At 58.6% G+C, this 57,671-nt stretch carries 42 protein-coding genes and 1 pseudogene (1 of these 43 running past the window's edge); 24 read left to right on the forward strand and 19 right to left on the reverse strand.

Features of this window, described 5'->3' with window-relative positions:
- Positions 1–655 precede the first annotated feature (655 nt).
- Genes bcsO through IAE48_RS16380 form a run of 7 tightly spaced genes read left to right on the forward strand, consistent with a single transcriptional unit; the run spans position 656 to position 11,698 of the window.
- The gene (gene bcsO, locus IAE48_RS16350; protein WP_200134995.1) at positions 656–1,084 is read left to right on the forward strand and encodes a cellulose biosynthesis protein BcsO; all 429 of its coding nucleotides are present in this window, start codon (positions 656–658) and stop codon (positions 1,082–1,084) included.
- Positions 1,075–1,878, forward strand: coding sequence for a cellulose biosynthesis protein BcsQ (gene bcsQ / locus IAE48_RS16355; protein ID WP_094422541.1), 804 nt, complete (start codon positions 1,075–1,077; stop codon positions 1,876–1,878). The genes bcsO and bcsQ (IAE48_RS16355) overlap by 10 nt, the downstream gene beginning before the upstream one ends.
- A 14-nt stretch (positions 1,879–1,892) precedes the next feature.
- A complete protein-coding gene (gene bcsA / locus IAE48_RS16360) occupies positions 1,893–4,010 on the forward strand; it encodes a UDP-forming cellulose synthase catalytic subunit (RefSeq protein WP_200134996.1) in 2,118 nt (705 codons plus the stop codon).
- Positions 4,007–6,262, forward strand: a complete 2,256-nt coding sequence (gene bcsB, locus IAE48_RS16365) for a cellulose biosynthesis cyclic di-GMP-binding regulatory protein BcsB (protein ID WP_200134997.1) — start codon at positions 4,007–4,009, stop codon at positions 6,260–6,262. The genes bcsA (IAE48_RS16360) and bcsB (IAE48_RS16365) overlap by 4 nt, the downstream gene beginning before the upstream one ends.
- Complete coding sequence (locus IAE48_RS16370) at positions 6,259–10,221, forward strand: cellulose biosynthesis protein BcsC (protein ID WP_200134998.1); 3,963 nt, start codon at positions 6,259–6,261, stop codon at positions 10,219–10,221. Before bcsB (IAE48_RS16365) ends, IAE48_RS16370 begins: the two co-directional genes overlap by 4 nt.
- The gene (gene bcsD / locus IAE48_RS16375; protein ID WP_370569035.1) at positions 10,218–10,694 is read left to right on the forward strand and encodes a cellulose biosynthesis protein BcsD; all 477 of its coding nucleotides are present in this window, start codon (positions 10,218–10,220) and stop codon (positions 10,692–10,694) included. The genes IAE48_RS16370 and bcsD overlap by 4 nt, the downstream gene beginning before the upstream one ends.
- 8 nt (positions 10,695–10,702) lie before the next feature.
- Positions 10,703–11,698 carry a glycosyl hydrolase family 8 gene (locus IAE48_RS16380; protein ID WP_200135000.1) on the forward strand — a complete coding sequence of 332 codons (996 nt, stop codon included), beginning with the start codon at positions 10,703–10,705 and terminating at the stop codon, positions 11,696–11,698.
- A 140-nt stretch (positions 11,699–11,838) separates the two neighbouring features.
- Here the strand turns inward: IAE48_RS16380 and bcsG are convergent, their stop codons facing one another.
- Genes bcsG through bcsE form a run of 3 tightly spaced genes read right to left on the reverse strand, consistent with a single transcriptional unit; the run spans position 11,839 to position 15,264 of the window.
- A complete protein-coding gene (gene bcsG, locus IAE48_RS16385; protein ID WP_054802683.1) occupies positions 11,839–13,518 on the reverse strand; it encodes a cellulose biosynthesis protein BcsG in 1,680 nt (559 codons plus the stop codon).
- Positions 13,508–13,708: a cellulose biosynthesis protein BcsF gene (bcsF, locus tag IAE48_RS16390; RefSeq protein ID WP_023482035.1), complete on the reverse strand. Its 201-nt coding sequence runs from the start codon at positions 13,706–13,708 to the stop codon at positions 13,508–13,510. The genes bcsG and bcsF overlap by 11 nt, the downstream gene beginning before the upstream one ends.
- Complete coding sequence (gene bcsE, locus IAE48_RS16395) at positions 13,705–15,264, reverse strand: cellulose biosynthesis c-di-GMP-binding protein BcsE (RefSeq protein ID WP_200135001.1); 1,560 nt, start codon at positions 15,262–15,264, stop codon at positions 13,705–13,707. The genes bcsF and bcsE overlap by 4 nt, the downstream gene beginning before the upstream one ends.
- A 172-nt stretch (positions 15,265–15,436) precedes the next feature.
- Between bcsE and bcsR the strand changes: the two genes are divergently transcribed.
- The 9 genes and pseudogenes from bcsR to IAE48_RS16440 all read left to right on the forward strand — a co-directional run bounded on the left by bcsR (position 15,437) and on the right by IAE48_RS16440 (position 31,061).
- On the forward strand, positions 15,437–15,625 hold the full coding sequence (gene bcsR, locus IAE48_RS16400; RefSeq protein ID WP_023482010.1) for a cellulose biosynthesis protein BcsR: 189 nt from the start codon (positions 15,437–15,439) through the stop codon (positions 15,623–15,625).
- 11 nt (positions 15,626–15,636) lie between these two features.
- A complete protein-coding gene (gene bcsQ, locus IAE48_RS16405) occupies positions 15,637–16,383 on the forward strand; it encodes a cellulose biosynthesis protein BcsQ (RefSeq protein WP_200135002.1) in 747 nt (248 codons plus the stop codon).
- Positions 16,380–18,983 carry a UDP-forming cellulose synthase catalytic subunit gene (gene bcsA, locus IAE48_RS16410; protein ID WP_200135003.1) on the forward strand — a complete coding sequence of 868 codons (2,604 nt, stop codon included), beginning with the start codon at positions 16,380–16,382 and terminating at the stop codon, positions 18,981–18,983. Before bcsQ (IAE48_RS16405) ends, bcsA (IAE48_RS16410) begins: the two co-directional genes overlap by 4 nt.
- A gap of 25 nt (positions 18,984–19,008) precedes the next feature.
- Positions 19,009–21,405: a cellulose biosynthesis cyclic di-GMP-binding regulatory protein BcsB gene (gene bcsB, locus IAE48_RS16415; RefSeq protein WP_076769355.1), complete on the forward strand. Its 2,397-nt coding sequence runs from the start codon at positions 19,009–19,011 to the stop codon at positions 21,403–21,405.
- A 6-nt stretch (positions 21,406–21,411) separates the two neighbouring features.
- Positions 21,412–22,518, forward strand: coding sequence for a cellulose synthase complex periplasmic endoglucanase BcsZ (gene bcsZ, locus IAE48_RS16420; RefSeq protein WP_200135004.1), 1,107 nt, complete (start codon positions 21,412–21,414; stop codon positions 22,516–22,518).
- Positions 22,500–25,988 (forward strand): cellulose synthase complex outer membrane protein BcsC, encoded by a 3,489-nt coding sequence (bcsC, locus tag IAE48_RS16425; protein WP_200135005.1) that lies wholly within the window; start codon positions 22,500–22,502, stop codon positions 25,986–25,988. The genes bcsZ and bcsC overlap by 19 nt, the downstream gene beginning before the upstream one ends.
- Before the next feature lie 219 nt (positions 25,989–26,207).
- Positions 26,208–27,854: pseudogene (locus IAE48_RS16430) on the forward strand (EAL domain-containing protein); the annotation flags it as partial.
- Positions 27,855–28,067: 213 nt separating this feature from the next.
- Positions 28,068–29,354, forward strand: coding sequence for a dicarboxylate/amino acid:cation symporter (locus IAE48_RS16435; RefSeq protein ID WP_023482021.1), 1,287 nt, complete (start codon positions 28,068–28,070; stop codon positions 29,352–29,354).
- Between the two features lie 216 nt (positions 29,355–29,570).
- A complete protein-coding gene (locus tag IAE48_RS16440; protein ID WP_200135007.1) occupies positions 29,571–31,061 on the forward strand; it encodes a pitrilysin family protein in 1,491 nt (496 codons plus the stop codon).
- Between the two features lie 41 nt (positions 31,062–31,102).
- On the opposite strand, the gene IAE48_RS16445 is transcribed toward IAE48_RS16440, so the two are convergent.
- Positions 31,103–32,032, reverse strand: a complete 930-nt coding sequence (locus IAE48_RS16445) for a sugar kinase (protein WP_200135008.1) — start codon at positions 32,030–32,032, stop codon at positions 31,103–31,105.
- A 231-nt stretch (positions 32,033–32,263) separates the two neighbouring features.
- Here IAE48_RS16445 and pdeH point away from each other — a divergent pair, with 231 nt between their 5' ends.
- Together pdeH and IAE48_RS16455 are read left to right on the forward strand one after the other, a co-directional pair.
- Positions 32,264–33,034 carry a cyclic-guanylate-specific phosphodiesterase gene (gene pdeH, locus IAE48_RS16450; RefSeq protein ID WP_042713240.1) on the forward strand — a complete coding sequence of 257 codons (771 nt, stop codon included), beginning with the start codon at positions 32,264–32,266 and terminating at the stop codon, positions 33,032–33,034.
- Positions 33,035–33,101: 67 nt separating this feature from the next.
- Positions 33,102–35,156, forward strand: a complete 2,055-nt coding sequence (locus tag IAE48_RS16455) for an AsmA family protein (RefSeq protein WP_200135009.1) — start codon at positions 33,102–33,104, stop codon at positions 35,154–35,156.
- Between the two features lie 38 nt (positions 35,157–35,194).
- On the opposite strand, the gene IAE48_RS16460 is transcribed toward IAE48_RS16455, so the two are convergent.
- The 3 genes from IAE48_RS16460 to IAE48_RS16470 all read right to left on the reverse strand — a co-directional run bounded on the left by IAE48_RS16460 (position 35,195) and on the right by IAE48_RS16470 (position 38,777).
- Positions 35,195–36,511 (reverse strand): MFS transporter, encoded by a 1,317-nt coding sequence (locus IAE48_RS16460; protein WP_200135010.1) that lies wholly within the window; start codon positions 36,509–36,511, stop codon positions 35,195–35,197.
- 270 nt (positions 36,512–36,781) lie between these two features.
- Entirely contained in the window at positions 36,782–37,762 is a 981-nt protein-coding gene (gene yhjD / locus IAE48_RS16465) for an inner membrane protein YhjD (protein ID WP_370569036.1), read from the reverse strand.
- 112 nt (positions 37,763–37,874) lie between these two features.
- Positions 37,875–38,777, reverse strand: coding sequence for a LysR family transcriptional regulator (locus IAE48_RS16470; RefSeq protein ID WP_200135011.1), 903 nt, complete (start codon positions 38,775–38,777; stop codon positions 37,875–37,877).
- Positions 38,778–38,895: 118 nt separating this feature from the next.
- Between IAE48_RS16470 and IAE48_RS16475 the strand changes: the two genes are divergently transcribed.
- Complete coding sequence (locus IAE48_RS16475) at positions 38,896–39,654, forward strand: SDR family NAD(P)-dependent oxidoreductase (protein ID WP_200135012.1); 759 nt, start codon at positions 38,896–38,898, stop codon at positions 39,652–39,654.
- Positions 39,655–39,696: 42 nt separating this feature from the next.
- Here IAE48_RS16475 and IAE48_RS16480 read toward each other — a convergent pair whose 3' ends face one another.
- On the reverse strand, positions 39,697–40,095 hold the full coding sequence (locus IAE48_RS16480) for a YdeI family stress tolerance OB fold protein (RefSeq protein WP_076769361.1): 399 nt from the start codon (positions 40,093–40,095) through the stop codon (positions 39,697–39,699).
- Positions 40,096–40,373: 278 nt separating this feature from the next.
- Here IAE48_RS16480 and IAE48_RS16485 point away from each other — a divergent pair, with 278 nt between their 5' ends.
- A complete protein-coding gene (locus tag IAE48_RS16485) occupies positions 40,374–41,966 on the forward strand; it encodes an STY4199 family HEPN domain-containing protein (RefSeq protein ID WP_200135013.1) in 1,593 nt (530 codons plus the stop codon).
- Positions 41,967–42,243: 277 nt separating this feature from the next.
- Here the strand turns inward: IAE48_RS16485 and IAE48_RS16490 are convergent, their stop codons facing one another.
- From IAE48_RS16490 to aguB, 3 genes are all read right to left on the reverse strand, one after another.
- A complete protein-coding gene (locus IAE48_RS16490; RefSeq protein WP_200135014.1) occupies positions 42,244–43,926 on the reverse strand; it encodes an alpha,alpha-trehalase in 1,683 nt (560 codons plus the stop codon).
- A 408-nt stretch (positions 43,927–44,334) separates the two neighbouring features.
- Positions 44,335–45,417, reverse strand: a complete 1,083-nt coding sequence (aguA, locus tag IAE48_RS16495) for an agmatine deiminase (protein WP_200135015.1) — start codon at positions 45,415–45,417, stop codon at positions 44,335–44,337.
- A complete protein-coding gene (gene aguB, locus IAE48_RS16500) occupies positions 45,417–46,304 on the reverse strand; it encodes an N-carbamoylputrescine amidase (protein WP_023481996.1) in 888 nt (295 codons plus the stop codon). The genes aguA and aguB overlap by 1 nt, the downstream gene beginning before the upstream one ends.
- 131 nt (positions 46,305–46,435) lie before the next feature.
- Between aguB and IAE48_RS16505 the strand changes: the two genes are divergently transcribed.
- The 4 genes from IAE48_RS16505 (at position 46,436) to IAE48_RS16520 (ending at position 49,943) form a co-directional block, all read left to right on the forward strand.
- Entirely contained in the window at positions 46,436–47,329 is an 894-nt protein-coding gene (locus IAE48_RS16505; RefSeq protein WP_200135016.1) for a LysR family transcriptional regulator, read from the forward strand.
- A gap of 156 nt (positions 47,330–47,485) precedes the next feature.
- Entirely contained in the window at positions 47,486–48,865 is a 1,380-nt protein-coding gene (locus IAE48_RS16510) for an AAA family ATPase (RefSeq protein WP_200135017.1), read from the forward strand.
- Positions 48,865–49,476, forward strand: a complete 612-nt coding sequence (locus tag IAE48_RS16515; protein WP_200135018.1) for an HNH endonuclease — start codon at positions 48,865–48,867, stop codon at positions 49,474–49,476. Before IAE48_RS16510 ends, IAE48_RS16515 begins: the two co-directional genes overlap by 1 nt.
- 32 nt (positions 49,477–49,508) lie before the next feature.
- Positions 49,509–49,943 carry a putative T6SS immunity periplasmic lipoprotein gene (locus IAE48_RS16520; RefSeq protein WP_370569030.1) on the forward strand — a complete coding sequence of 145 codons (435 nt, stop codon included), beginning with the start codon at positions 49,509–49,511 and terminating at the stop codon, positions 49,941–49,943.
- 9 nt (positions 49,944–49,952) lie between these two features.
- On the opposite strand, the gene pqqF is transcribed toward IAE48_RS16520, so the two are convergent.
- The 8 genes in view from pqqF to gorA are tightly spaced (at most 56 nt apart) and all read right to left on the reverse strand, a layout consistent with a single transcriptional unit that may run on beyond the window.
- On the reverse strand, positions 49,953–52,136 hold the full coding sequence (gene pqqF, locus IAE48_RS16525) for a pyrroloquinoline quinone biosynthesis protein PqqF (protein WP_200135020.1): 2,184 nt from the start codon (positions 52,134–52,136) through the stop codon (positions 49,953–49,955).
- A gap of 2 nt (positions 52,137–52,138) precedes the next feature.
- Entirely contained in the window at positions 52,139–53,272 is a 1,134-nt protein-coding gene (gene pqqE / locus IAE48_RS16530) for a pyrroloquinoline quinone biosynthesis protein PqqE (RefSeq protein WP_200135021.1), read from the reverse strand.
- On the reverse strand, positions 53,265–53,537 hold the full coding sequence (pqqD, locus tag IAE48_RS16535; protein WP_200135062.1) for a pyrroloquinoline quinone biosynthesis peptide chaperone PqqD: 273 nt from the start codon (positions 53,535–53,537) through the stop codon (positions 53,265–53,267). Before pqqD ends, pqqE begins: the two co-directional genes overlap by 8 nt.
- A 5-nt stretch (positions 53,538–53,542) precedes the next feature.
- Complete coding sequence (gene pqqC, locus IAE48_RS16540; protein ID WP_200135022.1) at positions 53,543–54,298, reverse strand: pyrroloquinoline-quinone synthase PqqC; 756 nt, start codon at positions 54,296–54,298, stop codon at positions 53,543–53,545.
- A gap of 8 nt (positions 54,299–54,306) precedes the next feature.
- Positions 54,307–55,218 (reverse strand): pyrroloquinoline quinone biosynthesis protein PqqB, encoded by a 912-nt coding sequence (gene pqqB / locus IAE48_RS16545; RefSeq protein ID WP_200135023.1) that lies wholly within the window; start codon positions 55,216–55,218, stop codon positions 54,307–54,309.
- A gap of 56 nt (positions 55,219–55,274) precedes the next feature.
- Entirely contained in the window at positions 55,275–55,346 is a 72-nt protein-coding gene (gene pqqA / locus IAE48_RS16550) for a pyrroloquinoline quinone precursor peptide PqqA (RefSeq protein ID WP_071789594.1), read from the reverse strand.
- A 40-nt stretch (positions 55,347–55,386) separates the two neighbouring features.
- Positions 55,387–56,427 (reverse strand): dipeptidase, encoded by a 1,041-nt coding sequence (locus IAE48_RS16555; RefSeq protein ID WP_200135024.1) that lies wholly within the window; start codon positions 56,425–56,427, stop codon positions 55,387–55,389.
- A gap of 56 nt (positions 56,428–56,483) precedes the next feature.
- Positions 56,484–57,671, reverse strand: the 3' portion of a protein-coding gene (gorA, locus tag IAE48_RS16560) for a glutathione-disulfide reductase (protein ID WP_200135025.1). 165 nt of this gene lie beyond the right edge of the window; the window shows 1,188 of its 1,353 coding nt (coding positions 166–1,353); its start codon lies beyond the right edge, outside the window — the gene reads right to left on this strand; its stop codon occupies positions 56,484–56,486.

A 57,671-nucleotide genomic window follows, 5' to 3' on the forward strand; every position in this document is an offset into this window, starting at 1 on the left:
CCAGACCTTGTCATTCCCGCTTCGGTTCGCCGATTTCAGCGGGGACACAACCCCTCGCTGTAAGACCGAGATTAAATCAAATGAATGTGTCGCTTTAGGCTCGTTTTTGTAGGCCGGATAAGGCGTAGCCGCCATCCGGCAATCAATGCCGGGGGATGTGATACGGGTTGTCGCGGTTTTTGTAGGCCGGATAAGGCGTAGCCGCCATCCGGCAATGGTGCGGCGGAGAAAATGCCTGATGGCGCTTCGCTTATCAGGCCTACGCGGTTTCAGAGGCTCTTCGTGCTGCATTATTCTGTTTATGCTCTTTTCTCGCCAATAAGCGCTGCTTAAATAAACTAATTTACCTTTGGTGTTCGTATAAATATCGCCCGTCTATTTATTGTCAGCGATTAACGCTGTCGTCCCTCTTCGTGCCTAAAAAAAAAGATGCAAACAGCAGCATTGTTTATATATTTAGTGCCAGTTAAAGCGCGAATTAGCATCACTAAAATTACTAGCGCAACCGCAGGCCGCAGGTCATCGCCGTTTCATTCACCTGTACCCTCATAAAAAGCACCGCCAATAAAAACACATTCATCACCCTACGCGTGGCAGAAGAGCCTCTCCTGCTGGTGGGGAGTACTCGTTTATTGCGTAAATCACGGATTCAACCATGAAGCATTATGATGATTTGCAGAGATTCAGGGAGAAGAGCGGCAAACAGCATCACGCCTTCAAAGACCTCTCTACCCAATCCCTTGCCGCCGACCAGGGTAACTGGGCGATCCTCAACCAGCTCGCGCCCGCTGATGAAAATGCCGGGCTGGCGCTGGGTGGGCATGTTGCCTCTTCTGTTCCACAACCTGTTGATATCGAGCGCTTCGCTTCTGAAGCACAAATGACCCCCTCGCCAATCCGCGACACCGCGATCGCCAGCCAACCCGAAAGCGCGCCAGCACAGCGCCCGGCCGCGCCGCCGCAGCGTGAGGCCAGCATTCATTACGAGCAGCTGTTTGCCGCGAAGCCCGCGCAAACTAAACCGCGCAGCCAGAAAAACCAGCCTCTACAACCGTTGCTAGAAAGGATTGCCGCATGCCGCTGATTTGTGTCTGCTCGCCGAAAGGTGGGACAGGGAAAACGACCCTCGCGGCGAACCTCGCCTATGCGCTGGCCCGCAACGGTAGCAAAGTGCTGGCGCTCGATTTCGATGTGCAAAACAGCCTGCGCCTGCACTTCGGCGTGCCGCTCTCCGACACGCGCGGCTATGTCGCCCGCGCTGCGGATGCCTCCGACTGGAGCCAGTTTGTCCTCACCGCTGGCGGCAATATTTTTGTTCTGCCCTATGGCGACGCCACCGACGCACAGCGCCGCGACTTTGAGGAGCGCCTCACCCATGACGAACACTTCCTCACCCGCGGGCTGAACACGCTGCTTAACTACCCGGGGCTGATTATTGTCGCCGACTTCCCGACAGGCCCTTCGGCGGCATTAACCGCCCTGTCGCGGCAGGCCGATTTACATCTGATTCCGTTGCTGGCGGACAGCGCCTCGCTCTCACTGCTGCCGCAGATTGAAAACCACCGCCTCACCGGAGACGTGCTGAACCAGAAAGCGGGCCACTTTGTGGTGCTCAACCAGAGCGATAACCGCCGCCAAATCAGCCGTGATGTCACCGCGTTTATGGAGCAGCGCCTCGGCAACCAGTTACTCGGCGTGTTGCACCGCGACGAAAGCGTGGTGGAAGCCAATGCTTCACAGCAGTCGGTGTTCGACTTCAGCCCGGCTTCGGCTGCGGCATTTGATATTGAGCTTATCGCCAAACGCGCCGCTGGCATGCTGGGCGTCAACATCGGCGACGGCACGCTGCACAGCTCGCCGCGCATGTCGGGGCTCTAAGCGTCAGGACAACTATGAAAAAAATCCTCTCTCTCCTGCTGGCGCTGGTTATGCTGCCGCTCGCCCTGTTGGTGATCATCACGCCGATGGACAGCCAGAAGCAGTACATTTTTGGTCTCATCAGCATCGGCGCGCTGTTTATCGCCGGGACTCTCAGTAAAAAGCGCAGCGTTTCGCTGGTAATGGTGGCGATGTCGGTACTGCTCTCCACCCGCTACATGTACTTTCGTCTGGCCCAGACGCTGCACTTCAACTCAGAAATTGAAACGCTGCTCGGCATGGGGCTGTTTCTGGCCGAAGTCTATGTCTGGGTGATGCTGCTGCTCAGCTACCTGCAAACCGCCTGGCCGCTGAAGCGCGACATTGTGCCGCTGCCGGATGACACCAGCCTGTGGCCGACGGTCGATGTCTATATCCCCTCCTACAACGAGCCGCTGGAGGTGGTGCGCGACACGGTGCTGGCGGCGCAGTGCCTCGACTACCCGCGCGATAAACTGAAGATCTACCTGCTCGATGATGGCAAACGCAGCGAGTTCGCGGTATTTGCCGCCGATGTCGGCGTCGGCTACATCACGCGCAATGACAATGCCCATGCGAAAGCGGGCAACCTCAACCATGCGATGAAGCTGACCCACGGCGAGTTAATTTGTGTGTTTGACTGCGACCACGTGGCGACGCGCATCTTTTTACAGGCCACCGTCGGTGGTTTCCTGCAAGATCCGAAACTGGCGCTGGTGCAGACGCCGCACTACTTCTACTCGCCGGATCCGTTCGAGCGTAATCTTTCGGTCGGGCGCAATATTCCCAACGAAGGGGCACTCTTCTATGGCCCAATCCAGCAGGGGAATGACAACTGGAACGCCACCTTCTTCTGCGGCTCCTGCGCCGTGATTCGCCGCAGCGCCCTCGATCAGATTGGCGGCTTTGCGGTCGAAACCGTGACCGAAGATGCCCACACCGCGCTCAAGTTGCAGCGTCTTGGCTGGGGCTCGGCGTTTATTGATATCCCGCTGGCGGCGGGGCTGGCGACGGAGCGGCTGGTGCTGCATGTTATTCAGCGTACCCGCTGGGCGCGCGGCATGACGCAGATCTTCCGTCTCGACAACCCGTTGTTCGGGCGCGGGCTGACGCTGCAACAGCGGCTCTGCTACCTGAGTGCGATGCTCTATTACCAGTTTGCCCTGCCGCGCATCGCCTTCTTAACCGCGCCGCTGGCCTACTTGCTCTTTAACCTCAACATCATTCACTCCTCGGCGAGCCTGATTTTCGCCTACGCGCTGCCGCACCTCTTTCTCGCGGTGTATGTTAACTCGCGGCTGAATGGGCGCTTTCGCTACAGCTTCTGGGGCGAGATTTACGACCTCGTGCTCGCCTTCCACATTGTGCTGCCGACGGCGGTCACCATGCTGTTTCCGAAACGCGGCAAATTCAACGTCACCGACAAAGGCGGTCTGCTTAACGTCGGCTACTTCGACTTCAGCGTGGTGCGTCCGCACCTGATTATCGCTCTGCTGCTTGGCGCAGGGGTGATCGCCGGGATTGTCCGCGCCTGCGCCCACGACTACTTCGGCGTCGATCCGCGCGTCATTGCCCTTAACGTCGGCTGGGGGTTATACAGCCTTATCTTCCTGCTGGCGGCGATTGCGGTAGCGCGCGAAACGCGGCAAACCCGTAAAACTATCCGTATTGAGGTCGAAATCCCGGTGCTGATCCACTACGCCAGCGGCATTGTCTCCCGCAGCCAGACGGCGGATCTGTCGATGGGCGGTTGCCGCATCGTCGCCCCGGACGATCGTCACTTAAAGGATGAGATCGAGGAGATCGAACTGCTGCTGCACTCCGGGGCGATTGCTCTGCCGGTGCAGACCGTCGCCAGCGATGAGAATGCCATCCGCTTGAAGTTTAATGATATTCCGCTGGCGCGCCGCCGCGAGCTGGTGCGCGTGGTGCTGGCGCGTGCCGATGCGTGGATCCACCCGCCGAAGCCGCAGGACAACCCGTTCCGCTCGATGTTGACCATTGTGCGCTGCGTCTTTGACCTCTTCTGGCTCACCTGGCGTTCGCGGCGCGAAAACCGCCGCCTGCGCCGTGAAAAAGCGGCGAACGTGGCGCAGGAGGAGAGCCGGGTATGAAACGTCTCACCTTACTCACCCTGCTGGCGAGCGCGCTGGTCACCGCGCCGCTACACAGCGAGCCGACGCCCGTTGACGCGCTGCTGCCCGCGGTTTCCGCCTTTGCCCCCTCGCGCGTCGAAAGCGTGTCGCTGGCGCAGATGGGCCAGCCGCAGGGCCTGACGCTCAGCGGCGGCCAGTTCCAGGGCGGCGTCGATTTCACCCTGCCGGTCGATCAGGTAGTCACTAACGCGCGGCTGGCGCTGAACCTGAAAATCTCCCCGGCGCTGGCGGCGGCGAACGCCACGCTGCAACTGATGCTTAACGGGCAACCGCTCGGCACCGTGCCGCTGAGCGCCGTCGAAGGCGATACCGCCCGCTACCAGCTCGATGTGCCAGCGGCGCTGATGGTCTCCAGCAATAACCTCAGTTTTAAAATCAACGGCGGTGATGCCGCGCAGTGCCAGCGCGATGCCGACACCAAAAGGTATGTGACCATTCTGCCGGACTCGCGCTTTGAGCTGGAGGGGCAGCAGCTCGATATTGGGGCCGATCTCAGCCACTTCCCGCGCCCCTTTTTCGACAGCATGCAGATGACGCCCGCCGCCATCGCCATCGCTTTTTCCGCGAAACTGAGTCCTGATGCCCTTAGCGCCGGCGCGCTGATCGCCTCATGGTTAGGCATTCAGGCCGATTATCGCGGCGTCGCCTTTGCTGCGTACCACGACAGGCTGCCAGAGAAGAACGGCATTCTGATTGGTCACCCTGGCGAGCAGATCGGCGGCCTGACGCTGCCGCAGAGCCAACAGCCACTGCTGAAGATCATCGATAACCCGGCCAACCCGGTCTATAAGCTGCTGCTGGTGGTGGGCAAAGATGATGAGGCGCTGCGGGCGGCGGCCTGGCGCCTGACGCGCGGCGAGTTCAATGCGCAAACGGCTGCCACAGAAGTCGCCGCGCAGACGCTGCCATTGAGCCAACCCTATGATGCGCCGCGCTGGATCGCCACCGATCGTCCGGTAATGCTCTCAGAGCTGATCCGCAAGGATCAAAGCCTCACCGCCACCGGCATCTGGCACCCGTCGTTACAGGTTGCGTTTCGCGCCGCGCCGGATCTCTTTTTGTGGGACGGCGAGACCATTCCGCTGCATATCGGTTACCGCTTCCCGACCGAAAACTGGATCGATGAAGAGCGCTCGTGGCTGAGCATGACGCTCAACAACACCTTCCTGCACAACCTGCCGGTGAATAAGCAGGGCGCGCTGGAGGGGCTGTGGCATAAGCTCGGCGGTGATGCCCGCCAGGAACAGTTTGATATGCCGCTTGAGCCCTACATGATTTATGGCGATAACCAGCTCTCCCTCTACTTCAATATCGTGCCGAAGGCGGATGCGCCGTGCAGCACCTTGCTGAATAACAACATCAAGAGCCGCATCGACGAGCATTCGTGGATCGATCTCAGCCATACGCGCCACTTCGCGCTGCTGCCCAATCTCTCCTACTTCGTCGGTGCCTCATTCCCCTTCACCCGGCTGGCGGATTACGCCGAAACGGTGCTGATGCTGCCGCCCGCGCCGAGCGAAACGCAACTGGCGACGCTGCTGGATATGGCGGCGCGCGCCGGTAACGCCACCGGCACGGCATTAACCCACAATCGCGTGCTGCTCGGCATGCCGTCCGGCGACGAGGCACGCGAGCTGCTGGAGAAGCGCGATGTGCTGGCGATCAGCGGCATGGATCAGCATGAGTTTAACCGCGCGCTGCTCGCGGACTCACCCTTCACCGCCCATGACAGCACGCTCGGCGTGCGTAAACCCAGCGCATGGCAGAAGGCGCAGCGCTGGATGACCGGCGACTGGGCCGCCGACGGGCTGGAGGCGGATCGCTACTTCTCTTCCAACGAAGCGTGGCGCGGTTTTGTCAGCTTCCGTTCGCCGTGGAGCAGCAAACGGCTGGTGGTGCTGGCGCTCGGCAGCAGTGACGCCCAGCTGGCGCAACTGCATGACGATCTCTCTTCGGCGACCATCAACGCCGGGATTCGCGGCGATGCGGCAATCATCACCGATGAGAACGGCGTGCGCAGTTTCCGCGTCGGCGAGCAGTTCCCGAGCGGCGAAATGCCGCCGCAGATGATGATTATCTGGTATGCCAACCAGCACTCGGCGCTGCTGGCGCTGCTCGGCTTGCTGCTGGGCGCGCTGGTGGGCGGGCTGCTCTACCGCATCCTGAAACAGCGCGAGCGTAAACGACTCAACCCGGAGAAGCAGAAATGAAAAAGGTCACCGCGTTATTTTGCCTCTCCGGCGCGCTCAGCTTCGCGGCGCTCGGCCAGGCGCAGGCCGCGCCTAACCCGGCGGCGCTAAAAGCGCTGTTTGATCAGGCCAACTACTGGCATGAAAAATCCCACGACGATCTGGCGACGGCGTCGCTGCAAAAGGTGTTGATGGTCGATGCCAACAATACGCAGGCGCTCTACCTACTGGCGCTGTGGGCGCAGCAAAATGGCGATCTGAAAAGCGCTGCGCAGTGGCGCGCGCGGCTGGTGCAAACCGCTCCGGCCGATGGCAGCCTGCAAGCACTCGATAACGCCAACGCGCTGGCGCAGGTGCCGCAGGGGCAGTTAACTCTCGCTCGCCAGCAGGCACGCAGCGGCAATATTCCGGCGGCGCTGGAGACCTGGCACGGCCTGTTTAACGGCGATACGCCGCCGCAGAGCCTGGCACCGGAGTATTACCTCACCATGGCGAGCGACAAAAGCCTCTACCCGCAGGCGCTGGCACAGCTGCGTGCGCTGGTTGAGCAACATCCGCAGGATAACGCCGCGCGCATTGCGCTCGGCAAACTGCTCACCTGGCAGGAGGCGACGCGGCGCGAAGGGATGCTGGCGCTGGAGCCAATGGCGGGCGGCAGCAAAGAGGCCGATGAGGGGCTGCGTCAGGCGCTGCTGTGGCTCGCGCCGCAGGCAGGCGATGAGCGTTTCTACGACACCTGGTTGCAGCGTCATCCGGACGACAGCGAAATGCAGGCGTGGTATCGCAAAAGCATCGGCGGGCGGGCGAAGGGCGCAGGCTTTGAGGCGCTCAACAGCGGCGACAGCAGCGCGGCGAAGCGCCAGTTTGCCCAGGTGCTGCAAACCAACCCGCAGGATGCCGACGCGCTGGCGGGCATGGGCTATATCGCCCAGCGCAACGGTGATTACCAGGCGGCGGCGCAGTATCTGAGCCGGGCGGCAAGCCAGGGCGGCGAGGCCTCCGACGAGCGTCAGGTGCAGGCGGAAGATGCCGCCTTTTATGGCCAGCTGGCACAGGCGCAGCAGGCGCTGAAAGAGGGGAACCTCAGCCAGGCGCTGGCGATCTCCGCGCCGCTGGCGGAGCAGAACGGCGATCGCGGCACCGCGGCGAAGCTGTTTCGCGCCGATGTTCTGCGCCAGAACAAAGATTACCCGCAGGCGGAGCAGGCGCTGCGCGGCGTGCTCAATAGCGAGCCGCAAAACGCTCCGGCGCGGGAAAACCTCTACTACGTGCTGCGTGAGCAGAACAAAACCGCCGAGGCGCAAACTATTCTGCGCACCTTGCCCGCCGCGCTACAGGCGAAGCTGCAACCGCGCACGGTAAGCGGCACGCCGGGCGATCCGCTGCGCCGCGAAGCGCAACAGCTGGCGGCCAGCAGTAACCGTGCACAGGCGATTGCCGTGCTGCGCCAGGGCGTGGCGCGCTTACCGGATGATGGCTGGCTGCGTCTCGATCTGGCGCGTCTGCTGGTGCAGGCCGGGCAGGAGAATGAGGCGGCGAATGTGATGCTGCCCGCGCAGCGTCAGGGGGCGGGGGCCAGCGCGCTCTATGCCGCTGCGCTGTTCGCCAGTGAGCAGGGCGGCTGGCAGCAGGCCAGCGCCTTGCTGGGGCGCATTTCGCCAGCCAGCCAGACGACACAGATGCGCGAGCTGGCGCAGCGGGCCAATTACAACTTACAGATGGTCACCGCCGAGCGCTATCTGGCGCAGGGCAATATGACCGCTGCCGCCAACACACTCAAAGCGCTGGCGCAAACCTCGCCCGTAAGCCCGGTCGATGCCGGGAAACTGGCGCGTATGCTGGCGCGCAGCGGCGATCTCACCTCGGCGGTGGCGCTGGTGCGCGGCAATATGCGCCAGGGCGTGCAGGGCAACGCCGGGGATTATGCCGATCAGATTGCCGTGCTCAACCAGGCGGGACTCAACGCCGAAGCGCAGACGTTTATCGAAAGCCCCGAGATGCAGGCGCGCAGCACGCCAGCACAGCTTGCCGGGGTACGCAACGGCTATGTCATCAACGAGGCCGACAGGCTGCGCGAGCAGGGGAACTACGCTGCGGCGTACGACACGCTGATCCGCGCATTGCAAAACGACCCGCAGAACACCGATTTGATGTTCGCCATGGGGCGCCTGTATCAGTCCGGCAAGATGAACAAAGAGGCGGGCGTGCTCTATGACTACCTGATGACCCGCGACAGCGACGATCAGGCGGCGCGCGTCGGCGCGATTGATGTCGCGCTGGCAGAGAACAACGTCGGGAAAGCGCAAACTCTCGCCAGCGGCTTGCGCAGCGACAACTCGCCGGACCGCCTGCTGTTGCTGGCGCGGCTGGAGGAGGCGAAAGGCAACCACCAGCAGGCGATGACCTATTTACGCAGCGCGCGCGGCAAGCTGGTCGGGCTGGAGGAGAGCAACGGCACCGGCACGCCAACCCTTGGCGGCGTGCTGCTGGCGGATAACCCCTTCACCACCACCAGTAAAACTCCGTCGCCTTACGGGCAAGCTATGCCGTGGCAGGTGGCGCAGACAGCGCGCGAGCCGGGCAGCCAACTGCCGGGTACCGCACGCACCGATCTGCCGATCGAGACGACGCAAAGCCGCACCCTGCGTCAGGTGGACGAGATGATGCAGCAGATGAACGAGAAAACCGGCATGTGGTTGCAAGGCGGGGTGGCGATCCGCGGGCGCGATGGCGAGACGGGCACCAGCAAGCTGACGGAGGCGAAAGCGCCGCTTACCTGGTCCAGCTCGCCGTTTGGCGAGTCGCGCTTTGAGTTGACCGCCACGCCGGTTTCCCTCAGTTCCGGCAGTGCGTCGGGCGATGCCTGGCGGCGCTACGGCAGTAACCCGCTGGCGGATGCGGCGACCAATCTGGCGACTTCCATTAAAACGGCGAACAGTTCAACCGCCACTGACGGCAGCGATAAGTTCACCGACCTGGCCCGTTACGCCGACGCCGCGAAACTATCGCCCTTTACCGCAGAGGGTTTCGACAACCTCAGCACGCTGCTCGGCTCAAGCCGTTTACAGAGCCTGAGCGAGTCGACCTACAAGAAAAATTATAACGATCCGATCCGCGCCTCGACCGATGCGCAGAACGGCAACGGCGTTGAGCTGAACATGGCGCTGAGCGGCGAGGGCTATAAGCTCGATATCGGCACCACGCCGCTGGGGGAAGATCTCAGCACGCTGGTGGGCGGCGTGAAGTGGTCGCCGAAACTGACCAACTACCTGACGCTGATCCTTACCGGCGAACGCCGCGCGGTGACCGACAGCCTGCTCTCTTACGTCGGCTTGCAGGATAAGTTCTCCGGCGAGCGCTGGGGACGGGTAACCAAAAACGGCGGTAGCGCGCAGCTGAGCTACGATGATGGCGATGCCGGGTTCTACGTCGGCGGCGGTGGCTACAGCTATTTCGGCGAAAACGTGGCCAGCAACAACAGCCTTAACGCTAACGCCGGGGTCTATTTACGCCCCTTGCATGATGATTTCCGCCAGTTGCAGACCGGGCTGAGCATTAGCTGGATGGATTACGCGAAAAACCTCAGCTACTTCACCTTCGGCCAGGGCGGTTACTTCAGCCCGCAGAACTACGTCAGCGTCTCGCTGCCGGTGGACTTCACGCAGAAGATCGATAACTGGAGAGTGCGCCTTGGCGGGGCGGTGGGGTATCAATCCTACACCCAGGATAAGAGCGACTACTTCCCGACCTCCCCGCAGGCGCAGGGAATGCTGGAGCAACTGGCGGCGCTCGGCTTTATCAAAGAGGCGCAGTATCGTGGCTCGTCGCAAAACGGCATTGGCTACAACTTCCGCGCCGGGCTCGATTACAACGTGAACAAAAATATGTCGGTGGGCGGCAACGTCGGGTACGACACCTTCGGCAGTTATAACGAAAGCACCGCAGGCCTCTGGCTACGGTATATGTTGGGAGAGAAATAATGACCACCAACTTGACCCCTGAACTGGCCTGGCATCAGCAACAGCAGACGCCGCCGGGCTGGTTTGATCTGCTTAGCGTGATGGTCGATAACATGGTGAAAAACGTCGGCGAAGCGCAGAGCCTGCCGTTTTTGCGCCAGATGGGCGAGACGCTGGCCGTGCAGACGCCGCTTATGGCATCAACTACCGTCGGCGAGCTGGAAGCGGCGATCAACACCAGACTTGCCGTCTTCAACTGGGGCGTGATTGATATTGAAGCCAGCGACAGCGGCATGACTTTTCGCCACCGCGCGCTGCCCGTCGCCCGCGATGAAGCACAGCAGACGCGCTGGTGCCACGCCTTTTGCGCCGTGCTTGAAGGGCTTTATGGCCGCTGGATGCAGGATCAGGGCGGCGATGCGCGCCTCGTGTTTAGCCGGGAAGCGCTCTATTCTGTCTCGGATGTTCTCTTTCGCTACGCTAACCCAGAGTGAGACTCGCTATGTTTAAACCCCTGTTTGCCGCGATGGTGATGTTAACCAGCCTGCTCTTTTCCACCGTGTCGCAGGCCGCGACCGCCTGGGAGAGCTACAAAGCGCGCTTTTTAATGCCCGACGGGCGGATTGTCGATACCGGCAATAACAACGTCTCCCACACCGAAGGTCAGGGTTTCGCCATGCTGATGGCGGTCGGCAATAACGATAAAGCAGCGTTCGATAGCATGTGGCACTGGACGCATACCACGCTGCAAAACAAGCAAAACGGCCTCTTTTACTGGCGCTATAACCCGGTGGAGGCCGATCCGATTGCCGATAAAAACGATGCCACCGACGGCGATATTCTTATCGCCTGGGCGCTGCTGAAAGCGGGCGAGCGCTGGAATCTGCCCGCCTACACCGCCGCGTCGGACGCCATTACCCAGGCGGTGCTGAAACATACTGTGACCACCTTTGCTGGCTATCACGTGATGCTGCCGGGGGCGAAAGGCTTTAACCTCAACAGCCGCGTGACGCTGAACCCCTCCTACTTTATCTTCCCGGCGTGGCAGGATTTCGCCAACCGCAGCCACCGGGTGATCTGGCAGCAGCTGATTGATGACGGGCAAAAAATGGTGGGCAAGATGGCCTTCGGCAAACCGCGCCTGCCGACCGACTGGGTGTCGCTCTCGGCGGACGGTACCTTTAGCCCGGCAACAGAGTGGCCGCCGCGCATGAGTTACGACGCCATTCGCGTGCCGCTCTACATCGCCTGGCACAATCCGCAGAGCCCGTTGTTGACGCCGTGGCGCAGTTGGTGGCAGGGGTTTGCGCGCAACCAGACGCCAGCGTGGGTCAATGTGACGACCAACGAGAATGCGCCTTACAACATGAATGAGGGATTGCTGGCGGTGCGGGATTTAACCCTTGGCGAGCCGACGGGCGAGCCGCAGATCACCTCGCAGGATGATTATTATTCCGCCAGCCTGAAGATGCTGGTCTGGCTGGCGCAGCAGCGTTAACGCCTGATGCCGGGTGGCGGCTTTGCCTTACCCGGCCTACGTAATGTGCGGTCTGGATGGGCGGCGCCTTACCGGGCCTGCAAATACCACCGGAGCGGTTTTCGTAGGCCTGATAAGCGCAGCGCCATCAGGCAAGGGTGTTACTGCGGATAGGGCACCCAGTCGCCGCCGTTAAGCCGCACGTACGGCTTGTTCTGGTACTGGATCACCACCGCGTTGGCGTTCTCCGATACCGGCGCAGTTTGCGGCAGATTGCCAATCAACTTATCCCAGTCGACGCTATCCTCGGTGAAGATTTTGCCATCCAGCACGCGGGTGACAATCTCCGACACCGCCAGGAAGCTGCTCGGCTGGTTAATCACCAGCGGCGCACCCTGATGCGGCGCTTTCATGCCGAAGAACTTAATCGCCGTCGGCACGTTGGTAATCGACGGGCTTGGAATATCGCGCAGGCCAGAGACCTGCATCTTATCCCCCTGCAACGCCGCGCCGTGCTCCGGCACCAGCACCACCATCACTTTGCGCCCGGACTTATCCAACTGCGTAAAGAAGGCATCCAGCTCATCAAACAGCTTCTGCGCCCGCAGTTTGTAATCCGCCGTTTTGCGATCGCCCGGATAGTGGTTGCCATCATGTAGCGGCAGCAGGTTATAGAAGGTGGCGGTCGGTTTGCCCTGCTTGAAGCTGTCTGACTCCATCCAGCGGTTAAGCACCGCGGTATCGTCAAAAATCGGCGAGCCGTCAAAGGAGAGCAGCGTCGGCGGCAGCCCCGCCTGGTTCATCAGCGGTGCCTGCATGCCGCCATTGTCGCGCACCTCTTTCAGGAAGCCGCCGAACTCGCCGTTATGATCCATCATCAGCTGCTGGGTAAAGCCGAGTTTCGACAGGTTATCAAAGAGATAACACTGATTATTCGCCTGCTGATAGAGATTCTTGTGCGATGGCTGACCGCAGCTGGCGCGCAGCAGACGGATCGCCGCCGGGCCGCTGTAGGCGGTTGCCGAGTTAAAGTTTTTAAACTCAATATCGAAGTGCGACCAGAGCGGGTGCGACGCCAGACCGGCGGCTTCAATATCGGCCCACGACAGGGAGCAGATATTAATAAACAGCAGATCGAACGGCTGCGCATCGGCAGGCAGCTGCGTCGGGAATGTTGTTTGACGCTTCTCTTCCGCCGCATAGAAGCTGGCGAGCCATGCGTTGAGGTTTTCCGAGGTTGGCGGGGCCGTTTGCGCCGGAATATCGCCGACTACCGGCGTATTGCCCGCAGCCGCCACCGTTGCTGCCTGCGAACCGCCGGTGGTGGTGACCGTGGTAGTCGGCTGGCCGCCGGGCCAGAGATTAAAGGCCGGGCCGGTTAAGGTCAGCACGTTCAGCCAGATCATGATCGCCACCACGAACACCGTGACGCGAATCCACTGCGACAAGAAGAGCCACGCCACCAGCAGCACAAACACCGCGCCAATCATCTGCCAGTTGATAAAGCGCGTCACCAGGTCGAGCAGATAATCGGCGCTAAAGCCCGCCACCTGCGTGCCCTGGCTCATCATACTTTCAAGCCCCGGCAGCCAGGTGTCGTGCCAGAAGAGCGCAAAGCCGAGCGGGATTGCCACCCAGTGGCGCAGGCGATGCAGGCTCAGGCGCGGCAGCGGCACCAGCAGAAAGGCCATAAACACCAGGTTCAGCATCGGGTGGAAATTAAGATAGCCGGCCCACAGCAGGCCAAACTTCACCAGGAAGTAGAAGTTCCAGCCGGAAAGGCCGCGCCAGTATTGCCACAGCGGCGACGGCGCAGAAGAGGGGATCGTATTATTTGTCATGTTTACGGTCTGCCTTGGCGTGCGGATCCCTGCGTAAAACGCCAATCGGTTTTACATAGCGGGGTTTAGTAAAAGTTAAACGGAGCGCGGTACGTAACGGGCGCTGCCAGTGGCGCGCAAGGTAGCCCAGCGGAAAGAAGATCAGCGCGCAAAGCACGATAAGCTGAATAATATCGCTGATTGACATCATGAGGAGGGCTCCGTCACATCGCTTAATAACCGGTGCGGTTGGGGGATACGACGCCAGCTGGTGCCATCGTGTTCGGCATTAATCAACTTCTTCTCCTGACGCGTGGCAGGCAGCGGCTTTGAGGCGCGCTCCGGCGGCAGGGCGCGCATCTGCACCACTTCGGCGGCAATCTGGTTATCTTCGAACCACACCATGCGGTTAGAGAAGATATCGCCCGTCGGCAACGGGAAGATGTGGTTCAGCGCGGTATCAAGATCGTTAACCCGGCAGAAAGACAGGAAGAGCACCAGCCGGTTGTCGCTCATGCTGACGATATCGCCGACGCGGTTTGGCCGACAGAGCGTTAGCGCCTGCTCAACGCGAATGCCCGGCACCGGGCGCAGCGCCACCAGCACCCCTTTGCCATCCGGCGGCAGCAGCGTGTTGTTGACCATATTGCTCACCGCATCGCAAAACACCTCCCACGGCTGGAAGCCGCGCAGCTTCAGCGGTTGCGTCATCGACAGCAGGGTGGAGATATCTTCCGGCACCAGCCGCGTAAACTGCTGACCCTGTACGCTCTCAATCAGCGTTAAGCAGCGCGACAGCGGCGCGTTCCACGGGATCACCATATTCGCCCCGCAGCCGAGCAGCAGGCGCTCATCGGTGGCGCGCAGGCTGGCGATGGTTTCACGCACGATAATTTTGAGATTGTTGCCGCGCTGGCGGCGCAGAGTGTGGATCTGGCGCGCGAGGCCGTCGATTTGGCTATTCTGCGCGAGGACGAAAATCAGCGTCGCTGCCTGGCTGGCGCGCGCCTCTTCAAATAGTGCCTCGTTGGTGGCAAATACCGACCAGTGTTCCGAGAGCGGCGGCGCGCCCTCCAGCACGGCGACATTACTTAAAACCCGTTTTTCATCGCTGCGTGGCTGAACGGAGGCCTCTTCCTGTTTGGCTAATTGCCACTGCCCCTCAACTTCGGTGAGCAGTAATTGCTGACGAGCGCTGATGCCTTTTTCATTACACCACCACGCTACATCATATAGCGGAATGCCATTTTGATAACGCAGGCTCGCCAGACCAAAAAGCGAGCGATATTCACTCATCAGAATCGAGGATTGCTTGTCGTTGTTGCTGCCAGGGTTAATTACCACCAGGGTGCAGTTATTATATTTCGCCCAGGCGTAAGTTTTTTCTAACCATTTACGTAATTTAGGGGCGGGAATATTCTGCCAGGCATTATTCGCACAGAGCAGGAACACTAAATATTTGTCCGGGTCAATAGAGCTGAGCAAATCGCGGGTGAAAAAGTATAGACTATTCTCCTCTTTTGGCATGGAGAAGAGCTCGATTTTTTCCGGGCCGTGATTTTTATCTAATTTAATGAGGTTTTGCAGGTCGTGACCCATGCCCGCTACCGCGACTTTCGCCGCTTTATCCTGCGCGGCAAGGGTTTGATTAAGCAGGCTCAGTGCGTCCTGTTCACGGTCGGTATTTAGCCACCAGACCCCGCCCACAGGCATGTGACGCAATTCGTCCCATAATGATTGGATGCCGATAGAAAATATGGGGTTCACGGTGTCCCTCTTGCAGCGAATTTATCTGTAACTCAGTTTACTAGCGAAAGCCGAGAAATAAACCTAACATTGAAATTAAAGAACATCAGATTTAGCATGTAAACGCATTTTCTTGGGCACGATGCCTTGTGACTTCTTACATCATTTTATATGCAACTGGGATCGGGCCAACATGAAAAAAAATGAACCCGTTACGCAATCTGACCCGACTCTGGGTTACACATTCCAGAACGATTTTTTGGTGCTTAGCCGGGTATTTTCCCTGCCTGAAATCGACTATGCCGATATTTCCCAGCGCGAACAACTTGCCGCCGCGATTAAGCGCTGGCCGCTGCTGGCTGAATTAGCCCGTCAACAATAAAGGACCCGTGGATGACCATCTTGGGACTACAGGGGATCCGTGGTGGCGTGGGGACGACCTCGATCACCGCGGCTCTGGCCTGGTCACTGCAACTCTTAGGTGAGTCGGTGCTGGTAATTGATGCCTGCCCGGATAACCTTCTGCGCCTCTCATTTAATGTCGAGTATGAGAACCCAACCGGCTGGGCGCGGTCACTGCTGGACGGCAACGAGTGGCGTGATGCCGGCATGCGCTACACCACCCAGCTCGATCTGCTGCCGTTTGGCCGCCTGGCAGCCAACGAGTGGGAGAATGCCGCGCAGCTTGACGCGGTGGCTGCACAGCTGACCTCCGCACTGAAAGGGTTAACAACCCAGCAGCACTATCAATGGGTGCTGATTGACCTGCCGCACGGCGTATCACCGCTGGCGCGGCACTTTATCGATCTCTGCGACAATCTTTTTACCATTATCAAACCCGATACCAACTGCCATGTGCGCCTGCACCAGCAGCCGCTGCCCACCGGCGCGCATCTGTTAATTAACGATCTGCGTATTGGCAGCCAGTTGCAGGACGATCTCTGGCAGGTGTGGCTGCAAAGCCAGCCGCGCATGATGCCGATGGTGATCCACCGCGATGAGGCGATGGCGGAGTGCCTGGCGTCGAAGCAGCCGCTCGGCGAGTACCGCAGCGATGCGCTGGCGGCAGAAGAGATCCTGACGCTTGCCAACTGGTGTCTGCTCCATTTCGCGCCTGCTGCACAGGGGAGTGAGGCATGATTCGCCTTGCCACCTGGCTGCTTATTCCGCCAGTGGGCGCGCGGTTGAACGCGCGCTATCAGCATTATCGCGACCATGGCGCACCGCGCTTTAGCGCCGCATTGGGCTGTTTCTGGGCGATCCTCGCCTGGATGTTTATCCCGCTGGAGCACCCGCGCTGGCAGCAGCTGCGCGCGCAGCAGAACCACTGGTTTCCGCATATCGATCCCGACCGTCCGCGCCCGCTCGACCCGGCGCGCTACCTGATTCAAACTCTGTGGCTGATGGTGACGCTCCCGCTGGGCGCGCCGAGATCGCCGCGTCGCCAGCACTTTGCCCGTCTTCGCGTGCTGCGCGGGCGCTGGCATAACTTCCTTGAAACGCTGCCGGAGCGCATGACGCAGCGCACCGGTCATCTCGACGCTAAAAAAGAGCTGGGGCACATAAACCCGAAAGTGCGGCGCATTATTCTTGGCACGGTGGTGGTCTTCTCGTTCCTGCTCGCCATTTTATGTATTACTCAGCCCTTTAACCCGCTGTCGCAATTCGTCTTTTTGATTCTGCTGTGGGGCGTGGCGCTGCTGGTGCGGCGCATTCCGGGGCGCTTCTCGGTGCTGATGCTGGTGGTGCTCTCCCTGACGGTCTCCTGCCGCTACATCTGGTGGCGCTACACCTCGACCCTCAACTGGGACGACCCGGTCAGCCTGGTGTGCGGCCTGGTGCTGCTGTTTGCTGAAACCTATGCGTGGATTGTGCTGGTGCTCGGCTACTTCCAGGTGATCTGGCCCCTTAACCGCCAGCCGGTACCGCTGCCGAAAGATATGTCGCTCTGGCCGTCGGTCGATATTTTTGTCCCGACCTACAACGAAGATCTCAACGTGGTGAAAAACACCATTTACGCCTCGCTGGGTATCGACTGGCCGAAAGATAAGCTCAAGGTCTGGATTCTGGATGATGGCGGCCGCGAAGAGTTTCGCCAGTTCGCCAAACAGGTCGGCGTTGAGTACATTGCCCGTACCAGCCATGAGCATGCGAAAGCGGGCAACATCAACAACGCCCTCAAGTATGCCAAAGGGGAGTTCGTGTCGATTTTCGACTGCGACCACGTGCCGACGCGCTCCTTCCTGCAGATGACGATGGGCTGGTTCCTGAAAGAGAAAAAGCTGGCGATGATGCAGACGCCGCACCACTTCTTCTCGCCGGATCCGTTTGAACGTAACCTTGGGCGTTTTCGTAAAACGCCAAACGAAGGCACGCTCTTTTACGGCCTGGTGCAGGATGGCAACGATATGTGGGATGCCACCTTCTTCTGCGGCTCCTGTGCGGTGATCCGCCGTGGGCCGCTGGACCAGATTGGCGGCATTGCGGTTGAGACGGTAACGGAAGATGCGCACACCTCGCTGCGTCTGCACCGCCTCGGCAATACCTCTGCTTATATGCGTATTCCGCAAGCGGCGGGGCTGGCGACCGAGAGCCTCTCGGCGCATATTGGCCAGCGTATCCGCTGGGCGCGCGGCATGGTGCAGATTTTCCGCCTCGATAACCCGTTGATGGGCAAAGGGCTGAAGTTTGCCCAGCGGCTCTGCTACGTCAACGCCATGTTCCACTTCCTGTCGGGCATTCCACGGCTTATCTTCCTGACCGCGCCGCTGGCGTTTCTGCTGCTGCATGCCTACATCATCTATGCCCCGGCGATCATGATCGCGCTCTTCGTGATGCCGCATATGGTGCACGCCAGCCTGACCAACTCAAAAATCCAGGGCAAGTTCCGTCACTCCTTCTGGAGTGAGATCTACGAAACGGTGCTGGCGTGGTATATCGCACCGCCAACGCTGGTGGCGCTGATCAACCCGCACAAAGGGAAGTTCAACGTTACCGCTAAAGGCGGGCTGGTCGAAGAGGAGTATGTCGACTGGGTGATCTCGCGGCCCTATATCTTCCTCGTGCTGCTCAACCTGCTCGGCGTGGCGGTCGGCATCTGGCGCTACTTCTACGGCCCGGAAAATGAAATTCTCACGGTTTTCGTCAGTATCGCGTGGGTCTTCTACAACATGGTGATCCTCGGCGGCGCGGTGGCGGTGTCGGTGGAGAGCAAACAGGTACGCCGCGCGCACCGCGTGGAGATGACCATGCCCGCGGCGATTGCCCGTGAAGATGGGCATCTCTTCTCCTGTACCGTGCAGGACTTCTCTGACGGCGGTCTGGGCATCAAGATCAACGGCCAGGCGCAGGTACTGGAAGGGCAGAAGGTGAGCCTGCTGCTTAAACGCGGCCAGCAGGAGTACGCCTTCCCGGCGACCGTAGCGCGCGTCAACGGCAATGAAGTGGGTCTGCAACTGCTGCCGCTGACCACCAAACAGCATATCGATTTTGTGCAGTGTACCTTCGCCCGCGCCGATACCTGGGCGCTATGGCAGGACAGCTTCCCGGAGGATAAACCTCTGGAGAGCCTGCTGGATATTTTAAAACTGGGTTTCCGCGGCTACCGCCATCTCGCGGAATTTGCTCCATCGTCCGTCAAAGTGATTTTCCGCTCGCTCACCGCGCTGGTGTCCTGGGTGGTGTCATTTATTCCGCGCCGCCCGGAACGGAATGTGGCCGTGCAGCAACCGATGACGTGATTGGCTTAACAATGATGAATACGCGATGAAAAGAAAATTATCCTGGATGTGTGCAGTGGCAGTGGGGATGAGCACGCTGGCCCCAATGATGACCCACGCAGCGCCTGCGCAACCCGCGCCAAGCGTGCCCGCCGTCGCGCCAGCGACTCAACCGGTGGTCACGCCTGCGCCGGGAGAGACGGAGAGCGTTACGCCAACCATGCCGACTGAAGGCCAGACTGTCATTGGCCAGGTGATGCCTGGCGTGCAGGGGGCGAATGCGCCCGTGGTGGCCGCCAATGCGCCGTCGCGCGATGTGAAGCTCACCTTCGCCGAGATCGCGCCGCCGCCAGGCAGCATGGTGCTGCGCGGTATCAACCCGAATGGCGGGATTGAGTTCGGTACGCGTAGCGATGAAGTGGTCTCGAATGCGGTGCTCAACCTCGAGTACACGCCGTCGCCGTCGCTGTTACCGGTGCAGTCGCAGCTGAAGGTCTATCTCAACGATGAGCTGATGGGCGTGCTGCCGGTGACTAAAGAGCAGCTGGGTAAGAAAACCCAGGCGCAGATGCCGATCAACCCGCTGTTTATCACCGACTTTAACCGTGTGCGGCTGGAGTTTGTCGGCCACTATCGCGACGTGTGTGAAAACCCGGCCAGCTCAACGCTGTGGCTCGATATCGGGCGCAGCAGTTCGCTGGATCTCACCTACCAGAAGCTGTCGGTGAAAAACGATCTCTCCCACTTCCCGATCCCGTTCTACGACCCGCGCGATAACCGCCCGCTGACCTTGCCGGTAGTCTTTGCCAGCGCGCCCGATATCGCGCAGCAGCAGGCGGCGGCGATTGTCGCTTCGTGGTTCGGTTCACGCACCGGCTGGCGCGGGCAGACCTTCCCGGTCTCCTATAACGCGCTGCCGGAGAGCAACGCCATTATCTTTGCCACCAACGATAAGCGTCCTGATTTCCTTAAAGATTTGCCGCCGGCGAAGGGGCCGACCATCTCAATGGTTAACCACCCGAACAACCCTTACCTGAAGCTGCTGGTGATCAGCGGGCGTGACGATAAGGATCTGCTGCAGGCGGCGAAAGGCATTGCCCAGGGCAATGTGCTGTTCCGCGGCGAGAGCGTGACGGTGGATGAGGTGAAACCGCTGCTGGCCCGCCAGCCTTACGATGCGCCAAACTGGGTGCGCACCGACCGCGCGGTGACCTTTGGCGAGCTGAAAGGCTACGAAGAGCAGTTGCAGGCGACCGGCCTGCAGCCCTCGTCCATCAACCTGTCGCTGAACCTGCCGCCGGATCTCTATCTGCTGCGCAGCACCGGCATCGACATGAACCTCAACTATCGCTATACCGCGCCGCCGACCAAAGATGGCTCGCGGATGGATATCAGCCTGAATAACCAGTTCCTGCAATACTTCAACCTGACCGGCACCCAGGAGAGTAACAACCTACTGCTGCGTCTGCCGGTGCTGCAAGGGCTGCTCGACAGCAAAACTGATGTCTCCATTCCGGCGCTGAAACTCGGCGCGGTGAACCAGCTGCGCTTCGATTTCCAGTATATGAACCCGATGCCGGGCGGCACGATTGATAACTGCGTTACTTTCCAGCAGGTGCCGAACCGCGTGGTGATTGGCGATGACTCCACCATCGACTTCTCGAAGTATTACCACTTCCTCGCGATGCCGGATCTGCGTGCTTTTGCTAATGCGGGCTTCCCGTTCAGCCGCATGGCGGATCTGTCGCAAACCATCGTTGTGACGCCGCCGCAGCCGACGCCGGCACAGGTCTCCACGCTGCTTGACTCGTTGGGCACGGTAGGCGCGCAGACCGGTTTCCCGGCAATTAACGTGCAGTTAACCAGCGATGGCAACCAGATCAAGGATAAAGACGCCGATATCATGATTATCGGTGCCATTCCGCCTGAGCTGAAAGATGATAAGCATATCGATCTGCTGGTGAATGCCGCGCAGAGCTGGGTAAAAACCCCGCTGCGCCAGACGCCGTTCGCCTCGATTGTGCCGGATGCCGCCGACCGCCAGGCCGATACGCAAACCGGCATTACTTCTGATGGCCCGATGGCGGCGATTATCGGCTTCCAGTCACCCTACAACGACCAGCGTAGCGTGGTAGCGCTCCTTGCTGACAGCCCGCGCGGTTATGAGTTGCTGAACGGCGCGATTAACGACAGTGGCAAGCGCGCGGCGATCTACGGCTCGGTGACGGTGATCCGTGAATCGGGGGTAAATGGCCTGCGCGTTGGCGATATTTATTATGTTGGCCACCTGCCGTGGTTTGAGCGCATCTGGTACGCGCTGGCGAACCATCCGGTGCTGCTGGCGGTGCTGGCTGCGGTCTGTGTGGTGTTGATGGCGTGGGTGCTGTGGCGCCTGCTGCGTATCATCAGCCGCCGCCGTCTTGACCCTTCGGATCATGAGTAAACGGTAATGAAAAGCGTACGCTGGGTGGTGATGGCGATGCTGGTGATGGCGGCGATGAACGTTCGCGCCGCCTGTAACTGGCCGGCCTGGGACCACTTTAAACAGGCCTATATCAGCGACGGCGGGCGCGTTATCGACCCGAGCGATTCGCGCAAAATCACCACCTCGGAAGGGCAGAGTTATGCGCTCTTCTTCGCGCTGGCGGCTAACGATCGCGCCATGTTCGATAAAGTTTTGCGCTGGACCGAAGATAATCTCGCCGACGGCTCGCTGAACAAGCAGCTTCCCGCCTGGCTGTGGGGCAAGAAGGCTGATAACGGCTGGGAAGTGCTCGACACCAACTCCGCGTCTGATGCCGATATCTGGATCGCCTGGTCGCTGCTGGAGGCGGGCAGGTTGTGGAAAGAGGATCGCTACAGCCAGTTGGGTAAATCCCTGCTGTCGCGGATTGCGAAAGAGGAAGTGGTGACGGTGCCGGGGCTCGGTTCCATGCTGCTGCCGGGTAAGGTCAGCTTCGCTGAACCGACAACGTGGCGCTTTAATCCGAGCTACCTCCCGCCGCAGCTGGCGAGCTACTTCACCCGCTTTGGCGCGCCGTGGTCGACGCTGCGTGAAACCAACCTGCGCCTGCTGCTGGAGACCGCGCCGAAAGGCTTCTCGCCGGACTGGGTACGCTATGAGAAGGGTAAGGGGTGGCAACTACAGCCAGGTAAAACGCTGGTCAGCAGCTACGATGCCATCCGCGTCTATCTCTGGGTCGGTATGATGAACGATGCCGATCCGCAGAAAGCGCGCCTGCTCAACAAACTGAAGCCGATGGCGACCGCCACCATTAAAAATGGCGTGGTGCCGGAGAAGGTGGATGTTGCCAGCGGGCAGATCCGCGGCGATGGCCCGGTCGGTTTTTCCGCCTCGATGCTTCCCTTCTTGCAGGATCGTGACGCACAGGCCGTGCAGCGCCAGCGCGTTGCTGACCACTATCCCGGCGATGATGCCTACTTCAGTGCGGTGCTGACGCTGTTCGGCCAGGGCTGGGATCAACACCGTTTTCGTTTCACCCCTCGCGGTGAGTTACAACCTGACTGGGGCGCGGAATGCACAAGTTCGTCGTAAGTTTTCTTTGTGTTTCAATCGGCCTCTCGCTGGCACCTGCCGTCGGGGCGGCCGAGCCGACCAGCGCGCAGCAGCAGTTGCTGTCGCAGGTGCGTCTGGGTGAAAGCGCCCGCCGCGAAGATCTGGTGCGCCAGTCGCTCTATCGCCTTGAACTGATCGACCCCGATAACCCTGAAGTGGTGGCGGCGCGTATGCGCTATCTGCTGCGCCAGGGCGACAGTGCCGGTGCGCAGAAACAGCTCGACCGCTTAAAGCAATTGGCACCGGACTCCAGCGCCTATAAAGCGTCGGTTACCACCATGGCGCTCTCCTCGGCTGAAGGCCGCCAGGCGCTGCAACAGGCGCGTTTACAGGCCACCACTGGCCACACGCAGGAGGCGATTGCCGCCTATGACGCGCTGTTTAAAGGCAACCCGCCGGAAGGTGATATCGCCGTTGAGTACTGGCTGCTGGTGGCAAAAGTGCCGGCGCGCCACAACGAGGCGGTCAGCCGATTGCAGGCGCTGAACAGCCGTAACCCCGGAAATGCGCAGTTGCAGGGCGGCCTGGCGCAGATGCTGTTTGCCGACGGGCGCGATGCCGAGGGCTACGCGCTGCTGGAGGAGATGGCGAAATCGAACGCCGGGCGCGACACCGCAGCCGGGCTCTGGTATCAGCAGATCCAGCGCATGCCGGTCAGCGATACCAGCGTGAAAGCATTACAACATTTTCTGACTCTCTTCTCCGCTGGCGACACGGTCGATAACGCCCGTTCCCTGCTGGCGGCGCAGCAAAAACAGCTGGCTGACCCGGCGTTTCGCGCCCGTGCCACCGGCCTTGCGGCAGTCGATGCCGGGCAGGGTGGGAAAGCGATTGGTGAGCTACAGCAGGCGGTTAATGCTAACAGTGCCGACAGCGAAGCCGTCGGCGCGCTGGGCCAGGCTTATTCCCAACGCGGCGATCGCGCCCGCGCGGTGGCGCAGTTTGAAAAAGCGATCGCCATGGATCCGAATAGCGGCAATCGCAGCAAGTGGGACAGCCTGCTGCAAACTAACCGCTACTGGCTGCTGATCCAGCAGGGCGATGCGGCGTTAAAAGCCAATAATCCGGCGCAGGCCGAGCGTTACTACCAGCAGGCAAGGGCGACGGATAACAGCGACAGCTATGCGGTACTCGGCCTCGGAGACGCGGCGGCGGCGCGCAAAGATAGCGCGGCGGCAGAGAGCTTCTACCGCCAGGCGCTGCGCATGGACAGCGAAAACACCAATGCCGTGCGCGGGCTGGCCAATATTTACCGCGCCGAGTCGGCGGAAAAAGCCGAAAGCTTTATCCACTCCCTTAACGCCAGCCAGCGGCGCAGCATCGACGATATTGAACGCGGCCTGACCAATGACCGCTTAGCGCAGCAGGCCGAAGCGCTGGAGAGCAAAGGCGAGTGGGCGCAGGCCGCCGCGCTGCAACGCCAGCGGCTCGCGCTCGATCCGGGCAGCGTCTGGATCACCTACCGGCTGGCGAGCGATCTGCGCCAGGCCGGGCAGGCGGGTGAAGCAGACAACCTGATGCGGCAACTGGCGACACAGAAAGCGGGCGATGCGGAGCAGGTTTACGCCTACGGGCTCTATCTCTCCGGCACCGAGCGGGCACAGGCGGCGCTAAATCACCTCAACACGCTGCCGAAGGCGCAGTGGAACAGCAATATCCAGGAGCTGGCCGACCGGCTGCAAAGCAACCAACTGCTGGATCGGGCGAACCGCCTGCGCGACAGCGGCCACGAAGATGAGGCCATCGCGCTGTTAACCCAGCAGCCAGCGAGCACGCGGCTCGATTTAACCCTTGCCGACTGGGCGCAGCAGCGCGGTGATGCCACCGAGGCGCAGGATTACTATCAGCGCGCGCTCAAGCGGGAACCGGCTAACGAAGAGGCCCTGCTCGGGCTGGCTGAACTCTATGCCTACAGCGGCAATCCGCTAGCGGCGCGGGCGCAGCTGGCGAAACTGCCTGCGGCCTCAGCCAGCGGTGAACCGCCCTCGATCAATACCCAGCGGCGACTAGCGCTGGTAGAGAATCAGCTTGGCGATAGCGCCAGTGCACAACGTATTTTCAGCGCCATTGTGCCGCAGGCCAAAGCACAGCCGCCGTCGATGGAGAGCGCGCTGGTGCTGCGCGATGCCGCACGGTTTGAGGCGCAGAACGGCGCGCCGCAACAGGCGCTGGAGCACTATAAAGAGGCGATGGTCGCCGCAGGCATTACGCCGCAGCGCCCTGCCGATAACGACACCTTTACTCGCCTGACGCGCAACGACGAGCGCGATGACTGGCTCAAGCGCGGCGTGCGCAGCGATGCGGCGGATCTCTATCGCCAGCAGGATCTCAACGTCACGCTGCAACATGAGTACTCCGGCTCCAGCGGCACCGGCGGCTATTCCGATTTGAAAGGCCACACCACCATGTTGCAGGCGGATACGCCGCTGGCGGACGGGCGGCTGTTGCTGCGCGCCGACATGGTGGATATGGATGTTGGTACCTTCAGCCAGAATGCCGATGGTACTTACAGCCCGAACTTTGGTACCTGTGGAGACATTGATTGCGTGGGCGGTAACCGCCATCAGTCCGATCGCGGCGTCAGTATTGGCGCAGGCTGGCGTAACGAACGCTGGGGGATGGATATCGGCACCACGCCGATGGGCTTTAACGTTGTCGATGTGGTTGGCGGCGTGAGCTACAGCGGGGATGTCGGGCCGCTCGGTTACACCGTTGATCTGCACCGTCGCGCTATCTCCAGCTCGCTGCTGGCCTTTGGCGGGCAGAAAGATCCCAACACCGGGAAAACCTGGGGCGGGGTGCGCGCCAACGGCGCTACGCTGAGCCTCAGTTACGATAAAGGTGAAGCGAACGGCGTCTGGGCAAGCCTCGGCGCGGATACGCTGCAGGGGAAAAACGTCGACGATAACTGGCGCGTGCGCTGGATGACCGGCTACTACTACAAGCTGATTAACGAGAATAATCGGCGCGTTACCGTCGGCCTGAATAACATGATCTGGCACTACGACAAAGACCTGAGCAACTACACGTTGGGCCAGGGCGGTTACTACAGCCCGCAGGAGTACCTCTCGTTCGCGGTGCCGGTGCTGTGGCGCCAACGCACGGAGAACTGGTCGTGGGAGCTGGGCGGTTCCGCGTCGTGGTCTCATTCGCGTAACAAAACCATGCCGCGCTATCCGCGTTTAGATCTCATTCCGTCAGAATTCCGCAATCGCGCACGTGATATCCCTGAGAGCGGAAGCCACAGTAACGGCTTTGGTTATACGGCGCGGGCGCTGGTCGAGCGGCGGGTGACCAACAACTGGTTTGTCGGTGCGGGTATTGATATTCAGCAGGCGAAAGATTACACCCCAAGCCACGGGATGATTTATGTGCGCTACTCCGGCGCGGGCTGGCAGGGCGACATGGATATGCCGCTGCAACCGCTGGTACCGCAGGCCGACTGGTAAAAATAGACTATTCCTGGCGGAAGATTGCCGCGCATCGGCTGCGTTGCGCGGCGGTTAATCGCATAATATTCAAAAGGTTATTACCTCTTTTTGCGCCACTCGCGGGCCAATGAGAATCTGCGTAGCCCCTTATCTTAATCGCCCTGCGATAGAGTATACTCTGGCGGCAGAGTCATCCTGACCCATCCTCTGCGCCGATTGTTTCTCTGGAGAGTGATTTTGCGTGTTAGCCGTTCTTTAACCATCAAACAAATGGCCATGGTTGCTGTTGTCTCCATGTTCTTTGTGCTTATTTTTTGCGTTATTTTGCTGTTCCATTTCCTGCAGCAGAATCGCTATAACACGGCTACGCAACTGGAAAGCATCGCCCGCTCTGTGCGCGAACCCCTCTCGGCAGCAATTTTAAAGGCGGATATTCCTGAAGCCGAAGCGATCATCAAACAGATTAAACCCGCCGGGGTGGTAAGCCGCGCCGACGTGATGCTGCCCAACCAGTTCCAGGCGCTGCGCATGCGCTTTATTCCCGAGCGCCCGGTGCCGGTGACCATTACCCGCATGTTTGAGTTGCCGATCCAGATTTCACTGCCTATCTACTCGCTTGAGCGCCCGGTCAACCCGCAGCCGCTGGCTTACCTTGTGTTACAGGCAGACTCTTATCGCGTTTATAAGTTTGTGATCAGTACCCTGTCGACGTTAGTGACGGCTTACTTACTGCTGACGTTAATGCTGACCGTGGCGCTCACCTGGTGTATCAACCGGCTGGTGATGCATCCGCTGCGTAAAATCGCCCGCGAACTGGATGAGATACCGCCGCAGGCGCTGCCTGGCCACCAGTTGCCGCTGCCGCGCCATCATAAAGATGATGAAATTGGCCGCATCGTGCGCAGCTATAACCGCAACCAGCAGCAGCTACAGCATCAGCAGGAGGAGAGCCATACGCAAACGGTGCGCTTCCCGGTCTCTGAATTGCCGAATAAAGCCGTCCTGCTGGCGCTGCTTGAGCAGGCCGTCACCGCCGATGCGCGCGCGGCGCTGTTGATAATCTCCAGCGACACCCTGCGCGACACCGCCGGGGTGCTGCATGAAGATCAGCGTGAAGTGCTGCTGCTGACGCTGGTGGAGAAGCTCAAATCGGTGCTGTCGCCGGGTATGCTTCTGGCGCAGCTTAATATCAGCGATTTTGCCCTCTTCGCGCCCGCCATTCAGCAGCCCTGGCAGGCGATGAAATTAAGTAAGCAAGTGCTCACTGTTATTAACGAGCGTGTGCCGCTGAAGGGCATTCAGTTGCGCCCTCACGCCAACCTTGGGGTGGCAATGACGGGCAGCACGCTCTCTGCTCAGACGCTTATGCAGCAGGCCACTTCCGCGCTTGCCGCCGCCCAGCGAAATGGTAAAAACCAGATCCACTTCTTCGATGCGCAGCAGCGCGAAGCGGCTCATAACTGGCTGTCGCAGGAAGCTGACCTTCTCTCTGCTCTTGAGCAGCAGCGTTTTGCGCTCTGGCTGCAACCGCTGCGCGCGCAGCCGGATAGCGAAGTGGTCAGCGCCCGTGCGCTGCTGCGTTTACGTAAGTCTGATGATAACGAGGTCGCAGACGCCGAACTGTTCGCGCAAATCGAGGCCTGTGGGCTGACGGGCACAGTGTGCGACTGGATGCTGGAAGAGGCGTGTCACCTGCTGGCCGACTGGCAGGCACGGGGCATTACGCTGCCGCTGGCGGTTGCGCTTCCTGCTGAGGCACTGTTGCAGCAGGCGAATGTTGCCGGTGTTGCTGAGCGGCTGCGCCACTACGATCTTCCGCCTCAGAGTTTGCGTCTCGATATCTGCGAACGTCAGCTCTTTTCCGCTAAGGATGAGGTGGTATCGCCAGATGCCTTTGAGAAGCGCTATCTGGCGGCTGCGGGCGTTGATTAAAATAGTTACTTTGTTACGAGATTGTGCGAGTCAGCTCAAAGTTTTTAACATTCTTGTTTCAGAAACGCCGTAAGCACATTTCTGTCATTCAGGACGGGTGTTATTTTTAATCCGCAGGCTAACCGAAAACCCTATAAAGCCTGAGGTTAATCTCAAGGACACCTTATGAAAACCTCCCTGTTTAAAAGTCTCTACTTTCAGGTCCTGACAGCGATCGCTATCGGTATTTTGCTTGGCCATTACTACCCTGAACTCGGCGCACAGATGAAACCCCTTGGTGATGGCTTCGTGAAGCTCATCAAGATGATCATCGCGCCGGTTATCTTCTGTACCGTTGTTACCGGTATTGCCGGTATGGAGAGCATGAAAGCGGTCGGGCGTACCGGCGCGGTGGCACTGCTCTACTTTGAAATTGTCAGTACGCTGGCGCTGATCATCGGCCTGATTATCGTCAACGTCGTACAGCCTGGCGCGGGGATGAACGTCGATCCTTCCACGCTCGATGCCAAGGCGGTGGCGGTCTATGCCGAACAGGCGCAGTCGCAGGGAATTGTGGCGTTTATTATGGATGTCATCCCGGCGAGCGTAATTGGCGCTTTCGCCAGCGGTAACATCCTGCAAGTGCTGCTCTTCGCCGTGCTGTTTGGTTTTGCTCTGCATCGCCTGGGCCACAAAGGCCAGCTGATTTTTAACGTCATCGAAAGCTTCTCGCAGGTGATTTTCGGCATCATCAACATGATTATGCGCCTGGCACCCATCGGGGCGTTCGGGGCGATGGCCTTCACCATCGGCAAATATGGCGTCGGGTCGCTGGTGCAGCTGGGTCAGCTGATCATCTGCTTCTACGCTACCTGTATTCTGTTTGTGGTGATTGTGCTCGGGACTATCGCCCGCGTCACAGGCTTCAACATCTTCAAATTCATTCGCTATATCCGCGAAGAGCTGCTGATTGTGCTGGGCACCTCATCCTCCGAATCAGCGCTGCCGCGCATGCTGGAGAAGATGGAGCGCCTGGGCTGCCGCAAATCGGTGGTGGGTCTGGTGATCCCGACCGGTTATTCGTTCAACCTGGATGGCACCTCTATCTACCTGACGATGGCAGCGGTGTTTATCGCCCAGGCGACTAACAGCCATATGGATATTTTCCATCAGATCACCCTGCTGGTGGTGCTGCTGCTCTCCTCCAAAGGGGCGGCCGGAGTTACGGGTAGCGGCTTTATCGTGCTGGCGGCAACGCTCTCTGCGGTTGGCCACCTGCCGGTTGCGGGCCTGGCGCTGATCCTCGGTATTGACCGCTTTATGTCCGAAGCGCGTGCGCTGACCAACCTGGTCGGTAACGGCGTGGCGACCATTGTGGTGGCGAAATGGGTTAAAGAGCTGGATGAAAAACAGCTCAACGATACGCTTAATAATCGAACCAGCGCCGCAAAAACGTCAGAAATCTCTTCATAATTTCAAGACTTACGCCCGTAGTCCTTGTCTGACTACGGGCAGCTAAGCATAATTACCCCCTTGCTTCCGTCACAATTCACGCTGAATTTTCGGGATTCTTCACTTCGCGCTGTGACGTTTTGCGTTTCCTGCGGTCTAAAAGCGGAGTGTTTTATGTCTGTCCATTGACCTATGGGCGGCATACTTTTTAACCAGGAATGTTGATTAGGGGTTCTCATGCAGGGCACAAAAATTCGATTGTTAACAGGCGGGTTGCTGATGTTGGCAGCGGCCGGTTATGTGCAGGCAGAGGCGCTCCAGCCCGATCCGGCATGGCAACAAGGCAAGCTGGCGAATGGTTTCCAGTGGCAGGTTCTCTCCACTCCGCAGCGCCCCAGCGATCGTATTGAAATCCGACTCTCGATTGATACCGGCTCGCTCACTGAAAATGCGCAGCAGAGCGGTTTCAGTCACGTTATTCCCCGCGTTGCCTTAACCCATAGCGGCCGCCTCGAACCGGCGCAGGTGCGATCTCTCTGGCAACAGGGTATTGACCCGAAACGCCCGCTGCCGCCGGCGCTGGTCTCCTACGAATACACGCTCTATAACCTCAGCCTGCCGAATAACCGCAGCGATCTGCTGAAAGAGGCGATGGTCTACCTGGCCGATGCCGCCGGGAAACTGACCGTTACCCCAGAGACGGTAAACTACGCGCTGAGCAGCAATGATATGGTCGCGACCTGGCCTGCCGACACCAAAGAGAGCTGGTGGCGCTACCGCCTGAAAGGGTCGCCGCTGCTGAGCCACGATCCGGCGGCAAAAGTGAAAGCGCCGGTCGATGCCGCGCAGCTGAAAGATTTCTATGAAAAATGGTACACGCCGGATGCGATGACGCTGATTGTGGTCGGTAACGTCGACAGCCGCGCGGTCGCCGAGCAGATCACCAAAACCTTTGGCGAACTGAAAGGCAAACGCCATACGCCGACCCCGGTCGCGACGCTTTCGCCGCTGCCGCATCAGCCGGTGAGCCTGATGAGCGAGGCGGTCACCCAGGATCGCCTGTCGATCATGTGGGAGTCGGCCTGGCAGCCGATCCGCGAATCGGCGGAGCTGGAGCGCTACTGGCGGGCAGATTTAGCCCGTGAAGCGCTGTTCTGGCACGTTCAGCAGAGCCTCAACAAGAAAAATGCCAAAGATCTGAGCCTCGGCTTCGACTGCCGCGTGCTGTTCCAGCGCGCGCAGTGCGCCATTAACGTTGATTCGCCAAACGACAAGCTGAACGCCAACACCGGCGTGATTGCGCGTGAGCTGGCGAAAGTGCGGGAAAAAGGGTTGCCGGAAGAGGAGCTGAAGGCGCTGATTGCGCAGAAGTCCCTCGAACTGCAAAAGCTGTTTGCCACTTATGCGCGCGCCGATACCGATATTCTCATCAGCCAGCGGATGCGCTCCCTGCAAAACCAGGTGGTGGATATCGCGCCCGAGCAGTATCAGAAACTGCGCCAGCGTTTTCTCGACAACCTGACGCCGCAGATGCTGAACCAGGATCTGCATCAGCAGCTGTCGCAGGAGATGACGCTGGTGCTGATGCAGCCGAAAGGCGAGCCGGAGCATAACATGCAGGATCTGCAGGCAACGTGGGACGAGGTGATGAAACCGCAGACCGCCGCGCCCGCCGCCGCCAGCGAGGATGTGCGACCGGATGTGTCGGATATCCCGCCGCAGCAGTAAGTGAAAAAAAGCCCTCGTTGTTTAGCGAGGGCTTTTTGCTATTACTCCGGCATTGCCTCGCGCGGGATAATCGCGCCGCGATACTGGATAACGGTGCTGGCGGTAAGATGTCCGCGTTTCGCCGCTTCAGAAGCGTCGCCGCCGGTCAGGCGCACGGCAAGGTAACCGGCGCTGAAGGAGTCGCCCGCTGCTGTGGTATCGATCACCTTCTCTTTCGGCAGCTTCACCGCCGGGATCTCAATCACCGCTTCGCCAGCAATTGCCACCAGGCAGGAGTCCGCGCCGCGCTTGATCACCACTTCACTGACGCCCGCTTGCTGGGTGCGCTCAATTACCGTCTCCACCGGCTGCTCGCCCCAGAGCAGATCTTCATCATCCAGCGTCAGGAAGGCGATATCGGTGCAGGCGAGCATCTGCTGATAGACCTCGCGGGTCTCCTCTTTGCTCGCCCACAGGCGCGGGCGGTAGTTGTTATCGAAAATCACTTTGCCGCCGTTGGCGCGGCACTCTTTCAGCAGTGACAGGAGCTTCGCCCGGCTGCCGGGGCTTAAAATCGCCAGGCTAATGCCGCTCAGGTAGAGGTAGTCGAAGGTCGCCAGTTTTTCGCAAATTTCCGCCGACTGCTCGCTCTCCAGCCAGAATTTCGCCGCCGCTTCGTTACGCCAGTAGTAGAAGGTGCGCTCGCCGCTGCTGTCGGTTTCGATGTAGTAGAGACCCGGCAGACGGTTCTCCATACGCTGCGTCAGGCTGGTATCAACCGCTTCCTGCTGCCAGGCGTCGAGCATCTGCTGGCTGAAGTTGTCGGTACCGAGCGCGGTAACGTAATGCACCGCCAGAGCCGACGGATTGACCTGGCGGGCGATATAAACAGAGGTGTTCAGCGTGTCGCCACCAAAGCCACGGTTAACTTCTGCGCCTTTTTGTGACAGCTCAATCATGCATTCGCCGATGACGGCAATTTTCCTGGACATAGTCGTAACCTGAATCAGATAAATTATCGCTAGTGTGCGATGGGGCTGTTTTGTGGTCAACTATATTAAAACATCGTTCCACTATTTTTTTGAGCTAAGACGTATTACCTGCAATTAGCACGCTATGCTTTTTCCATTTTGCCGGGCAACCCGAGGTAAAGTTCTCAGAACACCCGCCGATAACCTGTTGACGAGTTCCTCCAGATCATCCCCATCGACAGGACAGCAGAAATGACGTTACAGCAGGTCAACACGCCGCCAGACATTCCTCATATGAATGTCGAAAGCTTGCACGAGCACCGTTACTGGCTGCAGTGCGAGCGTGCGTACACTTACCAGCCCATCTATAAAACCGATGGTCGTCTGATGGCGATTGAAGTGCTGACCGTAGTAACTCACCCCTCGCAGCCGGAAAAACGTATCGCGCCCGATCGCTACTTCTCAGAAGTGCCGGTGCGCCAGCGTATTGATGTGGTGCATGAACAGCTTGCGCTGTTGGCGAAGCAGAAAGATTTCTTTGCACAGCACGGCGTGCTGGCGTCGGTGAATGTCGATGGCCCAACGCTGCTGGCGATGCGGCAGTATGGTGACGTCATGGCGCTGGTCGATTCACTGCCGTGGATCCGCTTCGAACTGGTGGAGCATATTGGCTTACCGCAGGACTCGTCGTTTGCTTCCATCTGTGAGATTGGCCCGCTGTGGCTGGATGATTTTGGTACCGGCATGGCCAACTTCTCCGCGCTGAGCGAAGTGCGTTATGACTACATCAAAATCGCGCGGGAGCTCTTTATGATGCTGCGCAAAACGCCGGAAGGGCAGAATCTCTTCACCCTGCTGCTGCAACTGATGAACCACTACTGCCAGGGCGTGATCGTCGAAGGCGTTGAAACGCTGGAGGAGTGGCGCGATGTGCAAAACTCGCCCGCCTTTGCCGCGCAGGGCTATTTCCTCTCGCGTCCGGTTCCGCTGGCCAATCTTGAGAATGTAATACTCGATCTTTAACCGCTGCCCTTTCCGTCAGGTCTACTATCTTTATGAGAGGTAAGGCTTTAAAGGAAAAGGCATATCAATGACAAGAACGAGCAAAATAGTGACGGCGGTGGTGTCGACGCTGCTATTGGTTATTGTGGTGGCCATCGTCATCATTGCGACATTTGACTGGAACCGGCTTAAACCCACCATCAATGAAAAAGTCTCCACTGAGCTGAATCGCCCCTTCGCGATCCGCGGCGATCTCGGCGTTAACTGGGCGCGGCAAAAAGAGGAGACCGGCTGGCGCAGCTGGATCCCGTGGCCGCATATTCACGCCGAAGACATTATTCTGGGTAACCCGCCGGGGATCGATGAGATCACCATGGTGCACCTGCCGCGCGTAGACGCGACGATTTCGCCGTTAGCGCTGTTTACCAAAACCGTTTACCTGCCGTGGATCAAGCTGCAACAGCCCGATGCGCGGCTGATTCGCCGCTCGGAAAAGCTCAACAACTGGACCTTTACCCTCGCGGCGGATGAGAACGCCGATGCCAACGCTAAACCCTCCTCCTGGTCATTCCGTCTCGATAACATCCTGTTTGATAAAGGACGAATCGTCATTGATGACGCGGTAAGCCGCGCTGACCTGACCATTCAGGTCGATCCGCTGGGCAAACCGCTGCCGTTCAGCGAAGTGACCGGTAAAAAGGATGACAGCAACAAAGCGGGCGATTATGTCTTCGGCCTGAAGGCGAAAGGGCGCTACAACGACCAGCCGCTGAGCGGCGAAGGTAAAATTGGCGGCATGCTGTCGCTGCGCAGCGAAACGACGCCCTTCCCGGTGCAGGCGGATTTCCGCTCCGGTAACACCCGCGTGGCGTTTGTCGGCACGGTGAAAGATCCGATGAATATGGGCGGCGTCGATCTGAAGCTGAAGTTTGGCGGCGATTCGCTGGGCGATCTCTATGAACTGACCGGCGTGCTGCTGCCCGATACACCGCCGTTTGAAACGGATGGTCGTCTGGTGGCGAAACTCAATGATGAGAAGGGCGCGGTCTACGACTATCGCAACTTCAACGGCCATATCGGCGAGAGTGATATTCACGGCACGCTGACCTATACCAATGGCAAACCGCGTCCGAAACTGGAGGGCGATGTCGAGTCGCGCCAGCTGCGTCTGGCGGATCTCGGGCCGCTGATTGGCGTCGATTCCGGTAAAGGGGCCGAGCAGTCGAAGAAATCGGAGCAGAAAAAGGGCGAGAAATCGGTGCAGCCTGCCGACAAAGTGCTGCCTTACGATCGCTTTGAAACGGATAAGTGGAACGTGATGGATGCGGATGTGCGCTTTAAAGGCCGCCGCATTGAGCACGGCTCTTCGCTGCCGATTAGCGATCTCACTACCCATATCCTGCTGAAAAACGCCGACCTGCGCCTGCAACCGCTGAAGTTTGGCCTCGCGGGCGGCATTATCTCATCGAACATTCACCTCGAAGGGGATAAGAAGCCGATGCAGGGTAGCGCCACTATTCAGGCGCGTAAGCTGAAGCTAAAACAGCTGATGCCCGATGTTGAGCTGATGCAGAAAACCCTCGGTGAGATGAACGGTGATGCTGAATTCCGCGGCGTCGGCAACTCGGTAGCGGCTCTGCTCGGCACCAGCAACGGTAACCTGAAGCTGCTGATGAACGACGGGCTGATAAGCCGCAACCTGATGGAGATCGTCGGCCTCAACGTCGGGAACTATGTGGTTGGCCAGCTGTTTGGCGATGATGAAGTGCGCGTCAACTGCGCGGCGGCTAACCTCGATCTGGTTAACGGCGTTGCCCGGCCGCAGATCTTCGCCTTCGATACGGAAAACGCGCTGATTAACATTACCGGCACCGCCAGCATGGCTTCGGAACAGCTCGACCTGACCATCAACCCGGAGAGCAAAGGGGTGCGCATCGTGACGCTGCGTTCACCGCTCTATGTGCGCGGCAGCTTTAAAAACCCGCAGGCCGGTGTGAAACCGGGTCCGCTGATTGCCCGTGGCGCAGTGGCGGCGGCGCTGGCAACGCTGGTGACGCCAGCCGCCGCACTGCTGGCGCTTATCTCCCCGTCGGAAGGCGAAGAGAACCAGTGCCAGGCGATTTTGTCACAGATGAAACGCTAAAGGGAAAACCCCTCTCTGGCGACAGAGAGGGGGAATCATCAGAGGGATTGATGCTTGGTTTCGTGGGTCAGCAGCAGGGCGATAAGGGTTAACCCCGCCATTGCCGCCAGGTAGAAGCCGACGTACATCAGGCCGTAGTTCGCCTGCAACCAGGTGGCGATATAAGGCGCTACCGAAGCACCAAGAATCGACGAGACGTTATAGGAGAATGAGGCACCGGTATAGCGCACTTCCGTCGGGAACAGCTCCGGCAGCAGCGCGCCCATCGGGCCGAAGGTTAATCCCATCAGGCTCAGGCCAATCAGCAGATAGGTCATCACCAGCGCCGGGCTACCGGAACCCAGCAGCGGCGGGAAGACGAACAGCGCGAAGAGAATGATGAGCGTAGTGATGACAATCATGCTCTTACGACGCCCATACGCATCCGCCAGCAGACCGGCAATCGGCACCATCACGCCAAAACCAATTACCGCCATCATCAGCATCCACAACACTTCATTGCGCGGCATACCTAAGCCCTGCGGCGAGGTGCTGAAGGTCATCGAATAAACGGTCATGATATAGAACAGCGTATAGGTCGCCAGCATGATAAAGGTGCCCAGCGCCGTCACGCGCACATGTTTTGTCAGCAGCGTGCCAAGCGGGATCTTAACCTGCTTCTTCGCGGCGGCCACTTTGGCGAAGACCGGGGTTTCATGCAGCGAGACGCGAACATAGAGACCAATCAGCACCAGCACGGCGGAGAAGATAAACGGCACGCGCCAGCCCCACTGCATAAACTGCTCATCGGTCAGCAGCCAGGAGAGCAGCAGGAAGGTGCCGTTGGCAAAGAAGAAGCCGATAGGCGCGCCCAACTGCGGGAAGGAGCCATACAGCGCGCGTTTACGCGGCGGCGCGTTCTCGGTCGCCAGCAGCGCTGCGCCGCCCCACTCACCGCCCAGACCTAAGCCCTGACCAAAACGGGCCAGCGCCAGCAGCAGCGGTGCCATCACGCCAATGGTTTCATAACCCGGCAGCAGGCCGATGGCGACGGTAGAGATACCCATGGTCAGCAGCGAAGCGACGAGGGTGACTTTGCGCCCGACGCGATCGCCAAAGTGGCCGAAAACGGCGGAGCCGATAGGGCGGGCAATAAAGGCGATAGCGAAGGTTGCCAGTGATTGCAGCGTGGCTGCGGTGGTGTCGCCCTGGGGAAAGAAGATATGCGGGAAAACGATAACCGCGGCGGTGGCGTAAATATAGAAATCGAAGAACTCAATGGCGGTGCCAATCAGCGAGGCGACGACGACTTTTTTGCGCGAGTTTACCGGGGGATTTTCCTGCTCGTTGTCAAAGGTTGTAGCTGTAGCTTGCATAATGTTTTCTTATTTTTAGGCGAACGAACGAGCATATTAGCCACAGCAAAAGCGTTATTTCAATCTGTAACAAACCCAGCGGGCGGGCAAAAAAGCGGCAAAAAGCGAATAATTTTCAGACCTGTGATTTCACATCTATGAAATGCTTCACACATTTTAGAAGTTAGTGGATAAAACTGGTTTTCGGTTAAATAAAAGTTACGTACTGGATTTTCATGCTGGAATTATGGATCGGGCTGATATTTTCATTCTATCTATCAGCCCGATAGCTTATTTAGCGGTGCGACGACGGCGACCTTCCGGCATCAGTGGGTCATCTTTATACTGCGCGGTGGCAATCCACGCCGCGCAGAAAAGCGTCAGGCGGGCGAAGAAGTAGAAGAACGCCATAAGACCCAGTACCGAGCCAAACGCCGCGCCGGAGGGGGATTTCACCAGCGACGGCAGGGTCCAGGTCATAACGATTTTGATCACTTCAAAGCCAATCGCGGCGATAAACGTACCGCGGATCAGCGCGCGTTTACGCGGACGATGGCGCGGTAGCCGCCAGAAGATCCAGAAGAAGAGCAGGTAGTTGGCGAGCACCGAAATCATCAGGCCAATCAGCCCCCAGGCCGGTTTCAGCCAGTCGATGTAATCAAGGTGCAGCGTGGAGATGATCAGCTCCTGCGCCGCCCCGGCCACCGAGGTGATGGAGAGGGTGATCACCAGCGCCACCAGCAGGCCAATCAGCGAGATAAAGTCGCGGAAGTACTTTACCCAAATCTTCTCTTCGTCCTGCGCGTTACGCTCCCAGACATCGCGCGACTGGGCGCGAATCGCTTCCCGCAGGTTGCCCATCCAGTTCACCCCGGAGTAGAGCGCGATAGCAAAACCAACAATCCCGACGGTCGTACGCTGCTCTACGGCGATGTGCAGCGTATTTTTCAGCGTCGAGGCCATGGTCGGGTCGCTGACGCTTTGCAGGATCTTATTAAAGATGTCCTGCAACAGCGTCGGATGCGAGGCGAGGATAAATCCGGCGGTGGCAAACGAGACCATCATGATGGGGATCATCGACAGAAAGGAGAAGTAGGTGATCGCCGCGCCAAACTGGTTGCCCATCCGATCGTTAAAGCGCTCTGTGGCGCGAATAAGGTGCGCCACCAACGGTTTACGCTGGATCTTCTTTGCCGTATCGGTCACGGCGGCAATCGCCCCGCTATCTTTATCAGAGGTCTCTTTTTCCGGCTTTTCCGGTGTTTCTGCCATCTTCCTGACAGGCTCATACTCAAGGTCTTGCGTGGGACGTTTTTCGACATCTTCCGTTTTCATCAGGTTTTATTTCCTTCTCCTGAATGTGTGGTATGCAGAATTATAGTCGCTACTGGTCGACATAATCCTTCAACACGGTTGAGAGCCACTCCATAAACAGATGTACGCGTCGCGAAAGGTTGCGCCGGTGCGGGTAGATCAGCGAAACCGGCATCGGTTCGGCGCGATATTGCGGCAAGATCTCCACCAGCTTTCCGTTGCGTAACGCCTCGCGCACGCCGACGCGCGGCACCTGAATAATGCCCAGCCCTGCCACACAGGCAGCGTGATACGTTTCGGTACTATTGACAGTGAGGATACCGCCGGTTTTCACCCAGCGCGTCTGCTTATCCAGCCACACTTCAAAGCCCTGCGGGCGCGCACCAATGTTGACCGCGTAATGCACCAGCGCGTGGGAGGAGAGATCCTCCAGCGACTCCGGGTAGCCAAAACGCGTCAGATAATCGGGGCTGGCGCAGTTGATCATCGACAGCCTGCCAAGCTGGCGGGCTATCAGGCCGGAATCCTTCAGCGTGCCGACGCGCACCACGCAATCAAACCCTTCGCGGATCACATCCACCAGCCGATCGCTGCTGCTCAACTCGAGCTCGATGCCGGGATAGTGCTGCAAAAAATCGGGCAACCGCGGAATCACTAAATTTTTCGCCACCGCGACCGGCATATCCACCCGCAAACGCCCGCTGATACTTGAGGGATCGTGCAGGAACATCCCGTCCAGCTCCTCAATATTCGCCAACAGATCTTTCGCCCGCTCGTAATAGACCATGCCATCCTGCGTCAGCTGCACGCGGCGCGTGGTGCGGTGCAACAACTGCGTGCCGAGTTCCGTTTCCAGCGCCTGAATCTGGCGCGACACGCTCCCTTTTGGTAACCCCATCGACTCCGCCGCGTTAGAGAAGCTGGAAAGCTCTGCGACGCGGACAAAAAGCTGCATTGCGTAAATTTTATCCATCACTGTGCACTATTGTTGTTATTTATGAAACAGTAAAGCGTAATTTAGCACCTTTATTGTTTACCGTGCAGCCAATAAGCTTTTTGTTGTGCAGGTTATCAACAAAGAGGAGCTATATATGACACAACCTATCGCAATCGTAACGGGTGGCAGCCGCGGGCTGGGTAAAAACGCGGTATTGAAACTGGCGGCGAGCGGAATCGGCATCATCCTGACCTACAACACCAACCACGCTGAAGCGCAAAAAGTGGTGGAAGAGATTGAGCAAAAAGGGGGTAAGGCGACAGCATTAGCGCTGAATGTCGGCGATATCAGCCAATTTGATGATTTTGTCTCGCAGGTGCAGGAGCGGCTGCAAACTGTATGGCAGCGCGATAATATTGACTATTTAGTGAACAATGCCGGAACCGGCATTCAGGCCGCTTTTGCCGAGACGCGTGAAGCGCAGTTTGACGAGATGGTCAACATCCACTTTAAAGGCCCCTTTTTCCTGACGCAGAAACTGCTGCCGCTGATCAAAAACGGCGGGCGCATTCTGAATGTCTCTACCGGGCTAACGCGCTTTTGCCAGCCGGGACGTGCCAGCTATGCGGCGGTGAAAGGGGCGATGGAAGTGCTGACCCGCTACCAGGCGAAAGAGCTGGGCGAGCGCGGTATTGCGGTAAATATCATCGCACCAGGCGCGATAGCGACCGATTTTAGCGGCGGCGTGGTGCGGGACAACGAGCAGGTTCATCACTATATCGCTTCGCAGACGGCGCTCGGGCGGGTTGGGCAGCCGGATGATATTGGCGATGCGATTGCTGCCTTGCTGAGCGATAAGCTGGCATGGATGACGGCGCAGCGGGTGGAGGTCTCTGGCGGGATGTTCCTGTAATGCGCATAACGCCCGGCAGCGTTAAGGCTACCGGGCGGCCACTTATTCCACCTGGAAGTGCGTGACTTTAACGCGCACGGGCTTCTGCTTTTTATCCAGCGAGCCGCTGATGCCCACCAGATCGTCCGGTGAGAAGGATTTACCTTCAAACACCGCCATCGGAATTTGCACCTGGATATGGCCCGTTTTATCGCGGAACTGATAGAGATCGTTCCCCTCTTTCTTCAGCAAATTGCCACGCAGCGAGACGGACGCGCCGTCATGCAGGCTCTTCGCCTGTTTAACGTTCATGCTGCGCGCATCTTCAATGCCCCGGTAACCGTCATCCATTTTATGTGGCGGCGGCGGGGCTTTATCCGCTTTCAGGCCGGGTGCCTCATCTGCAAATGCTGACATCGAAAAGAGAGCTGCTAAGCAGGCGGAAAGCACGATTTTTTTCATAACTTCTCCTGATTGTTACCAGTACACGACTTTAAGCCTGGCAGAGAGCGGGCAACTGTACAGGCGATTTATCTGTTTTCCTGGTCTTATAAAAAAAACGGCCGCCCTTAAAAAAAATAAATATCGTGAATATTTGGGGCTGTTTTTATTATTCTGAAACAGGTATCACTGATAATCAGCCGCCGCTGAGCTATCTTTTAGCGACTAATAACTAAAGAAAAAATCACCCGCTGACCGGGTCAGCGCAATATGTCTTAAGTTGTACTTAAGGGAAAATAATGACAACTCCTGCCCCTGTTAATACAGGTGAACAGTTTGAAAAATGCATCGCTATTATTCGCCAGGCTTCTGTCGAAATTTTGCTGCTGCTCAATGTGCATTTTGATGAAGGAAAAGATCCGCGCTGGTTTCTGGAACAGCTTGATGTTGCGCGCCTCAGTTTGGGTGGCTGGGGAGCGGTGGCGAAAAGACTCAAACTTAACGATGCGGAGTTAACGCAGTTCACGTTGCAGCTTCGTCACTTGCAACAGCTGGTGCCACGCTATGAGAACGGGCAGAGCGTCACGGAGAACCAGCTTATTGCCGCGCTGCGCTTTATCGCCGCGCTGGAGAACCTGCGTAAAAAGCAGAAGCTGCTGACTTACAGCACCGCGCTCGGCCCTAACGATCCGCTCCAGCAGCAGAGCGGGCTGCAACACCTGCGCGCGATGGAGATGATGATGAAAGGGCTGGTGATGCAGGCGTGGCCCGATGCGGAGCGTCTGCGCAATCACCTGAAAACACAGTTTGGCGCCGATCGCGTGCGCCGCTGGTTGCGCCTCGGCGACCGCAATGATGTGTTAAGCGGCATGCTGTTTAGCGAGCTGGCGCTGCTGCTGGTGGATAAAAAAGAGTATGGTCAGCGCTACGCCAGCCTGTTTAACGATGCGTCCGGCCTGAGCCTGTTTGTCGAACCGCGTAAAACCCTGCAAACCCTGTTAGATGATGTGCGCGAGATCCGCGCCAGCGTTATCGCCGGCAATGCACTGAGTTCTAATCAGTTAGCGATGCTTGAGGGCTACTATCCGCAGATCGCCGGGCCAGTACAGCGCGCCTTTGATGAGGGGCGCGGCAAAATTAACCCCGCGGCGTTACTGAAAGAGGCGGCAGGTGAGTTGGATGCCTACTGGGAGCAGGCGCGCAAAAAGGATCGCGCCGCGGGCGGCGATACGCAGCCGATTCGCGACAGTATTGATAAACCGGCGACCCGCCAGGTGCGCAGCCGCGAAGAGCGTGAACAGATGGTCTCTGGCGTGCTGTGGGGCGCGGTGGGCGTCGTCGCTTTGGTGATTGCGATTGGCGCTTTCTGGCTCTTTATGGGCGGCGTCTCTGCGCCGGTGGCGCGTCAGACTAATATTACGGTGCCCATTGCCGAAGAGCGTCAGAAACCGTCGGCGAAAGAGGAGCTCAGCTCAATGGGGCTGCCGCGGGATGAGAACAACTTCCGCTCGGCTATCGACCGCAACGATACCCGCGTGGTGTCGCTCTTCCTGCGTACCGGAATGAACTGGAAACTCTCCTGGACCGAACATGCGGTGATTTCGGACTACAACGATGTGCTCGATCTGCTGCTGCGCTACCGGTTACAGATGGATGAGAAGCGCCCGTGCCGACGTTTTATTACCACCCTGACCCATGAGATGGTGGCGAACAATAAGCCGCTCACCTCCATCACCAAAAATTACCTGCAGGCGTTTTGCACCACCAAACCGGTGGTCGATCGCCAGCGTTATGAGATGGAGCAGGCGCAGCTGCGTTATGCCGCCAGTCCGAACGATGAGAATCGTAAATGGGCAGAGACGCACACCGCCATTTATAACGCCATTGATTGAGTAAAGGCTGGAAGGTTTGTGTAACCCCGTAGGCCGCCATCAGGCAGGGTTTGCCGATGGCGCTGGCGCTTATCCGGCCTACAGGTTAGCAGGGAGCGGTTTTGTAGGCCTAATAAGGCGTAAGCCGCCATCAGGCGTGATTTGCCGATGGCGCTGGCGCTTATCCGGCCTACAGGTTAGCAAGGAGCGGTTTTGTAGGCCTGATAAGGCGTGAGCCGCCATCAGGCAGGGTTTGCCGGATGGCGATGGTGCTTATCCGGCCTACGGATGTGCAGCGTTATTGCTCTTGCGGCTTGTCGTCCGGCTCGTCCACTTTGGGCTCGCCGTAGAGGCCAATCAAGCGGCGTACTACGCCGTTGGTCCAGCCGAAACCATCCTGCAACGGATACTCACCGCCGCCACCTTCGCGCGGCGTGCTGCTGGCGATATGGTACTTCTCAATCAGCTTATGGTGCTGATGATAGAAAACATTCACCGTCTTCAGCCAGCTGCGGGCAATCTGGTCGCCCAGCTCATCGTTGCCGTAGAGCTTAAAGCCCTGAATCGCCATCCACTGCAACGGTGCCCAGCCGTTAGGTTTATCCCACTGCTCGGCGGTTTCATACTCCGTTGTCAGGATCCCGCCCGGTGTCAGCAGACGGTTGGTAACCGCTTCTGCCAGACGTTCAGCCTGTTCGTGAGTCGCCATGCCGACATAGAGCGGCACAATACTCGCAGCAGAAAAGAGCGCCATCTCCTCGCGACGCCAGTCGTAGTCGCGGAAGCAGCCGCTTTCGTCGTCCCACAGATAGCGGTTGATGGCCGCACGGCGGTCGCTCGCTTTCTGGCGGAACAGCGCTTCACGCTCGCGGTCGCCTTTCAGCCCGGAGATGTTGGCAATGGCGCTCTCAAGCTTAAACATAAAGGCATTCAGATCGATCGGGATGAACTGCGTAGTGCGGATGCTCGCCAGGCGGTGCGCATCGCGCAGCCAGCGGGAGGAGTAATCCCAGCCGGAGGCCGCACCAGCACGCAGGTCGCGATATACCTCATTCGGCGGACGGCCAGAGTGACGCGCGGTCTCCACGTCTTCAATCCACGATTCATCACGCGGGGTATCGCGGTCATCCCAGTAACGGTTAAGCAGCGAGCCGTCCGGCATACGCACCACGTGGCGGTAAGCCTGGTTCAGCACCAGCGACTCCGCGCCATCCATCCAGAAGTCATACTCCATCAGCAGATGGTCGAGATAGCGCCGCGCACCGCGCACGCCATCCTCCTCAAACAGTTCGACCATCAGCGCAAACACCGGCGGCTGCGAACGGCTTAAGTAGTAGGTGCGGTTGCCGTTAGGGATATGCCCGTAACGCTCAATCATCCACGCGAAGTTATCGGCCATACAGCGCAGCAGGTCATCGCGCCCGCTCTCTGCCAGCCCCAGCATGGTGAAGTAGGAGTCCCAGTAATAGGTCTCACGGAAACGCCCGCCTGGCACAATATAGGATTGCGGCAGCGCCAGCAGGGAGGACCACGGAATATGGTCTTGCGGCTCGCGGGTGAGAATCGGCCACAGCTGGTCGATATGCTCTTTCAGCGAGTTTTCCGGGTTGGAGACATACTCTTTGGCGTAGTTTTCCGGCATCCAGAAGTGCGCCTTCACGAACTGGCGTAAGTTGAATTCCGGTTTGCGTTTAATTTTGCGATAGCGAATCAGGATATCGAGCGGATCCATCTTCGGCGCACAGTCAGGGAAGGTTTTGCTGTCGGCGAAGATGCGCGATGATTGCACATGCTCAAACAGTTCCAGATAACGATCGGCAGGCGTGAGCGCATCAGATGCGGGCATCCCCTCAATCATCTCCGGTTCCGGTTCCGCCTCGATCATTTCATCCAGTTTTAACTCGCACGGATCGGTGTCGTAGGTTTCATCTTCGAATACCCATTCCATTAATTCTGCGCTTTGTAGTTTCTGGTTGAACATAGTGACGTTGGCCTCCGGATGTCGTCGTAAAAAACTACGGGTGTTGCCCGGCTATCTATAAAGCTTAGACATTCGCTTCGATCTCTGGTGATCAAAGTGTGCGGATGATCACGTTTTGAAATCGGCCTTACAGCAGCTAAAAATCCACAACCGGCTGATAAAGCACGAATAAGTCACTTATTCCTGTGCTTTAAGTCGTGGTAAATTTCGGAGCATTCGTTTTGCAACGATTTGTGAATTAACCCGGTATTACGCAGTTGACCACCGCAGAACAGGGTCGTTCATTTTATCGCTGGGGAAAGAAATCAGAATACGCTCTTATTACGTTAGAGCAATGTTGCAATACCCGCCATACGGCGCGAAATAAAGAGTGGAGACTCCCGGCGACAGAGGCCGCCGGGAAGGGTGTTAGCGGGGGATTTGCTGCGTGATGCAGTGGATGTTACCGCCGCCAAGCAGGATCTCGCGAGCCGGCACGCCGGTGATAATGAAATCCGGAAACATCTCAGCAAACAGCGCCTGCGCCGCGCCATCGGTCGCCGGGTCCAGCAGCGGAAAAATGATCTGCTGGTTGCTGACCAGATAGTTGACGTAAGAACCCGCCAGGCGGTTGCCTTCGTGACGCTCAATGGCCGTGCCTTTCTCGACGTCGCACGTCTCTTCCGCGCTGGCGTAAAGCGGCTGCGGGGAGGGCACTTTCCACACTTTCAGGCGACGACCCTGCGCATCTTCCACGCTTTGCAGCACGTCAAGCGCTGCCATGGAGCGGGCGTACTGCGGATCGTTTTCATCATCGGTCCAGTGCAGGGCCACTTCGCCCGGGCGCACAAAGCAGCACATGTTATCGATATGACCATCGGTCTCATCGTTAAACACGCCGTCCGGCAGCCAGATGATCTGCGATACGCCAAGATAGTCGCGCAGCTGCTGCTCAATCTGCGCTTTGCTCAGGTTCGGGTTGCGGTTGGCGTTAAGCAGACACTCCGCGGTGGTCAGCAGGGTACCTTCGCCATCAACGTGAATCGAGCCGCCTTCCAGCACCAGGTCCGTGTGGTAGCACGGCATCTGGTGGTAGTTTGCTACCTGCTCAGCCACTAACTGATCGCGATCCCAGCTGGCGTAGAGACCGCCGTTAAGACCGCCCCATGCGTTAAATGTCCAGCTAATACCGCGTTTTTCGCCCGCAGCATTGGTCACGACCGTCGGGCCGGTATCGCGCATCCAGGCGTCGTCGCTCTCCATCTCCACCAGCGTGACGTCGGCGGGCATCACTGCCCGCGCTTTTGCCATTTCCGCTGCCGGCACGCCCATAATGACCGGAGTGGTACGGGAGATCGCTTTTGCCACCGCAGAGAAAGCCTGCTGCGCGGGCGCGGCGTCGGCACGCCAGTTATCCGTACGGTAGGGCCAAATCATCCACACGGCCTGATGCGGCGCCCACTCGGCGGGCATGCTAAATCCGTCTTTCACCGGCATGGTCAGCTGTGACATTACTTGCTCCTTACGCTGCCATCGGAGGTTGCCAGCGCGGTGTACATGTTCGGACGGCGGTCGCGGAACAGGCCCCAGGAGGCGCGCTGTGCGGCAATCGCATCGAGATCGAACGTGTGAACCAGCACCGCTTCGCTGGTTTTGTTTGCCTGCTCAACCAGCGCACCGGTCTGATCGGCAATGAAAGAGGAGCCGTAGAAGGTCATTTCCAGGCCTTCAATATATTTGCTGGCTTCGGTACCGATACGGTTAGAGGCGATAACCGGCACAACGTTCGCGGCAGCGTGGCCCTGCTGGACGCGGGTCCAGTGCGGCTGGCTGTCGATATCCGGGTAAGCCGGTTCTGAACCGATAGCGGTCGGGTAGAAAATCAGCTCCGCGCCCTGCAGGGCCAGGCAGCGAGCCGTTTCCGGGAACCACTGATCCCAGCAGATGCCGACGCCGATCTTCGCATAGCGGGTGTTCCACACTTTGAAGCCGGTGTCGCCAGGGATGAAGAACTGTTTTTCCTGGTACGCCGGGCCGTTCGGAATATGCGTTTTACGGTAGGTGTCGAGCACGCTGCCGTCGGCATCAATCATCACCAGCGAGTTGTAGTAGGCGTTGTTGCTCTTTTCGAACAGGCTCAGCGGCAGCACCACTTCCAGCTCTTTTGCCAGGGCAGAGAAATGTTTAATCAGCGGGCTGTTGTCCACTTCCTGCGCCAGCGCATAGTGCTCCGGGCTCTGATCGATGCAGAAGTAAGGCGCGGCGAACAGCTCCTGAATCAGGATCACCTGCGCGCCCTGGCGGTGAGCTTCACGTACCAGACGCTCAGCGTTCTGTACGTTTTTCTCCAGATCCCAGGTGCATGCCATTTGGGTGGCGGCGACAGTTACATTTCTCATAAACATCTCCCGTAGGTCTCGGTTCGGTTAGTGCAAAATTTCAGCACTTATTGTGGCGCAAACTATAGCAACGATCTGCGTTATGAATAAAATGTATTGTTATCATGAAAACATGAACAGGATGCATAATAGTGGTCGATTTAAACTTGCTGCGCCTTATCCCGATTCTGGCGAAAGAGAAAAACGTCACCCGCGCGGCGCAAAAGGCGAATTTATCCCAGTCGGCCTTTAGCCACGCGCTGAACCGCCTGCGTGAACAGCTAAAAGATGAGATGTTTATTCGCACCCACAGCGGCATGGAGCCGACGCCCTATGCGGCGCGGATGATCCCGGTGATTGAGAGTGCGCTGAGCAAGCTTGATACCGCCACGCGCGGGCCAAGCCACTTCGATCCGGCGCGTGACGCGCATACCTTCTATATTGGCGCGGTCGACTACTTCGAATTTATGTTTATGCCGGTGCTCACCGCGCGCTTTAAAACTATCGCGCCGAATGTGCGGCTCTCGGTGGATATTCTTTCGGAGACGATCAAGGTCGAACGTGTAGAGAACGGGCAGCTGGATGCATTTATCGGCGTCGAAAATGTGCAGCACATCCCGCACTACTTTAATAAGCACCGGCTTATCTCCGATCACTTTGTCGCCATTGCCTCGCTTGAGCGCAACGATCTGCCGGAGCAGCTGACGATGCGCCATCTGGTCAGCGAGGCGCAAATCCACCTGCCCGCCGTTAGCTCAGGCGCGGACCATATCGACAACTGGCTCTTATCGCAGCACCTCTACCGCCCGCTGGCAACAGTAGTGCAAAGCTACGCCGTCGGTGGCCGTGTGGCGGTGGCATCCGGGTATTTAATGTGCGTCCCGTTTCGTATTGCCCAGGAGCTGGCAAAGATGTTGCCGCTGCGCATCATGACGCTGCCGGAAGGCGCACCGTCGTACGATTTACTGCTGCTGTCGCACCGCCTCTATGACTACCAACCCGCCGTGCAGTGGCTGATCGACGAATTAAAAACGGTGCGGATATAGGAGGGAGTATTGCGGTGTGTGCAATCAGAAACGCGCTGATCTATAAGCAAAAGAGAGATAACGGGGAGATCTAAATTCATAGAGAGCGTTATCATTGCTTTCGGGTGAATTTTCCCCAACTATACCGCATCGCCCTGAGAGCCGGAGTTCACGATTGTGAAGATAGCTAAAATTACCCTTAACAACTTCCGCTGTTTTGAAAAGATGGAAGTTAAATTTCATCCTCGTTTGACGATTCTTATCGCGCGTAACGGGGCGGGGAAATCAACGTTATTAGACGCAATTGCACTAGGGTTAGGCTCTTTTCTGACGCGGTTGCCGGGGGTGAGTGGCCTCAGCTTTAAGAAAACAGATTTTCGCATTAAGCCTGATGGTAAGCAGCCTGCTTACATGCGTATTAAATGCGAAAGTTTCTCTGGCGTGGTGTGGGACAGAACAGAGAGACGCGACAAATCCAAAAAAACGCTCAATGCCATTCCACCTGCAGTGGGATTAAAAGCGCTCAACGAACATGTCGATACGTTTATTAATGCGCACAATGATGGCGAACACTATACGTTGCCGGTTTTCATCTATTACGGCACCGGGCGCGGGGTTTTTGATGTTCCTATGCGCAAGCGTGACTTTAAAAGCACATTTACCCGTTTTGAGGCGCTTGATGGCGCGCTTGAAAGCCGAACCAATTTCCGCCGTTTTGTGCAATATTTTTACGGCCTTGAAGAGAGAGAAAATCGCCTGCAGAAAGAGCAGCGCTCCTTTGATATTGAGCTGCCAGAACTCTCAGCCATAAGGCTTGCGATCAAACGTCTGATGCCGCAGTTCAGTAATATTCGTTCTGTTGAACCTGCGGGGATCATGGTTGACTGGGAAAAGCAGTATGTTGCGCATGATTCTGATGCCGACAGCCAAATTAAACTCACGCCATTACCCGAAAGCAGCAACATAAAAAAATCGGAAATACATCAATTAAAGATTGAACAGCTTAGCGATGGATACCGCACCACCCTTGCGATGGTGATGGATATTGCCGCCAGGCTGGCAGAGGCAAATCCATTTTCATCAGACCCGCTGGCCTGTGAAGGGATCATCCTTATTGATGAAGTTGATCTACATCTTCATCCTGAATGGCAGCGTGAGTTTATGCCGCGGCTGGTGGATGTTTTCCCCAACCTTCAGTTCATTGTCTCCACGCACTCGCCGTTTATTCTGCAATCCGTCAAAGAGGGCGAGTTGATCGACCTCGACCAGCTCAACGTGAGCCACACTCCCGATCTCGGGAAAGAGATGAGCGTTGAAGATATCGCGCAGGAGTGGATGGGCATGGACAATGTGCAACGTAGCGCACTGTTTAACAGGCAAGTTGAGGCTGCGAGGCGTTATTACGCCCTGTTAAATAGCGGTAAGTCTGAGGACGATCCTCAAGTCGCAGCGTTGTCAGAGGAATTAGACCGGCTGGAAACCTATTTTGGGGATAACCCCGTCTATGTGGCTTTATTACGGGCTGAACGCAGGAAAAGAACGCAGGAGGCGAAATAATGAGGCCTGTTGAACGTCCGGCATATACCGGCCCGGCGGTGAGACATTATCAAGCTTATTTGCAGCCACTGATCGAGGCTTTCGGCACTTACTGCTCATATTGTGAACGGCTGGATAAATTCGATGTGGAGCATGTGGCGCCAAAATCACTTAACCCTGCGCTGGCAACCACATGGAGTAATATGCTGCTGGGTTGCCCGCGCTGTAACCGTGATTTCAAAAGAAGCAATAACAACAGCCGGTTGAATTATGTCTGGCCTGACACGCATAACACCTACAAATTACTGAAGTATTGGCCTGATGGTCGCGTACAGCCCGCACCAGGTCTTGCTCAGGCAACGCACCAGGAGGTAGTGAATACCATTAACCTCGTTTCTCTTGATGACTCCCTGCAACCACAAAACCATTTAAACCTTGCCCGACGGGCGGCCTTTAATGTTGCAGAGCTATTTCTTGACCATTACGAAAATGGAACGATGTCCATTAATGACGTGCTGACGGGAGCGGCGCAGGGACACTGGTCAGTGTGGTTTACTGTATTTCAGGCACACCCGCAGGTGCTCGCGGCGCTGGAAGCGTTGCATCCAAATACCGCTATTCATCGCCCCTAATTGCGGTAAGTTCTTCGCATCTGGATAACAAAATGAAAAATTATCTCAAATGCAGCCTGGTTGCTCTTATGCCTCTACTTAGCGGCTGTCCGATGGGCGACCGTGTCGATCAGCGCTATAAACCCGCAGAAACCGCCCCGGTGATGGTAAAAAACGCTCAGGTCTGTTTCACCATTAAAGACGCTGAAGATTATCAGCCCGCCTTTATTTCAATCGCGCCGCGCACCACCCCTTATAAAGAGCGTTGGTATCAACAAGCGCCGAGGTTAACGGTAAAAGAGGGCGAAATGTGTATTCCACCCAGCCTCTATAAATTCCCTGACAGCGGGCAATTCATTGCGACGTTTGTGCTCTCCTCGAAAGCCAAAGCGCAGACCACGGCGTTTAATACGCGTCGCTTTAACGTTGCCTTCGCGATTGACGCAGGCCATGCGAAACCTATCGCCGTTAACGACAGCGAGTTTTAACGCGTTTCACTAAACGGTCGCTGCTTTCCCGCTCGTGCCGCGCCAGGCATTCGGCATCTGCTGCGCCAGCCACTCGGCTTGCGGGCCGGGCGTTGTGCTGGCCTGCTGCACAAAGAACCCCTGCGCCTCTTCGCGTAGCGCATCCGCGGAGTGAGTCGGCGACTGCATCACCACCAGCACCCCTTGCCGATCCGCGCAGTAGTACCACTGGCACTGGGCGACGTAGCCGAGGCTGCGCTCAACCCGCATCTGGTGGAAAAAGAGCGGTTGATAGCGCTGGACAAGCGCCTGCATCTCCTCAATCTCCTCTTCAACCGGCAGGAACAGCAGCAGCGCGTTGTCCTCCTCCTGCGTATCCAGCGTGAAGTGTTTGCCGGGAGCGATAAGCGGCGGCGCGTCGGTTTCGGTCTCAACAGGAAAGATAAAGGCGCTTAACAAGCGGGAGAGCGCCTGATGCAGCGCCGCGTCGCCGCCCGCCAGATGCGCTTGCCAGACCTGTTGAGTGGGCTGAGCAACAGAGGTTGTCAGTTCGCGCGGCAGCTGCGCCAGCAGGCGGCGCACGGCGCTGCCCTGCATCTCGCGGGCGGTCTCCTGCGCCAGCGCAAGGCGCGCCTGCACTCCGGCGTTAGCATCCTCGCGCTGCAAAATCTGAGTAATTTCCGCCAGCAGGGACTGCATCAACAGCGCCTCTCCGCAGAGGTGAAGCTGCCAGATCCCCTGCTCACGCTGCACGGTCAACACGCCGCCCTGGCGAGCCGCCCATGCACTGAGTGGGCGCAGGCGCGAGGCCAGCCACCAGCCGGTTTCATCACTAAACGCCGTGGCGGGCTGTGGTCGCAGCCGCAGTGAAGCATCGCCCGCAGCCGGTTGCCACGCCAGCGGCGCAGTGGCGGAAGGGAGTGCTGGCGCGCGCAGCGGCGCAGGCGTCGGGAAGGGAGTAAACGAGATCGGTTCATCAGGTGCTGTTTGCGGCACAAAAGGGGCCAGCGTCAGGGTAAAGCCCTGACTCTCCACGGTTTCTCCGCTCACCTCAGGCGAGGTCCATAACCGGCTGGTGTTTGCCGGGGTAAGGGCTGCCAGCAAAGCAGGCCAGCCGTCGGGATCGGGCGGCAGCAGGCCAATGGCGCGCGCACGCAGCGCTTCAAGCGGCGCAAGCTGCATAAAAGCGTGCTGCGTAAAGCGGCATAGCGCCTGACACTGCGCCTCGCTCAGGGCGCTGACGGCATCAAGCCAGCGGAAGAAGAGAGCTTCAACCTGTGCGGCGCTGACGGTTTCGTCGCGCAGCGTAAAGGTGAGCCGCAGCCAGAGGGTTTCGCTATTCAGGCAATCGGCCTGCAGGTTGATGGCCGTTACCAGGTTGCGCTGGCGCCAGGTCTCCATCAATCCACCTGCGGTTTCATCCAGCAACAGGGTTTCCAGCAGACGCAGCGCGCCGCTGACGGCGGCGGGAGGGGTAAAGCTCAGCACCAGCATGGTTTCGCGCGGCTGATGCAGCGCGCAATCGCCCTGTGCAAGGGCGAGCGGCATAACGACATCGGCCTCTCTGCCTGAGGCGGGCGGCGCGGCGCTACAGCGCGCCAGCGCTTCGAGATTCTCCAGCGTTTGCGGCCCCTGTAAAAAGAGGCGCAGGTTCCCGGCGTGATAGTGCTGTTGGTGGAAAGCCTGCAATGCCTGCTGAAGCGGGGCGGCTTCGTCGCCAAAGCTTGCGTGGTTGCCGATGCGAAAACGCGCCAGCTGACCATCACCATCCAACATGTTTAGCAGAGCGGCTTCACGCCGTTTTTCAGCATCGTGTTGCAACAGGCGATACTCTGCGTCGATCACCGAGGCTTCTGCGAGGATCTCGCTCTCATTAAGCTGTGGTGTCACCAGCATATCGGTAAGACGTAATAGCCCCGGCTCCAGCAGGTCAGCAGGCACCTCAAAAAAGTAGGCCGTCTGCGCCAGCCGGGTTGAGGCGTTAAGCCGCCCGCCCTGCGACGGTACCCAGCTGATTAGGCGCTGCGCCTGCGGAAAACCGAGGCTGCCGCGAAACAGCATATGCTCCAGCAGATGCGCCAGCCCCGGCCAGCCCTGCGGCTCTTGCAGGCTGCCGGCATCGACGCACCACAGCGCTGCCGCCTGGCGTGCATCGGGTTGATGCACCAGGGTGACGTGCAACCCATTGTCGAGGTGGAGCTGTCGGGTCTGCATGGTTAGCCTTTGACGATTAGTTGCGAGTTAACGCGGTTGCGAAAACGCAGTTCATGCACGCCGATGCGGCTATGGTTGGCCTCTTCGCGCGCTGCGAGAATGGTGCCGTGATGCGGTGATTTGCTGCATACCGGGTCGGCATTCGCCGCGTCGCCGGTCAGCATATAGGCCTGGCAGCGGCAGCCACCAAAGTCCTGCTCCTTCTCCGGGCAGGAGCGGCACGGCTCCGGCATCCAGTCGTTGCCGCGATAGCGGTTAAAGCCGAAGGAGTCATACCAGATGTGCTCCAGCGAGTGCTCCAGCACTGAGGGGAACTTCACCGGCAGCTGGCGCGCGCTATGGCACGGCAGCGCGGTGCCTTCCGGCGTCACGCTTAAAAAGATCGCCCCCCAGCCGCCCATGCAGCCCTTTGGGCGCTCTTCGTAGTAGTCCGGGGTGACAAACAGCAAGTTGGTCAGATTGCCGCTTTCCGCCATCTTCGCCCGGTAGTCGCTGACCACCGCTTCGGCGCGGGCAATCTGCTCGCGGCTCGGCAGTAGCCCTTCACGGTTAAGCTGTGCCCAGCCGTAAAACTGACAGGTTGCCAGCTCAACGTCATCGGCCTCCAGCTGTAACGCCAGGGCGATAATCCTGTCGATCTGGTCGATATTGTGCCGGTGCAAGACGAAGTTCAGCACCATCGGGTAGCCGAGCGCTTTGACCGCTTTCGCCATCGCCAGCTTCTGATGGAAGGCTTTTTCGTTGCCCGCCAGCGCGGCATTCAGTTCAGGATCGCTGGCCTGGAAGCTGATCTGGATATGATCCAGCCCGGCATCGGCAAAGGTGTGCAGCTTCTTCTCGCTCAGACCAATGCCGGAGGTGATCAGATTGGTGTAGAACCCCATCCCGCGCGCGGCGGCAATCAGCTCCGGCAAATCTTTGCGCAGCAGCGGTTCACCGCCGGAAAAGCCAAGCTGTACGCTGCCCATCGCCCGCGCCTGGCGAAACACCTCAATCCACTGCGCCGTGGTCAGCTCCTGCTCCTGGGTCGAGAAGTCGAGCGGGTTGGAGCAGTAGGGGCACTGGAGCGGGCAGCGATAGGTCAGCTCCGCCAGCAGCCAGAGCGGCGGATTGGCGCTTTTGGCGGCCTCACTCACGGAAAATCACCCACTTCTGCGCATAGGCCTGCGCCAGGAAATCGAGCACGTCGGCAGAAAGCTCTTCGGCCTCGGGAAAACGCGCCTCCAGCGTGGCGATAATCTCGCCCACGCTTTTGATGCCATCCACTTCTGAGAGGATCGCCGTGGCGCTGTCGTTCAGCTTCGCCATCCCTTCCGGGTAGAGGATCACATGGCAATCCTGCGCGGCTTCCCACTGCAGGCGGTAACCCCGGCGGAAGGCGGGAATGTGATGTGCCTGAATGTGCATTACACCAGTCTCCTTGTGTGCCACACCGCGTCTGCGGTGACGGTGTGATAGGGCGCGCGATGAAGGCTGTAGGCCATGGTCATCGCATCGAGCATGCTCCAGAGGATGTCGAGTTTAAATTGCAGGATGTCGAGCATCCGCTGCTGCTTCTCAGCGGTGTCGCACCACTCCAGTGCCAGCGATAAACCGTGCTCGACATCGCGTCGCGCCTGGCCGAGACGGCTGCGGAAGTAGTCATACCCCTGCGGTTCAATCCACGTGTAGTGTTGCGGCCAGCTGTCCAGGCGCAACTGGTGGATCTGCGGCGCGAAGAGTTCGGTCAGCGAACTGCATGCCGCCTCCTGCCAGCAGGCGCGGCGGGCAAAGTTAACGTAAGCATCCACCGCAAAACGCACGCCCGGCAGCACCCGCTCTTCCGAGAGCAGGCTTTCGCGGGTTAACCCCACCGCTTCGCCAAGACGCAGCCACGCTTCGATACCGCCTTCGCTTTCCCCCTCGCCATCGTGATCGAGAATACGTTGCACCCACTGGCGGCGCACTTCCGGATGCGGGCAGTTGGCCATGATCGCCGCGTCTTTCAGCGGAATGCTGGTCTGGTAGTAGAAGCGGTTGGCGACCCAGCCCTGGATCTGCTCCCGCGTGGCTTCACCGTTATGCATCGCGATGTGATAAGGGTGATGAATATGATAGTACTGGCCCTTCGCCCGTAATGCGGCCTCAAACTCCTCGGGCGTCAGGCATATTGCTTCACTCATGAAACCTCTTATAGCGCGATAACCATCCCGTCCCAGCTCACTTCAATCCCCTGTTGCTCAAGGCTTTTTCGTTCCGGGGAGGCTTCATTCAGGATCGGGTTGGTATTGTTAATATGAATTAAAATCTTGCGACGAGCGGGCAGCGTTGCGAGCAAAGATGCAAGACCCTGCTCTTCGGCTAACGCCAGGTGACCCATCGCTTTGCCGCTGTGGCCGCCAACGCCGGTGGCGCTCAGCTCGTTATCACGCCACAGCGTGCCGTCGATCAGCAGGCAGTCGGCGCGCTGCAACCACGGCATAATCGTCTCGTCTGGCTCGCCGAGACCCGGCGCGTAAAGCAGGCTCTGCCCGCTGTTGCTGTCTTCAATAAACAGCGCCACGTTATGCCCGGGTAGCGGGCGATCGCGGTAAGGCGAGTAGGGCGGTGCATTGCTCAGCAGCGGGATAGCGGTAAAGTGCAGCTGCGGGCAAACCGACACCTGGAAGCGCGTCAGCGGCTCAACAGGGTGATGTTGCAGCCCGCCATTCCAGTGGCTGAGCATCGGGAAGACGGGAAAGCCGGTGCTGAGATCATCATGCACTTCCGGCGTGCACCACACCTGATGTGGGCAGCCTTCACGCAGGCTTAGCAGCCCCGCGCTGTGATCAATCTGGCTGTCGGTCAGGATAATCGCGCCAATGGCGGTACCGCGCAGCTGTTCGGGTCTGTTCAGCGCCGGTGTGGCGCGTAATTGCTGGCTGATATCGGGCGAGGCGTTGCACAACACCCAGTTTTTGCCATCATCGCTTATCGCAATCGACGATTGCGTGCGCGCTGAGGTTTGCATTGTGCCGTTACGCACTCCCGCGCAGTTCGGGCAGTTGCAGTTCCATTGGGGAAAGCCGCCGCCCGCTGCGGAACCTAAAACAGTAATCAGCATCTGTGTAAACCGGTAAGCAAAAAAGAGGAAGCCCGCAGCAAGGCGGGCGGGCGCGTTTAGCGGTTGGAAATATAGAGAGTGACTTCCAGACCTAAGCGCAGATCCACGAACGTTGGTTTAGTCCACATAGCGTAACTCCTTGGGATGAGAGGAGGTAACCCGCGTGATTCAGTTACCCCAGGTCATATTCAGAACTCGCAGCCAGTTGCGCCAGGCAAGTTTCTCTGCCAACGGCTGGCTGATGCCAGACGATGTCAGCAGGGCCATGAGTCGCGGTAGCCCCGTGACATCGCCCAACTCTTCCGGCAGGTCGATGCCGTCAAAGTCGGAGCCGAATGCTACACGATCCTCACCAAGTTTAGTAAGCAGATAGTCGATGTGTTGGAAAATTTTGTGTAAAGGAGTGCGGGCGTCGCGCTTGCCATCTTCACGCAGGAAGGCGGTACCGAAGTTAACGCCCACCAGCCCGTCGCTGGCGGCAATCACCTCCAGCTGAGCATCGGTGAGATTACGCGGCTGCGGGCAGAGGGCGTGAGCATTGGAGTGGCTGGCGACCAGCGGCGCAGTGCTGAGGGCAGCGGTGTCCCAGAACGCCCGTTCATTCATATGCGAGAGGTCGATAAGAATTCGCCGGTGGTTGCAGGCACGGATAAGCCGTTTGCCCGCCTCGCTCAGGCCCGGCCCGGTATCCGGCGAACCGGGAAAGCGGCCGTTTACCCCTTCGCCAAACACATTCGGCAGGTTCCAGAACGGCCCAATACTGCGCACGCCGCGTGCGACCAGCGCATCCAGCGGCTCTAACTCTGCGTTGAGCGCGTCGGCGCCTTCAATATGCAGTACCAGCGCAATGGTGCCATCTTGCAGGCACTGCGCAATCTCCTGTGCGCTGTGGCAGACGCGCATTCTGCCCTCTGAGGCATCGACCATGCGGTAGAAGAGATCGATCTGCTGGTGGGTGATCCGGAGCGGATCGTGCAGCGCCTGCGCCGCATCGGGCGTTATGCCGCGCATCTCTGCGATATAGCGAGCGGGCGGCACAAAGACGGCGAACAGCCCACCGGCAAAACCGGCGCGCTGCATACGGGGAAAATCGAGATGACCGCCGTTAAGGCCGCTGAAAACCTGTTCGACAGAGGTGTCTGGCTGCTCCAGCCACAACCGCAGCAGCAGATCGTTATGACCATCAAACACGGGGAGTTGCGCCGCCATCTTTCAAACCTTGTGTAAAAGCAAAACTGGCCGCGGGGGCCAGTTTGCGTGGAGCATTAACGCATGGTGACGAACTCTTCCGCCGCCGTCGGGTGGATGGCGACAGTGTTGTCGAAGTCCTTCTTGGTCGCGCCCATTTTCAGCGCTACGGCGAAGCCCTGCAACATCTCATCCATCCCGGAGCCGATGCCGTGAATACCGACAATCTTCTCCTCTGGCCCGATGCAGACCAGCTTCATGCGGCACGGCTGGCGGTGAGAGGTGACGGCGGTATACATCGCGGTAAAGGAGGATTTATAGACCTTCACCTGGTCGTCGCCATACTGCTCGCGCGCCTGCGGTTCGGTTAAACCAACGGTGCCGATTGGCGGGTGGCTGAAGACCACGGTCGGAATATTGCTGTAGTCCAGATGCTCGTCCGGCTTGTTGTTAAACAGCCGCTCGGAGAGGCGACGGCCAGCCGCCACGGCAACCGGCGTCAGCTCAACCGCGCCGGTGTTATCGCCCACCGCGTAGATGCCGGGAACGCTGGTGTTCTGGAACTTATCCACTTCGATATAGCCCTTGTCGTTGGTTTTCACACCGGTGGCGGCAAGGTTGAAGTTATCGGTTTCCGGTTCGCGGCCAATCGCCCAGATCAGGCAGTCAACGGTCTGCGAACGGCCATCTTCCAGCGTGATCGTCAGGCTACCGTCGCCGTTTTTCACCACCGCAGTCGGCACGGCGTGGGTGTGCAGATTCGGGCCTTCTGCCGCCATCACTTCCACCAGCGTCTCGGTGATCATCGGATCGAAGCTGCGCAGCGGCGCGTGTTTACGCACAAAGAGGTGCGTTTCGGCACCGAGGCCGTTGATCACGCCCGCCAGCTCGACGGCGATATAGCCTGCGCCCACTACCGCAACGCGTTTCGGCAGCGCGGGCAGGGCGAAGAAACCATCGGAATCGATGCCATATTCCGCGCCGGGAATCGACGGGTGGCTCGGGCGACCGCCAGTGGCAATCAGAATATGGTCGGCGGTGATCGTCTCGCCGTTCACTTCCACAGTTTTGGCATCGACAAAGCGCGCAAAGCCGCGGATCACATCCACGTTATTTTTGCCCAGCACGTTGTCATAAGAGGTGTGAATACGGTCAATATAGGCGCTGCGGCTGGCGACCAGCTTGCTCCAGTCAAAGTGATTCACCGTGGTGTCGAAACCGTAATCCGGGCCGTAAAGATGGATCGCTTCGGCGATTTGCGCCGC

Source organism: Kosakonia sp. S57, assembly GCF_016516575.1.
Taxonomy (GTDB): Bacteria; Pseudomonadota; Gammaproteobacteria; order Enterobacterales; family Enterobacteriaceae; genus Kosakonia; species Kosakonia cowanii.

Excerpts from the sequence above, each read along its gene's own strand:
- bcsF (WP_023482035.1), bottom strand. The coding sequence starts at position 13,708 with ATGATGTCAATCAGCGATATTATTCAGCTTATCGTGCTTTGCGCGCTG.
- IAE48_RS16490 (WP_200135014.1), bottom strand. The coding sequence starts at position 43,926 with ATGTTCAACCAGAAACTACAAAGCGCAGAATTAATGGAATGGGTATTC.
- IAE48_RS16440 (WP_200135007.1), top strand. The coding sequence starts at position 29,571 with ATGCAGGGCACAAAAATTCGATTGTTAACAGGCGGGTTGCTGATGTTG.
- bcsZ (WP_200135004.1), top strand. The coding sequence starts at position 21,412 with ATGAAAAGCGTACGCTGGGTGGTGATGGCGATGCTGGTGATGGCGGCG.
- IAE48_RS16460 (WP_200135010.1), bottom strand. The coding sequence starts at position 36,511 with ATGCAAGCTACAGCTACAACCTTTGACAACGAGCAGGAAAATCCCCCG.
- bcsQ (WP_200135002.1), top strand. The coding sequence starts at position 15,637 with ATGACCATCTTGGGACTACAGGGGATCCGTGGTGGCGTGGGGACGACC.
- bcsA (WP_200135003.1), top strand. The coding sequence starts at position 16,380 with ATGATTCGCCTTGCCACCTGGCTGCTTATTCCGCCAGTGGGCGCGCGG.
- IAE48_RS16555 (WP_200135024.1), bottom strand. The coding sequence starts at position 56,427 with ATGGCGGCGCAACTCCCCGTGTTTGATGGTCATAACGATCTGCTGCTG.
- IAE48_RS16370 (WP_200134998.1), top strand. The coding sequence starts at position 6,259 with ATGAAAAAGGTCACCGCGTTATTTTGCCTCTCCGGCGCGCTCAGCTTC.
- IAE48_RS16520 (WP_370569030.1), top strand. The coding sequence starts at position 49,509 with ATGAAAAATTATCTCAAATGCAGCCTGGTTGCTCTTATGCCTCTACTT.
- IAE48_RS16380 (WP_200135000.1), top strand. The coding sequence starts at position 10,703 with ATGTTTAAACCCCTGTTTGCCGCGATGGTGATGTTAACCAGCCTGCTC.
- aguB (WP_023481996.1), bottom strand. The coding sequence starts at position 46,304 with ATGAGAAATGTAACTGTCGCCGCCACCCAAATGGCATGCACCTGGGAT.
- bcsB (WP_200134997.1), top strand. The coding sequence starts at position 4,007 with ATGAAACGTCTCACCTTACTCACCCTGCTGGCGAGCGCGCTGGTCACC.
- IAE48_RS16435 (WP_023482021.1), top strand. The coding sequence starts at position 28,068 with ATGAAAACCTCCCTGTTTAAAAGTCTCTACTTTCAGGTCCTGACAGCG.
- pdeH (WP_042713240.1), top strand. The coding sequence starts at position 32,264 with ATGACGTTACAGCAGGTCAACACGCCGCCAGACATTCCTCATATGAAT.
- bcsB (WP_076769355.1), top strand. The coding sequence starts at position 19,009 with ATGAAAAGAAAATTATCCTGGATGTGTGCAGTGGCAGTGGGGATGAGC.
- bcsO (WP_200134995.1), top strand. The coding sequence starts at position 656 with ATGAAGCATTATGATGATTTGCAGAGATTCAGGGAGAAGAGCGGCAAA.
- aguA (WP_200135015.1), bottom strand. The coding sequence starts at position 45,417 with ATGTCACAGCTGACCATGCCGGTGAAAGACGGATTTAGCATGCCCGCC.
- IAE48_RS16485 (WP_200135013.1), top strand. The coding sequence starts at position 40,374 with ATGACAACTCCTGCCCCTGTTAATACAGGTGAACAGTTTGAAAAATGC.
- bcsA (WP_200134996.1), top strand. The coding sequence starts at position 1,893 with ATGAAAAAAATCCTCTCTCTCCTGCTGGCGCTGGTTATGCTGCCGCTC.
- pqqF (WP_200135020.1), bottom strand. The coding sequence starts at position 52,136 with ATGCAGACCCGACAGCTCCACCTCGACAATGGGTTGCACGTCACCCTG.
- bcsG (WP_054802683.1), bottom strand. The coding sequence starts at position 13,518 with ATGACAAATAATACGATCCCCTCTTCTGCGCCGTCGCCGCTGTGGCAA.
- IAE48_RS16480 (WP_076769361.1), bottom strand. The coding sequence starts at position 40,095 with ATGAAAAAAATCGTGCTTTCCGCCTGCTTAGCAGCTCTCTTTTCGATG.
- pqqC (WP_200135022.1), bottom strand. The coding sequence starts at position 54,298 with ATGAGTGAAGCAATATGCCTGACGCCCGAGGAGTTTGAGGCCGCATTA.
- bcsR (WP_023482010.1), top strand. The coding sequence starts at position 15,437 with ATGAAAAAAAATGAACCCGTTACGCAATCTGACCCGACTCTGGGTTAC.
- IAE48_RS16470 (WP_200135011.1), bottom strand. The coding sequence starts at position 38,777 with ATGGATAAAATTTACGCAATGCAGCTTTTTGTCCGCGTCGCAGAGCTT.
- bcsQ (WP_094422541.1), top strand. The coding sequence starts at position 1,075 with ATGCCGCTGATTTGTGTCTGCTCGCCGAAAGGTGGGACAGGGAAAACG.
- IAE48_RS16475 (WP_200135012.1), top strand. The coding sequence starts at position 38,896 with ATGACACAACCTATCGCAATCGTAACGGGTGGCAGCCGCGGGCTGGGT.
- pqqB (WP_200135023.1), bottom strand. The coding sequence starts at position 55,218 with ATGCTGATTACTGTTTTAGGTTCCGCAGCGGGCGGCGGCTTTCCCCAA.
- IAE48_RS16455 (WP_200135009.1), top strand. The coding sequence starts at position 33,102 with ATGACAAGAACGAGCAAAATAGTGACGGCGGTGGTGTCGACGCTGCTA.
- yhjD (WP_370569036.1), bottom strand. The coding sequence starts at position 37,762 with ATGGCAGAAACACCGGAAAAGCCGGAAAAAGAGACCTCTGATAAAGAT.
- IAE48_RS16445 (WP_200135008.1), bottom strand. The coding sequence starts at position 32,032 with ATGTCCAGGAAAATTGCCGTCATCGGCGAATGCATGATTGAGCTGTCA.
- IAE48_RS16515 (WP_200135018.1), top strand. The coding sequence starts at position 48,865 with ATGAGGCCTGTTGAACGTCCGGCATATACCGGCCCGGCGGTGAGACAT.
- bcsC (WP_200135005.1), top strand. The coding sequence starts at position 22,500 with ATGCACAAGTTCGTCGTAAGTTTTCTTTGTGTTTCAATCGGCCTCTCG.